The organism is Streptomyces sp. NPDC004111 (genome assembly GCF_042874215.1).
Classification (GTDB): Bacteria; Actinomycetota; Actinomycetes; order Streptomycetales; family Streptomycetaceae; genus Streptomyces.
The window spans coordinates 1-57,671 of record NZ_JBIAMU010000031.1 but is presented as its reverse complement, the minus strand read 5'-3'; the positions used below and the strand labels follow the sequence as shown (position 1 = coordinate 57,671).

The 57,671-nt window shown below is 71.0% G+C and carries 41 protein-coding genes and 6 pseudogenes (1 of these 47 running past the window's edge); 16 read left to right on the top strand and 31 right to left on the bottom strand.

Translation table 11 applies throughout. The annotated features are described in order from the left end of the window. Window positions 1-360 carry the 3' portion of a transposase family protein gene (locus tag ACFYVL_RS40830; RefSeq protein WP_389254465.1) on the top strand. The gene continues 21 nt to the left of window position 1, outside the view, so only the last 360 of its 381 coding nucleotides appear in the window; its start codon lies beyond the left edge, outside the window; its stop codon occupies window positions 358-360. Between the two features lie 550 nt (window positions 361-910). Here ACFYVL_RS40830 and ACFYVL_RS40825 read toward each other — a convergent pair. Further along, window positions 911-2,839, bottom strand: coding sequence for a serine/threonine-protein kinase (locus tag ACFYVL_RS40825; RefSeq protein ID WP_389254463.1), 1,929 nt, complete (start codon window positions 2,837-2,839; stop codon window positions 911-913). Window positions 2,840-3,488: 649 nt separating this feature from the next. Beyond that, complete coding sequence (locus ACFYVL_RS40820; protein WP_389254461.1) at window positions 3,489-4,079, bottom strand: TetR/AcrR family transcriptional regulator; 591 nt, start codon at window positions 4,077-4,079, stop codon at window positions 3,489-3,491. A gap of 109 nt (window positions 4,080-4,188) precedes the next feature. Between ACFYVL_RS40820 and ACFYVL_RS40815 the strand changes: the two are divergent. Further along, a pseudogene (locus tag ACFYVL_RS40815) lies at window positions 4,189-4,762 on the top strand (hypothetical protein). Between the two features lie 408 nt (window positions 4,763-5,170). Here the strand turns inward: ACFYVL_RS40815 and ACFYVL_RS40810 are convergent. From ACFYVL_RS40810 to ACFYVL_RS40730, 17 genes are all read right to left on the bottom strand, one after another. Continuing rightward, a complete protein-coding gene (locus ACFYVL_RS40810; RefSeq protein WP_389254459.1) occupies window positions 5,171-5,293 on the bottom strand; it encodes a hypothetical protein in 123 nt (40 codons plus the stop codon). A gap of 60 nt (window positions 5,294-5,353) precedes the next feature. Further along, on the bottom strand, window positions 5,354-6,370 hold the full coding sequence (locus ACFYVL_RS40805; RefSeq protein ID WP_389254527.1) for a GNAT family N-acetyltransferase: 1,017 nt from the start codon (window positions 6,368-6,370) through the stop codon (window positions 5,354-5,356). Further along, window positions 6,367-8,295, bottom strand: a complete 1,929-nt coding sequence (locus ACFYVL_RS40800) for a CocE/NonD family hydrolase (RefSeq protein ID WP_389254457.1) — start codon at window positions 8,293-8,295, stop codon at window positions 6,367-6,369. The genes ACFYVL_RS40805 and ACFYVL_RS40800 overlap by 4 nt, the downstream gene beginning before the upstream one ends. A gap of 35 nt (window positions 8,296-8,330) precedes the next feature. Then, window positions 8,331-9,551: an alpha-hydroxy-acid oxidizing protein gene (locus tag ACFYVL_RS40795; protein ID WP_389254455.1), complete on the bottom strand. Its 1,221-nt coding sequence runs from the start codon at window positions 9,549-9,551 to the stop codon at window positions 8,331-8,333. A 107-nt stretch (window positions 9,552-9,658) separates the two neighbouring features. Next, the gene (locus ACFYVL_RS40790) at window positions 9,659-12,910 is read right to left on the bottom strand and encodes an AMP-binding protein (protein ID WP_389254453.1); all 3,252 of its coding nucleotides are present in this window, start codon (window positions 12,908-12,910) and stop codon (window positions 9,659-9,661) included. Next, complete coding sequence (locus ACFYVL_RS40785; protein WP_389254450.1) at window positions 12,910-14,316, bottom strand: MFS transporter; 1,407 nt, start codon at window positions 14,314-14,316, stop codon at window positions 12,910-12,912. The genes ACFYVL_RS40790 and ACFYVL_RS40785 overlap by 1 nt, the downstream gene beginning before the upstream one ends. Continuing rightward, window positions 14,313-14,573, bottom strand: a complete 261-nt coding sequence (locus tag ACFYVL_RS40780; RefSeq protein ID WP_389254448.1) for an acyl carrier protein — start codon at window positions 14,571-14,573, stop codon at window positions 14,313-14,315. The genes ACFYVL_RS40785 and ACFYVL_RS40780 overlap by 4 nt, the downstream gene beginning before the upstream one ends. Further along, a complete protein-coding gene (locus ACFYVL_RS40775) occupies window positions 14,561-15,547 on the bottom strand; it encodes an acyl carrier protein (RefSeq protein WP_389254446.1) in 987 nt (328 codons plus the stop codon). Before ACFYVL_RS40775 ends, ACFYVL_RS40780 begins: the two co-directional genes overlap by 13 nt. Continuing rightward, the gene (locus tag ACFYVL_RS40770) at window positions 15,544-16,530 is read right to left on the bottom strand and encodes an acyl carrier protein (RefSeq protein WP_389254444.1); all 987 of its coding nucleotides are present in this window, start codon (window positions 16,528-16,530) and stop codon (window positions 15,544-15,546) included. Before ACFYVL_RS40770 ends, ACFYVL_RS40775 begins: the two co-directional genes overlap by 4 nt. Further along, window positions 16,527-17,900, bottom strand: a complete 1,374-nt coding sequence (locus ACFYVL_RS40765) for a condensation domain-containing protein (RefSeq protein ID WP_389254442.1) — start codon at window positions 17,898-17,900, stop codon at window positions 16,527-16,529. The genes ACFYVL_RS40770 and ACFYVL_RS40765 overlap by 4 nt, the downstream gene beginning before the upstream one ends. Continuing rightward, complete coding sequence (locus ACFYVL_RS40760; RefSeq protein WP_389254440.1) at window positions 17,897-18,928, bottom strand: MupA/Atu3671 family FMN-dependent luciferase-like monooxygenase; 1,032 nt, start codon at window positions 18,926-18,928, stop codon at window positions 17,897-17,899. Before ACFYVL_RS40760 ends, ACFYVL_RS40765 begins: the two co-directional genes overlap by 4 nt. 2 nt (window positions 18,929-18,930) lie before the next feature. Then, window positions 18,931-23,847 (bottom strand): SDR family oxidoreductase, encoded by a 4,917-nt coding sequence (locus tag ACFYVL_RS40755; protein WP_389254438.1) that lies wholly within the window; start codon window positions 23,845-23,847, stop codon window positions 18,931-18,933. Further along, window positions 23,840-25,810 (bottom strand): non-ribosomal peptide synthetase, encoded by a 1,971-nt coding sequence (locus tag ACFYVL_RS40750; RefSeq protein WP_389254436.1) that lies wholly within the window; start codon window positions 25,808-25,810, stop codon window positions 23,840-23,842. The genes ACFYVL_RS40755 and ACFYVL_RS40750 overlap by 8 nt, the downstream gene beginning before the upstream one ends. Then, window positions 25,807-26,934 carry a 3-hydroxyacyl-CoA dehydrogenase NAD-binding domain-containing protein gene (locus tag ACFYVL_RS40745; protein ID WP_389254434.1) on the bottom strand — a complete coding sequence of 376 codons (1,128 nt, stop codon included), beginning with the start codon at window positions 26,932-26,934 and terminating at the stop codon, window positions 25,807-25,809. The genes ACFYVL_RS40750 and ACFYVL_RS40745 overlap by 4 nt, the downstream gene beginning before the upstream one ends. Beyond that, window positions 26,927-28,222, bottom strand: coding sequence for a Coenzyme F420 hydrogenase/dehydrogenase, beta subunit C-terminal domain (locus tag ACFYVL_RS40740; protein ID WP_389254432.1), 1,296 nt, complete (start codon window positions 28,220-28,222; stop codon window positions 26,927-26,929). The genes ACFYVL_RS40745 and ACFYVL_RS40740 overlap by 8 nt, the downstream gene beginning before the upstream one ends. Beyond that, entirely contained in the window at window positions 28,219-29,586 is a 1,368-nt protein-coding gene (locus tag ACFYVL_RS40735; protein WP_389254430.1) for an aspartate aminotransferase family protein, read from the bottom strand. The genes ACFYVL_RS40740 and ACFYVL_RS40735 overlap by 4 nt, the downstream gene beginning before the upstream one ends. Window positions 29,587-29,618: 32 nt before the next feature. Beyond that, window positions 29,619-31,076 (bottom strand): 3-phosphoshikimate 1-carboxyvinyltransferase, encoded by a 1,458-nt coding sequence (locus ACFYVL_RS40730; protein ID WP_389254427.1) that lies wholly within the window; start codon window positions 31,074-31,076, stop codon window positions 29,619-29,621. A gap of 562 nt (window positions 31,077-31,638) precedes the next feature. Here ACFYVL_RS40730 and ACFYVL_RS40725 point away from each other — a divergent pair. The 4 genes and pseudogenes from ACFYVL_RS40725 to ACFYVL_RS40710 all read left to right on the top strand — a co-directional run. Continuing rightward, window positions 31,639-31,917: pseudogene (locus ACFYVL_RS40725) on the top strand (ISKra4 family transposase); the annotation flags it as partial. 175 nt (window positions 31,918-32,092) lie between these two features. Then, complete coding sequence (locus tag ACFYVL_RS40720; RefSeq protein WP_389254425.1) at window positions 32,093-32,227, top strand: hypothetical protein; 135 nt, start codon at window positions 32,093-32,095, stop codon at window positions 32,225-32,227. Beyond that, on the top strand, window positions 32,224-32,790 hold the full coding sequence (locus ACFYVL_RS40715; RefSeq protein WP_389254423.1) for a dTMP kinase: 567 nt from the start codon (window positions 32,224-32,226) through the stop codon (window positions 32,788-32,790). The genes ACFYVL_RS40720 and ACFYVL_RS40715 overlap by 4 nt, the downstream gene beginning before the upstream one ends. 123 nt (window positions 32,791-32,913) lie before the next feature. Continuing rightward, window positions 32,914-33,608 (top strand): annotated as a pseudogene (locus ACFYVL_RS40710) (transposase family protein). Between the two features lie 729 nt (window positions 33,609-34,337). Here the strand turns inward: ACFYVL_RS40710 and ACFYVL_RS40705 are convergent. Together ACFYVL_RS40705 and ACFYVL_RS40700 are read right to left on the bottom strand one after the other, a co-directional pair. Further along, window positions 34,338-35,006, bottom strand: a complete 669-nt coding sequence (locus tag ACFYVL_RS40705; protein ID WP_389254421.1) for a winged helix-turn-helix domain-containing protein — start codon at window positions 35,004-35,006, stop codon at window positions 34,338-34,340. Window positions 35,007-35,062: 56 nt separating this feature from the next. Beyond that, window positions 35,063-35,803: a class I SAM-dependent methyltransferase gene (locus tag ACFYVL_RS40700; RefSeq protein ID WP_389254419.1), complete on the bottom strand. Its 741-nt coding sequence runs from the start codon at window positions 35,801-35,803 to the stop codon at window positions 35,063-35,065. A 257-nt stretch (window positions 35,804-36,060) separates the two neighbouring features. Here ACFYVL_RS40700 and ACFYVL_RS40695 point away from each other — a divergent pair. Then, window positions 36,061-36,232 (top strand): annotated as a pseudogene (locus tag ACFYVL_RS40695) (transposase); the annotation flags it as partial. A gap of 258 nt (window positions 36,233-36,490) precedes the next feature. Here ACFYVL_RS40695 and ACFYVL_RS40690 read toward each other — a convergent pair. Next, a complete protein-coding gene (locus ACFYVL_RS40690; RefSeq protein ID WP_389254417.1) occupies window positions 36,491-37,246 on the bottom strand; it encodes a nitroreductase family protein in 756 nt (251 codons plus the stop codon). Window positions 37,247-37,348: 102 nt separating this feature from the next. Between ACFYVL_RS40690 and ACFYVL_RS40685 the strand changes: the two genes are divergently transcribed. Both ACFYVL_RS40685 and ACFYVL_RS40680 read left to right on the top strand, forming a co-directional pair. After that, on the top strand, window positions 37,349-37,939 hold the full coding sequence (locus tag ACFYVL_RS40685; protein ID WP_389254414.1) for a TetR/AcrR family transcriptional regulator: 591 nt from the start codon (window positions 37,349-37,351) through the stop codon (window positions 37,937-37,939). A 664-nt stretch (window positions 37,940-38,603) separates the two neighbouring features. Continuing rightward, entirely contained in the window at window positions 38,604-39,218 is a 615-nt protein-coding gene (locus ACFYVL_RS40680; RefSeq protein ID WP_389254411.1) for a YdeI family protein, read from the top strand. 83 nt (window positions 39,219-39,301) lie between these two features. Here the strand turns inward: ACFYVL_RS40680 and ACFYVL_RS40675 are convergent. Continuing rightward, window positions 39,302-39,574, bottom strand: a pseudogene (locus tag ACFYVL_RS40675) (WYL domain-containing protein); the annotation flags it as partial. Window positions 39,575-39,731: 157 nt separating this feature from the next. After that, window positions 39,732-40,115: a hypothetical protein gene (locus ACFYVL_RS40670; protein ID WP_389254533.1), complete on the bottom strand. Its 384-nt coding sequence runs from the start codon at window positions 40,113-40,115 to the stop codon at window positions 39,732-39,734. A gap of 184 nt (window positions 40,116-40,299) precedes the next feature. On the opposite strand from ACFYVL_RS40670, the pseudogene ACFYVL_RS40665 reads away from it, so the two are divergent. Beyond that, window positions 40,300-40,536, top strand: a pseudogene (locus tag ACFYVL_RS40665) (transposase); the annotation flags it as partial. Between the two features lie 161 nt (window positions 40,537-40,697). On the opposite strand, the gene ACFYVL_RS40660 reads toward ACFYVL_RS40665, so the two are convergent. From ACFYVL_RS40660 to ACFYVL_RS40650, 3 genes are all read right to left on the bottom strand, one after another. Next, window positions 40,698-41,462 (bottom strand): SDR family NAD(P)-dependent oxidoreductase, encoded by a 765-nt coding sequence (locus ACFYVL_RS40660; protein WP_389254409.1) that lies wholly within the window; start codon window positions 41,460-41,462, stop codon window positions 40,698-40,700. 102 nt (window positions 41,463-41,564) lie between these two features. Further along, a complete protein-coding gene (locus ACFYVL_RS40655; RefSeq protein WP_389254407.1) occupies window positions 41,565-42,917 on the bottom strand; it encodes an MFS transporter in 1,353 nt (450 codons plus the stop codon). 462 nt (window positions 42,918-43,379) lie between these two features. Next, complete coding sequence (locus tag ACFYVL_RS40650; RefSeq protein ID WP_389254405.1) at window positions 43,380-43,946, bottom strand: transposase; 567 nt, start codon at window positions 43,944-43,946, stop codon at window positions 43,380-43,382. A 248-nt stretch (window positions 43,947-44,194) separates the two neighbouring features. On the opposite strand from ACFYVL_RS40650, the gene ACFYVL_RS40645 reads away from it, so the two are divergent. Then, complete coding sequence (locus ACFYVL_RS40645; RefSeq protein ID WP_389254403.1) at window positions 44,195-45,367, top strand: acyl-CoA dehydrogenase family protein; 1,173 nt, start codon at window positions 44,195-44,197, stop codon at window positions 45,365-45,367. 216 nt (window positions 45,368-45,583) lie between these two features. Here ACFYVL_RS40645 and ACFYVL_RS40640 read toward each other — a convergent pair whose 3' ends face one another. Both ACFYVL_RS40640 and ACFYVL_RS40635 read right to left on the bottom strand, forming a co-directional pair. Beyond that, the gene (locus ACFYVL_RS40640; RefSeq protein ID WP_389254401.1) at window positions 45,584-49,414 is read right to left on the bottom strand and encodes a hypothetical protein; all 3,831 of its coding nucleotides are present in this window, start codon (window positions 49,412-49,414) and stop codon (window positions 45,584-45,586) included. A 273-nt stretch (window positions 49,415-49,687) separates the two neighbouring features. After that, a complete protein-coding gene (locus ACFYVL_RS40635; protein ID WP_389254399.1) occupies window positions 49,688-50,116 on the bottom strand; it encodes a hypothetical protein in 429 nt (142 codons plus the stop codon). A gap of 425 nt (window positions 50,117-50,541) precedes the next feature. On the opposite strand from ACFYVL_RS40635, the gene ACFYVL_RS40630 reads away from it, so the two are divergent. The 3 genes from ACFYVL_RS40630 to ACFYVL_RS40620 all read left to right on the top strand — a co-directional run bounded on the left by ACFYVL_RS40630 (window position 50,542) and on the right by ACFYVL_RS40620 (window position 52,796). Next, window positions 50,542-50,925: a hypothetical protein gene (locus tag ACFYVL_RS40630; protein ID WP_389254397.1), complete on the top strand. Its 384-nt coding sequence runs from the start codon at window positions 50,542-50,544 to the stop codon at window positions 50,923-50,925. A gap of 317 nt (window positions 50,926-51,242) precedes the next feature. Then, window positions 51,243-51,773 (top strand): hypothetical protein, encoded by a 531-nt coding sequence (locus ACFYVL_RS40625; RefSeq protein WP_389254395.1) that lies wholly within the window; start codon window positions 51,243-51,245, stop codon window positions 51,771-51,773. Between the two features lie 195 nt (window positions 51,774-51,968). After that, on the top strand, window positions 51,969-52,796 hold the full coding sequence (locus ACFYVL_RS40620; protein WP_389254393.1) for an SDR family oxidoreductase: 828 nt from the start codon (window positions 51,969-51,971) through the stop codon (window positions 52,794-52,796). Window positions 52,797-53,228: 432 nt separating this feature from the next. On the opposite strand, the gene ACFYVL_RS40615 is transcribed toward ACFYVL_RS40620, so the two are convergent. Further along, on the bottom strand, window positions 53,229-54,476 hold the full coding sequence (locus ACFYVL_RS40615) for an FAD-dependent monooxygenase (RefSeq protein ID WP_389254391.1): 1,248 nt from the start codon (window positions 54,474-54,476) through the stop codon (window positions 53,229-53,231). Window positions 54,477-54,553: 77 nt separating this feature from the next. Here ACFYVL_RS40615 and ACFYVL_RS40610 point away from each other — a divergent pair, with 77 nt between their 5' ends. Beyond that, window positions 54,554-55,165: a TetR/AcrR family transcriptional regulator C-terminal domain-containing protein gene (locus ACFYVL_RS40610; RefSeq protein ID WP_389254525.1), complete on the top strand. Its 612-nt coding sequence runs from the start codon at window positions 54,554-54,556 to the stop codon at window positions 55,163-55,165. Between the two features lie 563 nt (window positions 55,166-55,728). Here the strand turns inward: ACFYVL_RS40610 and ACFYVL_RS40605 are convergent. Continuing rightward, window positions 55,729-56,238: an SUKH-4 family immunity protein gene (locus tag ACFYVL_RS40605; RefSeq protein WP_389254390.1), complete on the bottom strand. Its 510-nt coding sequence runs from the start codon at window positions 56,236-56,238 to the stop codon at window positions 55,729-55,731. 269 nt (window positions 56,239-56,507) lie between these two features. Between ACFYVL_RS40605 and ACFYVL_RS40600 the strand changes: the two genes are divergently transcribed. After that, complete coding sequence (locus tag ACFYVL_RS40600) at window positions 56,508-57,314, top strand: SMI1/KNR4 family protein (protein ID WP_389254389.1); 807 nt, start codon at window positions 56,508-56,510, stop codon at window positions 57,312-57,314. Window positions 57,315-57,671: the final 357 nt, after the last annotated feature.

Here is a 57,671-nt window from a genome sequence, read left to right as displayed (position 1 = left end):
CGGTGGGAGGGCCTGCCGTTCGTGGTCCTGGACGGCACCCTCGTCCGATGCGCTCGCGCAGCGGGAGAAACAGAGCGCGGCACCGATCTCTGGTACGCGATCCGCATCAAGCACTTCGTCGGCAAGGTGCAGTCGCCGGCAGCGCCCGAGGGAACACCCCTGTGGGTCTCCGATGTCGAGCCCGGCAGCTCCCACGACCTGGCGGCGGCCCGCAGTCACGCGCTGCCCGACCTTTGCCGGGCAGCTGCCGGGCAGCCCGCGACGGCCCGCACACACTGGCCGACATCGGGTACCTCGGCGCGGGCGGCGGCACCCACGTTCCCGTCCGCAAGAACCCCGATCGGTCGGAGACTCGCATGACTGTTCCCTCGCGGAGAACCTGTGGCTGCACATCCCAACCGAGTGCATCCGTGGCCACACTTTCACCAACCGGGCCGCGGGCAACCTCGCGCTCTTCGAGTACATCGACGGCTTCTACAGCTCATGGCGCATCCCGGAACAGCCCGGCTACCAAGGAGTGAACGCATGACATCCCCAACGCGCCATAAGGGGTACGCAGTTCAGCCTCGGGGCCTGTCCGTGGGGTCTGGGCCCTGCTCGCCGTGTTTCTGCTGGCCGTGTTTCTGCTGGCCTGGACCGTGCTCGAAATGGTCAACCACGGTGGCTGGGCGTTGTGGGCTTCGTCGCTCCTGACCTGACACTGTTCGTCGACCGGTGGCGCAGCACGAACCCGGGCAGCTCCCACGCGGCAAGGTGGCCGCCTGCAACCTCGTTCACCGGCCGGCCCTCCCGGTTCTGGGGTTCGTCGTCGTCCCTTTCCTGCCGGGCGACGGACCGGATGCCAACGTGGGGTTGTTCACCTTCGCACTCGGCTGGCTGCTGCAAGACGGATGCGGTTGTGCCGGTCCGCTCAACTCGCCGGACACCTCTTCGGGTCCAGATCGGGGACGCCCGGTGTGGGCTTCTTGAGCCGAGGCAAGAGATTCTTCTGGTACATGCGATTCCAGCCCTGCGTGTCCTTGAGGATCGACGCCACCGCCGAGCACACCTTTCCCTTCAGGACCGGCGAGCCGGACCGCATGGCCACACCGTATTTCTGAGTTTCTCCGAAGGTGTCCAGCATCTTGACCGTGTCCGACTGGGCGTAGCCCGCGAGAACGGCGTCGTCCGAGGCCACTGCGTAGACCTTCGACTCATTGCTCAGCAGCTGCTCCAGGCAGTACTGGTAGGTGGCCGGCAGCGAATCCATCAGGGTGAAGCCGAGCGGGGGAAGGCTCGTCGCGTAGGTCGAGCCACTGGCGGTGCACACCTCCACCTTCGCGGTCTTCAGATAGCTGGCGTCCTTGATCTCCCCGTGCCGCACCGAGTTCTTGCGCACCAGGAATCCCCGGCCCGCCTCGTAGTACGGACCGACGAAGTCGATCTCGGCGCTTTCCTTCATGGTGTACGAGGCGATGACGAGGTCCGCCGCCTTACTCGTCAGCTGACTGTCCCGGTTCCCGGACGTGACATCGACGAACTTGACGTCCTTGTCCTTGTACCCCAGGTTCCGGGCGACTCTGTAGGCCATGTCGATGTCGAAACCCTCGTACGTGGGATTGCCTTCGCGGTCCTTCCCCTTCCGCAGGCTCAGGCCTGGTTGATCCGCCTTGACGCCGATCTTCAACTGGGAATGGATCTTCTTCCACTCCGCCCATGTCTGGGTTGCGGCGTTGCCGCCCCGGCTGTCCGAGCCGGCGGTAACACTGGCCTTGCCCTTCTCTCCCGAACCGGTTCCGTTCGCCACGAGCCAGCCGGCGGTGGCCAGCAACGCCACGGCGAGAGCCACTGACACCGCCCTCTTCGCGCTCCTCCGGGAGCTCGACCGGGGGCTCGCTCCTTGGGCGGCGGGGGATGCGGAGGCACTCGGCGCAGCCGGGGCGGACGCGAGGTCCGGTAGGGGTACGGGCTCCGCCTCGTGCTCCGGCGGCTGTGTCGCGGCCGCGGCGGGGGCGGTGTTCGTCGGAGCGCCCAGCACCTGGCGCAGCATGCTGGCCGCCGTGGACGTGTCCAGGCGTGCGTCGGGATCCGTGCGCAGCAGCCCCCGGATGACCGGGGCAAGGGGGCCCGCGTACCGCAGGACCGGGTTCGGCGACTGGTCGATGTTCGCCTGGACCTCCCAGGGCTCGCTGCCGGCGAAGGGGAGACTGCCTTCGACCATCTCGTACAGCATGACCCCCAGTGCCCACAGGTCCGAGGCGGGGGTGGGGGCGCCGGAGAAGAGTTCGGGCGCCTGGTACGGGGGTGTGCCGATGATGTTGCCGGACCGGGTCAGCGGGGTGGCTCCCTCGAACGTCGCGATCCCGAAGTCCACCAGGACCACGTGCCCGTCGTCCCGTACCAGCACATTGCCCGGTTTCACGTCGCGGTGGAGGACTGACGCCGCGTGCACCGCCTGCAATCCCTGGAGGACCTGATGGCCGATGGCCGCCGCCCTCGGCACGGAGAGCACCTTCTGTTCGTGCAGCAGATCCGCCAACGTACCGGCTTCCAGGAGCTTCATCACGATCCAGACCTGTTTGTCGGTCTCAAGCTGGTCGTGGACCGTCACCACGTTCGGATGCTCGATCTTGGCTATGGCCTCCGCTTCCCGGCGTGCCCGCTGCATCGCCGAGATCTGGGAACCGGCGGTCACGGCGTTCCGGTCGAGCAGACCCTTTACGGCGACGAACCGGCGCAGCCGCCGATCGTAGGCCTTCCACACCTCGCCCATGCCGCCGCTGCCGATCGGCTCCAGCAGTTCGTAGCGGCCCTCGATGACGGCATGCGGGGGGTCAGGCGTTGACGAGGCTCCGTGCAACGGTGCCGTGGACCATTGCTGAGTTGCCCCGGAGCCGGCCTGCTGTGGCGTGCTGCCCGGCCACGGTTCGCCAGAGCGGCCATCGGCTCCGGCCCGGTCTTCGCCTTGCATGCGCCCCCCTCGAAACCTGCATTCAGATCACAGTAGATGCTCGGTCCGAAGTGCACGTAGGGAAATGAGAGGTGGCGGAGGCGATGGCCAGCCACGCGCCCCGCGCGGTGGTGGCCGAAGAGCCCGACGACCGTGGGCCGCCGCCGTCGACCACGGCCCGGCCGGGGCACTCTTCCTCCACGGCCCGAGCCGAAGTGCCGACTCTGGAAGGCGTATTGACGGGCCACGTTGCCCGTCTCCGCGTCAAGGGAAAGCGGTAGCACCAGGACCGTTCCTGGCCTGGGACCGCTCCCTGTTACGGCACGTGCATGGTTGCCTGTCGGGTCCTGTGCACGGTGGTGCCACGCTGTTGGTCGACTGCGCCTCCTGGAGACACTGCGCACCCTGATATCCGGGTACGAGGCGCTCGCCCGGGAGGCGACGCCACGGAATGCCGAGACGACCTGCCGGCAGAGACCCCTGCGCGCTGTCCCCGTTCACCGCGCAGGACTTCCCCAGATCGCTCACCCTCCCCGGCACCGCCCGGCAAGACGGATGGTCACCCCACCGAACCGCGGGCCTGCAGGATCCCTTCGACGCCCTCCATGAACGTCTCCGTGATCAGTCCAGGGTCAGAGAGGCATCCCGCGGCCATGGCTCCGTCCCGGAGCATGACGAAGTGCCGTCCAGCCGCCTCGGCGGGCGCGTCACCGACGTGTGCCAGCAAGTCGGTGACGGTGTCCAGGAACCACTTCCGGTGCGCGAGAACGGCCTGGTGGATCGGGTGCGCCGGATCGGGGTACTCGGCCGCGGCGTTGAGGAAGGCGCAGCCGCGGAAGCCCTCCGACCGGATGCCCTCGGCGATGGCGCGACCGACCGCCCGCACCTTGTCGTCCGGGGTTCGAGCAGCCTCCTGGGCGTCCGACAACTGCGCCCGGATGCCCTGGTCGGCCGCCGCGAGGTAGGCGAGGACGAGGTCCTCCTTGCCGGAGAAGTGGCGGTACAGGGTCGCCCGGGTCACCTTCGCCTCCTCGATGATCCGGTCCACGCCGACGGAGTGGATCCCCTCCGCGTAGAAGATCCGCACCGCCGTCCCGAGCAGCCGCGCTCGCGCCTCGGACGTACTGCCCGCCTGTGTCTTCCGCTTCATGGCCACCACCCTACAACCGAGGGAGAACGTTCGGTCTTGACAGGTGGATGTCGGCACCCAATGATGAAAAGAGACCGAACGTTCTCCCTCGTCATGGAAGGGATTCACCATGGACACCGTCGTCAGCCGGCCCACTCCCACCGCCCAGTCCGAGCACCCGGCGGCTCTGCGCAAGCTGTATCTCCTGCGCTTCGCGTTCGCCGCCGCCTGGGCGGCCCTGCTGTTCTCGACGGCCGACGCACTGGGCCCGCTCAGCGGGACGCTGCTGGTGCTCTACCCCCCTCTTCGACGCGGCCTGTGCAGTGGTCGACCTGAGGTCGACCCGGAAGGCCGACGGTGCGGCCAAGAGGCTGTGGGTGAACATCGCGCTCAGCGTCCTCACCGGCATCGCACTGACCGTCGCGCTCACTTCCGGCATCCCGGCCGTCCTGCGGGTCTGGGGCGTCTGGGCCGTCACGGCAGGCATCACGCAGTTCGCCGTGGGTCTGGTGCGGCGCCGCATGGGCGGACAGTGGCCGATGATCGTGAGCGGAGCCATCTCCACCCTCGCCGGCGCGAGCTTCGTCCTCCAAGCCGGCAAGGACGGCGCCACGCTCACGAATCTCGCCGGGTACGCCTTCCTCGGCGGCCTCTTCTTCCTCGCCTCCGCGCTGCGCCTCAACTCCACGCACCGGAACGGCTGAACACCGTCGACGCGGACTCTCCGTTCGACGAGCCGACGCGAGACGCGGACGCTCGCACCACTTGTCGCACGGGCATCGCGTTCCGCGCGACACCTGCCGATCGCCCGCCGCCCCACCCGGTCCCAGCATTCGGCCGAGACCCGCCGATCGCCTCGGGGAGATCCATGAAGCAGTAGCAGGCGACGCCGCTGCCCGCCGTCGCGGGCGAGTCGCCCAAGCGCTGGTGTGGGAGCAGCACTACTGGCCCGGCCGTCGCGGTAGAGCACTGTGCAGTTCCCCCGGACTCACCGGGGAAAGACCAACCGCCACCGTTCGGTGGGCCGACGATCCGGGGCTCGATCGGATGTTCGGCCACGGTGTCGCCGGTGAACGCGTCCTGGGCCGCTGCCAGTGATCCGGTGCCGGTGATCAGGTGCTCTTCGTGCTCACCTCGTGGGTGAGCACGAACCCGAGCGCGGCCGCCCACGGCAGGTGCAGCGGTCCCCGCGAGGAGCGGGTCCGTGCCGTGCCGAAAGGCGGCCGTTCCGTCATCGTGCCGTCGTCTTGTGCGGTGATTTCACGTTAGCACCTCGTGACACACGCCCGCCGCGGTCAGAGTTCGCGCCGGAAGGTAACTCGGTCCAAGGAGGGGCCGTCGTAGTCGGTGATGGGGGCGGAGGGGACGAAGCCGAGAGCACGGTGGAAGGCGATGGAACGGTCGTTCTGCGGGGAGGTGATGGCCTTGACGCTGGTGCGGCCGTTGGCACGGGCCATGTCGAAGAACCGCTCGTAGAGGAAGCGGCCCAGCCCGGTGCGTCGCCGGTCGGGGGCCACTCCGGTGAAGTGGATGTACGCCTCGTGCGGGTTGGAGGGAGAGAGGAAGCCGATGACGAAGCCCGCCAGCTCGCCGTCGTGCTCGGCCACCAGGCTGGTGTCGTAGAAGTGGTTCACGAACACCCGGGTCAGGTCGCGGGAGGCGGGCCGGCCCCACCAGTCGTCGACCACCGCGACGACGGTGTCGAAGTCCTGCGGCACCGCGGCGCGCGTCGTGAAGGGGTCCAGTGTGCGCACTTCCGGCGCGCCGAGCTTCCTGCGGAACACCACCCGGTCCTGGCCCGGACCGTCGTAGTCGCTGTGCACGGGGATTTCGTCCACCGTGCGGTCGCCCGTGTCCGGTTCGAAGCCCAGGGCCCGGTGGAAGGCGATGGATCCGGTGTTCTGCGGCGAGGTGATCGCGCGCACCTCGGTGCGTCCCGCCGCTGCCGCGCGTTCGAAGAAGGCGGTGTAGAGCCGGCGGGCCACTCCCCGCTTGCGCAGTTCGGGGTCCACGCCGACGAAGTGGACGTACGCCTCGTGCGCGTGGTCGGCGGAGTGGAAGCCCACGAGGAACGCCCGGATCCCGTTCTCGTCCTCCAGGACCAGACTGGTGTGCGCGAAGTGCTGGAGGAACAGCCGGGGCAGCAGCAGCGAGAGCTCCCGCGCCTGTTCGGGGGTGCGGCTGTCGCCCCACCACTGCTGTACGCACCGTACGAGTGTCGGGTAGTCGGCCGTCCGGGCCGGGCGTACGTCCTGCATGTGCTGCCTCTCTGTCGGAAGTCGTCGAAGTCGTCGAAGTCGGGGCTGCGTTATTTCTGGGGCGGTGTGTCGCTGCCCTTGTCCCGGCCGCCGTCCGGGATCACCGGGAGGGTCACCTTCGAGGGATGCGCGGCGTCGTGCAGCACCGTCTGCCGTGCGGTGCGCGTCCGGGTCGTCTCGCCAAGCGTGCTGCCGGTGTTGGGGTTCGGGTCGAACTGCGGGTAGTCGCTGGAGGAGATGTCGAGCCGGATCCGGTGGCCCTTCTTGAAGACGTTACTGGTCGGCCACACCTTGATGGTGTATTCGTACACCTTGCCCGGGACGATCGGCTTCGGATCGCTGAGCGACTCGCGGTAACTGGCGCGCAGGATACCGCTGTTGAGGTTCACCGCCGTGTTGTCGGGGTGGACGTCGATCAGCTTGGCGGTCCAGTCGGTGTCCGGGGCCGTCGACCTGGCGTACAGCTTGACCGTGATGGGGCCCGTGACCTCGGTGTCCTTGGTCAGCGGGGTGCTCGTGTAGACGGCGATGTCGGGGCGCTGCTCGATCTGCTGCTGGTCGTAGGGGCCCTGGGTACTGATGGCCGCTGTGCAGCAGGAGTGTCCGCCGACGCTGGGCACCGGGTTGCGCGGGTCGTAGGTGTACTCGTCGGGCGGGGTGTTCGCCGGGGGCGGGGCCGTGGACAGTGTGCCGTCCTGGGTGTTTCCCGCGGCGTGGCCGGTGCTGGAGAGGTAGTAGTCGCTCCAGCGGGTCTGCGGGAGCGGCCAGGAGGGTGCGGTGCGCCATCGGTTGGCGCCCATGACGAAGTAGTCCACGCCGTTCTTCTTGACGCCGTTGTCCTTGCCCTTGAGATGGTGGTCCCACCAGGCGAGCATCATCTCGTTGGCGGGGCTGTTGCCGACCGGGCCGATCTGCTGGAGCAGCGGGGCGGGCCTGCTGCTCGGGCGGCCCCAGCCGGTGTGGTCCCAGGGGCCGATGACCAGCCGTTGGTTCGCGCGGGTCCCGGGCGAGCCGCCGCGCTCGGTCATGCCCTGGTAGTTCTGGATGGAGCCGTCCAGGAAGGCGTCGTACCAGCCCGCGTAGTTGAGGACCGGGATGTCGACCTTCTCGTAGTCCTCCTTGGGTGCCCACCGGCGCCAGTAGTCGTCGTAGGTGGGGTGCTTCAGCCAGTCGAAGAAGTACGGGGCGACCTTCGGATCGCCGGGGTGCAGGGCCGCCAGGCGGTTGTAGGGGGTGGTGGCCAGCCACTTGCTGACGTCCTTGTAGTCCCGGTTGACCTGGTGGTAGGTGTCCCAGTCGCCGCGGTTGGCGGCGGCGGAGGGGACGATCTTGCGCATGGCCCACGGGAGGACGAAGTTCAGCCGGAACGCGCCGCCTTCGTAGGTCCATCCGTCGTAGTAGTCGGCGGAGGTCTTGTCGGGCACGATCGTCCTCAGGTGCGGCGGGCGTTCCTGGGCCGCCAGCCACTGGGTGGCGCCCACGTAGGAGGAGCCGTACATGCCCACCCTGCCGTTGGAGCCGGGGAGGCGGGCCGCCCATTCCACGCTGTCGTAGCCGTCGTCGGCCTCGTGGGCGAACTCGTAGAAGTCGCCGTCCGAGGCGTACTGGCCGCGGACGTCCTGCACCACGACGAGGTAGCAGTGCGAGGCGAACCACTGGGGTGACTGGTAGCTGGAGGGCTGGACCTCGGCCTCTTTCTTGTCGTACTGGGTCCGCATGAGGATGACCGGGACCTTCTCCTCGGTGCGCGGCCGGTAGACGTCCGCGCGCAGCACGGTACCGTCCCGCATGCGCGCGCCGACGTCCTTGGTGCCGGCGACCTCGCACGGCCCCTTGCCGGTACTGGGGGGCCAGGTGCCGTCGTCGGGGGCCGGGCTCGGGGCGGCCGGGGAGGCGGTGTCCCGGGCGGCCTCGGCGCGGGTTTCGGAGGCGGTCAGGGCCAGGGGGCTCAGCGCCAGTGCGCAGGCCGTGGCGAGCACCAGCGTGGTCCTTCGGGGCCGCCGTGCGCTCCGGTTCACTGTCCGGCCTCCCCGCTCGTAGCGGCGTGGCCGCCCGGGGCGCCGCTCCCGTGCAGCAGGTCGGGGCCGATGTCCGCGATCTTCGTGCAGCCGGTCAGGCCCATCGTCAGGTCGAAGTCCGCGAGTAGGCCGCGTACGACGTGCTCGACGCCCGCGGCGCCGCCCAGGGCCAGGCCGTAGACGTACGGGCGGCCCAGGAGCACGGCCCGTGCGCCCAGGGCGAGCGCCTTGAACACGTCGGAGCCGCCGCGGATGCCGGAGTCGAAGAGCACCTCCGTCTCGGCGCCGACCTCCGCGACCACGTCGACCAGCGCGTCCAGGGCGGCCACCGCCCCGTCCACCTGCCGTCCGCCGTGGTTGGAGACCACGATGCCGTCCATGCCGGCCCGTACCGCCCGGCGCGCGTCCTGCGGGTGCACGATGCCCTTCAGCACGATCGGCCCGTCCCAGTGCTCCCGGAGGAAGCCCAGCTCGTCCCAGGTGTGCGCCTCGCCGCTGAAGATCGGCAGCCACTGCATCGCCGCGCCCTGCGGGTCCTCCTCGACGGGCCGCTCCAGGCGGGAGCGGAAGACCGGGTCGGACAGCGGGATGGCCACTCCGCCGCCGCGCAGGAACGGCAGGTACGCCTGGTCCAGGTCGTGCGGGCGCCAGGCGAGCTGCCAGGTGTCCAGCGTGACGACCAGGGCCGTGTATCCGGCCGCGCGGGCGCGCCCCAGGATGCTGGCGGTCACCTCGTCGTCGTGCGGCCAGTACAGCTGGAACCAGCGCTGTCCTTCTGCCCCGTTGGCCTCGGCGACCTCTTCGATGGTGTGCGAGGACGCGGTGCTCAGCGCCATCGGCAGGCCGGTGGCGGCGGCGGCGCGCGCGGTGGCCAGCTCGCCGTCCGGGTGGACCAGGGACTGCACGCCGATCGGGGCGAGCACGAGGGGGGCGGCCAGCTCTTCGCCCAGCACGGTGGTGCGCAGGTCCCGGGCGGTGGCGTCGCGCAGCATCCGCGGCACGATGCGGTGCCGGTCGAAGGCTGCGCGGTTGGCGCGGGCCGTGGCGCCGGAGCCGGCGGCTCCGGCGATGTACCAGTACTCCTTGGGGCCGATGCGTTCGCGGGCCACGTCCTCCAGGGCGCCGAAGTCGGTCGTGAAAGGCGGGATCTCGTCCTGGAGCCCCCTCGTGTAGATCTGGAACTGGTAGTCGGCGTAGCCGCGTTCCGGTGCGGTCATGTGCTGATGTGCTCCTTCCGTTCGTCCTGCTCGCGGGTCCGGGTGGCGGACCGCGCCGTCTCCGTGTGCGCTCCTTGTCACCCGTGGCCGGTCGGCGGTGCGCCCGCTCACGGCCCGGTCAGCTGCCGCAGGGTGCTGCGGTAGGCCGTGGCCAGCCCTTGAAGGAAGGCGGCGGACACCCGGCCGGGACGGCCCGCGAGGACCACCTCGGCGCCGCCCGCTCCGTCGGGCCACACCTCCGCCTCCAGCTCGTGCACCGTCCGGGGTTCGCTCTCGCGCACTGTCTCGGCCGTACAGCCCTCCAGGACCAGGTGACCCGGCGCGGTCTCCTGGAGCGCGAACATCGTCTGGAAGAGCGGGTGGCGGGACCGGTCCCGCGCCGGGTCCGCGGCCAGCTGGACCACCTCCTCGAACGGCACGTCCTGGGCGGCCAGTGCGGCCTGGATGCCCTCAAGGAGCCGGGACAGCGCGCCCGTTGTGCCGTCGCACGCCGGACGCATGCGGAAGCAGACGACGTCGATGAGGCAGCCGACGGCGTCGGCGGTGTCCGGGTGGTAGCGCTTGGCCACGGGTGCGCCCACCGCCAGGTCGCGTTGCCCGGTCTGCGAACCGAGGGCCTCCGCGTAGGCCGCCAGCAGCACCGCGAACCGGGTGCTGCCGCCGCGCCTGGCCCGCTCCTCCAGCGCCGTGTACTCGGTGGCCGGGAGGGAGAAGCGGGCCGAGGGGGCCGTCTCGGCCGGGGTGAGCGTCGGGGTCTCGCCGTCCGGGAGTGCCTCGCCGTCCGGGAGTGCCTCGGCGGGCGGGAGGTCCAGCGGCGGTAGTCCGGTCAACTCTGCTGTCCAGTAAGCACGTTGGGCTTCCAGCGTGGCCTCGTTCACCTGGGAGCGGTGGCCCGCCAGGACGGCCGCGAGGGGTACGGGGCGCGGGGTGCCAGGCGCGCTGCCGTGGAGCCTGGCCGCGTAGGCCGCCGACAGGTCGTCGGCCAGCGGCCGTACGGATCCGCCGTCGAAGGCGATGTGGTGCACGACGATGCCCAGCAGCCAGCCGTCTTCCTTCAACGGCGCCACCGCACAACGCCAGTTGGCCCCGGCGCCGATGTCCAGCGGCAGGTCGAGGGTGGCGCGCAGGCCGGCGAGGGCAGCCGCGTGATCCGGGGCCGGGTCCAGGACGTGTACGTCCACGGAGGTGGGCGGTCCGTCCAGCACCGCCACCGGGCGGCGGTCGAAGACGTAGCGGGCGTGCAGCGACTGGTGGCGCCGGTGCACGTCGTTTGCCACCGCCCGGAACACCCGCGGGTCGAAGTCTCCGGTCACCCGCCACAGGAGGACGCAGTGCGCCGAGGTGCCGGCGGGGTCGAGCTGCTGCTCGAACAGGAAGCCGCTCTGTACGGGGAGCAGTTCCAGCGGGCCCGTGTGCGCGGGCTCCCCCGGCGCCCCTTCTCCCGGCGTCGCCGCGGGCTCCTTCTGCCGCGCCTCGATCCAGTGCGCGAGTGCGTGCACGGTCGGGTCCGCGACCAGGACGGAGGCCGGTACGGGGAAACCCGTGCGAGCGCCGATGCGGACGCACAGCCGGGCGCCGTCCAGCGAGGTGCCGCCCAGCTCGAAGAACGAGGTGTCGCGGGGGACCTCGTCCGGGGCCGTGCGCAGGATCTCCGCGAAGGCGGCGGCCACTTGGCCCGCCGCGGGACCGGTTTCGGGGGCGGTGGGCGGGTGCGGGTGTGCTGCGGTGCGCGGCCGGGCCGCTTCCGTGCGCGCCATGACGGTCGCCAGCAGCGCGGCGGTGTCGATCTTCCCCGTCTCGGTCAGCGGGAAGGCGTCCACGGCGGCCAGTGCCCGTGGCACCAGGTACTCCGGGAGCTGCCCGGCGAGGGCTTCGCGCACCGTCTCCTCGGGGACCCGGCCCGCGTCCTCGCGCACCGTGTACGCGGCGGCCAGCCCCACACAGCCGCCGTCCGTCATCTGCGGGACGACCACGCAGCGGAGCACCCCCGGCACCCGGGCCGCCCTGGCCTCCACCTCGCCCGGCTCGATGCGGTGTCCGCGCACCTTGATCTGGCGGTCGCGGCGGCCCGCGTAGTGCAGCGTCCCGTCGGCGGAGTGGAAGCCCAGGTCGCCGGTGCGGTAGATCCGGCGTGCGGTGCCGTCATTCGCGGTGATCTCGGCGAAGGCGCGGGCGGTCTGTTCGGGGTCGGCGAGATAGCCGCGGGCCAGTCCTGCGCCCGCGACACAGATCTCGCCGGTGGCGCCGGGCCCGACTGGACTCAACTCCTCGTCCAGGACGAACACTTCGGTGCGGCCGACCGGTCGGCCCACCGGGATCTGCGCTCCGGGGACCCCGTCGACGTCGGCGGCCGAGATGCGGTGGGTGGTGGCGAAGACCGTGGTCTCGACGGGTCCGTAGCCGTTCACCAGGGCGATGCGGGGGTGTGCCCGCAGGAAGCGGCGGACGTGGTCGGGCGAGAGGCGTTCGCCGCCCACCATGAGCTGCCGCAGCCCCTGGAAGCAGCCCGGGTCCTCCTCCACGAACAGGTGGAAGAGCGAGGCGGTGAGCCACAGTGTGTTCACGCCCGCCCGGCGCACCAGGTCGCGCAGGCCGTCCGCCGTCAGGTAGGGCTCGTCCACCAGCACGGACGTACCGCCGTTCAGCAGCGCTCCCCACAGTTCCAGGGAGGCGCCGTCCCAGGGCAGCGGGGCGGCCTGCGGCCAGACCGTGCCGGGGCCGAGGTCCGCGAAGGGGGCCGTCGGGTCCGGCCCCGTCGTCGGCGCGTTCGTCGGCCCCGGCTTCGGCTCCGTCGTCGGCACCGGCTTCGGCCCCGTCGGCCCGAACAGCCGTACCGTTCCCGCGTGCGGGGAGAGCACGCCCTTGGGGCGGCCGGTGCTGCCCGAGGTGAAGAAGACGCAGCAGGTGTCCGTCTCCTGTACGGATACGGGCTCGAGGGGCGCGGCGGGACAGGTGGCGGCGGCCTCGGCGAGATCCGTGGCGGGGGTCCACACCGGGACCTGCGGGCCGCTCGCACCGCCAGCCACGGGTGCGTGCGTCGGGTCCGCGGCGATCAGCGGGGCGTTCGCCTGCCGCGTCAGTTCACTGATCCGGGCCGTAGGCCAGCGAGGGTCCAGGGCGGCGTAGGCGGCGCCGAGTTTGAGGACGGCCAGGAGCGTCGCCACGCACTGCGGGGAGCGCGGCATCAGCACCGGCACGATGTCCCCCGCGCGCACGCCCGCCGCGGCGAGCGAGGCCGCGTAGGCGTCGGAGGCCCGGTCCAGTGTCCGGTAGCTCACGGTCCGCTCCCGGTGGAGCAGGGCGGTGGCCTGCGGGTGTTCCGCTGCCCGCCGCCGGAAGACCTCGTGAACCAGTGTCATCACACACCCCCGGTTCCCAGCCGCTGCGGCCGGTCGTCGTTCTCGTACTGATCGCTGTTCCCGAGGGCGCCGGGCACGGTCGGGTTCCCGGGGGCGCCCGGTACGGCCGGGGCCTCCAGGACGTCCGGCACGGCCGAGTCCTCGAAGGCGAGCGCCACCGCGGGCCGTGCGCCGTCCTCCGGCGGGCCGAGCCGCCCCCATCGCAGCGCCGCCCCGATGCACGCCAGGCAGCCCGCGCCCAGGACCACGGACAGCAGCCAGGGCTGTCCGCCGGTGAGCAGCCAGCCGCCCAGCAGCGGGCCCAGGACCAGGCCCGTGGACATGGCTGCGGAGTAGGCGCCGTTGTACCGGCCGCGCACCCGGTCGTCGGCGAGGGTGTTGACCAGGGTGGGCAGCGCGACGGCCAGCAGCGCCTCCCCTACGGCGAACACTGCCAGCGCGGCGATCGTCAGCGTGGCCTGCGCCGCCGTGCCTTCGCTCGTGGTGGCCAGCAGGAGCAGCAGCCAGCACCCGGTCCAGCTGGCCGAAGTCCCGGCGAGCAGGACGGCGGGCCTGGTCCGGGAGATCCGGGTCACCGCCGTGAACTGGATCAGCACGACGCAGCACGTGTTGGCCACGAACGCCCACGCCATGATCCGGGCGTCCATGCCGCCGACCGCCACCAGCCCGGGGATGCTGGACTCCAGCTGTCCGTACCCCACCACCATCAGGACGACGGTGAGGGCCAGCACCTTGAGCAGCGCACGGTCCCCCAGGACGACGCCGTAGCCGCGGGGCCCGGACCCGGGTTCCGCCGCGGCCGCCGCCGTCTCCTTCGGCTGCCGTCCCAGCGCGAGGACGAGGGCGGCTCCGGCCAGTACGAACGACAACGCGTCGCAGAAGTAGAGCAGTTGGAAGCGGGCCGGGTCGGCGGTGGAGGCGAGGAGCCCGCCGAGTACGCCGCCGATTCCCACGCCCGCGTTGAGCCCGACGAACTGCAGCCCGAACGCGGTGGAGCGGGTCTCCCCCTCCGTGCTCCTGGCGATGGCGGTGTTCCAGACGGAGAGCATCGCTCCGTAGGCCAGTCCGTAGACCAGCCCGGCGAGCACCGCCCCCCAGGCCTCGGTGACCAGGGCGAAGGAGGCGGTGCCCAGGGCGGCGGCGCCCATCGCGGCGGCGGCCGTGCCGCGCAGCGAGCGGTTGTCGGCCAGCCGTCCGGCCAGCAGGCCGCCCAGCAGTGAGGCCACCGCGATCACCGAGATGACGGCGGTGGCGACGCCCACGGGCAGCCCGCGCACCCGGGTCAGGTACAGGACCAGGAAAGGCTGCACCAGCCCGGTGCCCACCGAGCTGATCATGTTGGCGCCCATCACCGCCCGGGTGCGCAAGGGGAGTTGCCGCAGTGCGGCAACCGACTGGATCTTCACGGCCGGGCGGTCTCCAGATCCCCGGGCCCCGCGGCCGTCACCGCGGCACCGACGGCCCGCAGCGAGGCGTCGGCCAGCAGGGCGCTCAGCGCCACCGGGGCGCCGAACTCCTCGCGCAGCCTCTGCACCAGGCTCATCGCCTGGAGGGACGTGCCGCCCAGGCCGAAGAAGTCGTCCTCGGGGCCGAGTTCCTTCCCGGCGTCCAGATCCAGGATCTCCCGCCAGATTCCGGCGACCCTCTCCTCTACCGTCGGCATGCTTTCCTTCCTCCAGGGGGTGTCACGGGTCGGAGCATTACCGCGGCGACGTGCGCCGCGCTCGAACCCAGCAGTACGACGGGGGACGGCGAGTCGCCCCCGGCCGTACGGTCGGCGAGATTGATCAGTGGGTCGCTGCCCAGGCAGTGCGCGGTGCGCGGGACGTTGTCCAGGTACAGCTGCTGTTCGGTGATTCCGGCCTCGCTCAGGAACATCCGCAGGGTGTCCCTGGAGAGGTTGCTGGGCAGCACCGCGCCGGCTCCCAGCTCTCGGGCGGTCAGCCCCGTGGCCTCCCACAGGTCGGCGAACACTCCTTGGTAGGCGGCGAGTTGTGCGGCCAACCGCCGTGCGGGCGGTACCGGTTCGAAGGTTTCGTGGGCGATCCTGCGGGCTCCGCCGAGCACTTCCCAGCCGTGCCGTCGCGACGAGACGACGGCCGCCGCTGCCCCGTCGCCCGCGACCGCCGCGCCACCGAGCACCACCCTGCCGCCCGGCAGTACCGTGCGCACCAGGTCCCCGGAGACCACCAGGACGGTGCCGCAGGCGCCGGACCTCACCAGGGACGCCGCGACGTCGAGTGCGGCGACGGCGGTGGAGCAGTCGGCCAGGCCCAGCGTCAACGGGTAGGCGCGGCGCAGTCCGAGCCCGCCCAGCAGCTCCATGACGGCCTGCCGGGACGGGCCGGCGGAGGAGCCGGAGGCAGGCCGGCCCGGCGGGCCGTCGACGGGCAGCGACTCGGTGGCGAGCAGCACGGTGTCCACGGCCGCCGGGTCCGTCCCGGCAGCCTCCAGGGCTCCTCGTGCGGCCGGGCCGATGAGGCCGAGGATGTCGCCCTCGGCCTCCCGGTACTCGACGAAGCCGGTGCCGGGGTCGGGTGGCCCGGCAGCGTACTCGGGGAGTTCGGCGACCTTTCTGCGGATCGCGCCCAACTGCGCGGCGCAGCCGTGCACATGGGCCGCCGTCGCGGCGCTCACCCCGGTCCCTCCCCGTCCGGTCCCACCGCGGGCAGCGGGCGTGCGCCCAGCAGTACGGCCGCCAGGTGGGAGATGCCCGCGCCGAGGAGGACCAGCCGGTCCTCGGCGCGGTCCTGCGCCGCCGGTCCGCCGGTCTTCGCCTCCGCGAGCCGGTCGGCGAGGTTGATCAGTGGGTCGCTGCCCAGGCAGTGCGCGATCCGGCCGACGTTGCCCAGGGCGAGCGCGGCGCTGCCGTAGCCGACGTCGGAGAGGTAGGTCATCAGCACGTTGCGCGCGAAGTTGCTGGGCAGGACGGCCCGTACCTCGTCGGGCCGGAAGGGGTGGCGGTGCTCCAGGCGGGTGAACAGTTCGCGGTACGCGGCGATCCTGGCTGCCAGTTGCTGCCGCGGGGGCTGTCCCTGGGCGGGGTCGGAGGCCGCGTGGTGGGCCATGCCCAGCACCGGCAGCCCGGCCGCGGTGGCCGACACCAGGGCGGTGGCCGCGGCGTCGCTCGCGATGGCCGCGCCGCCCGCGACGATCCGTTCGCCGCCGGTGGCGTGGTCGGCCAGGTCGCCGGAGACGACCAGGACGTGGCGGGCGCTGCCGTCCCTGACCAGGGAGGCCGCGGTGCCCACGGCGGCCATGGCGGTGGCACAGTCCATCAGGCCGAGCGTGCTCGCGGTGGCCCGGGACAGCCCGGCCTCCGCGAGGAGTTCGGCGACGTCCCGGTGGGCGGTGCGGTCGCGCGGCAGCGAGTCGGTGGCCAGCAGCACCAGGTCGACCTCGTCGCCCGGCACTCCGGCTTCGCCCAGGGTGCGCTGGGCGGCGGCCGCCATCAGCTCCCCCACCGGCGCGTCCGACCAGCGGTAGGTGTCGAAGCCGGCGGCGGGTGCGGTCAGTGAGGCCGCCGCCTCGGGGTCGGCGAGCAGCTCGGGGAGCTCGGTGACCGGGTCGGCGTACTCGCCCAGTTCGTAGGCGGGGGCGCTCAGCCGTGCGGTGATCACTCCTGGCTCCCGTCGCCGTCCGGCGCCCCGGCCGACGTCTCGGCCAGTGCGGTGAACCGCTCGGTGAGGCGGCGTGCGGTGGCCGCGTCGTACAGTTCCTCGTCGTACTCCAGCCAGCCCCGCGTGCCGTCCGGTCCCGGGTAGACGGCCAGGGTCAGGTCGAAGCGGGTGGTGCCCTTGTCCAGGTCGCGGGTGTCCGCGCGGGCGCCCTGGATCTCCCGGCCGCCCTCCCCGAGGTTGTCGAAGACGAAGACCGCGTCCAGGAGGGGGTGGGTGCCCGGCACCCGGGGGCGCTCCGCGTCCGCGGCGATCAGCTCGCCCGGGTGGGCGGCGTGCTTCAGTGCGGCCCTGGTGGCCGTGCGGGCGGCGCGGGTACGGGCCCGGTGCGAGCCGTCGCCCGCCTCCCGCAGCCGCACCGGCAGCACGTTGAGCAGGTAGCCGACCGTCTCGGAGGTGCCGGGCCGGTCGCGGCCCGCGGTGAACGTGCCGAGCAGCACGTCCTGGCGTCCGCCGAACTCGGCCAGCGCGGCCCAGGCCACGGCCAGCCACCCGGTGTACGCGGTGGCCGCCTCGCGCTGCGCCGCCGCGGCGATCGCCTCGGTGACGGCGCGGGACACCGCGAACTCCACCCGTCCGCCCCGGCGCCCGGTCCCTTGGGCGGGGCGCGGCCGGTCGGTGGGCAGTGGCGGCGGCGCGTCGGCTACCTCACCGGCCCAGTATGCGGCGGCTTTCCGGCCCGCCGGGCCTTCGAGCCACTCCCCCTGTTCCCTGGCGAAGCCGCTGAAGGCGGGCGCGGCGGCGGGTGCGGTGTTTTCGGGGCGGGCCAGCTCGTCCAGCAGCAGCTCGAAGGACCACGCGTCGAAGACCAGGTTGTGCACCACGACCAGCAGCCAGGACTCGTCGGGCGTCGGCCCCTCGGCGAGGGTGACCCGCAGCAGCGGTCCCGCCGTCAGGTCGAAGGGCTCGGCGGCCAGTTCCAGGGCCAGCCGGTGCGCCTCGTCGGCTCCGGTGACGCGGGTGCGGGCCAGCCGGGGCGGCAGGTGCTCGTGGACCACGGGCCTGATGCCGCTGCCGTGCACCTCGAAGGTGGTCCGCAACGCCTCGTGCCGGTCCGCGAAGCCGCGGACGCGCCCGGCGAGCAGGTCGAGGTCCGCGGGGCCGCCGGTGAGGTGCACGGCCTGGCAGACCACGTCCACCGCCCTGCCCGGCAGCCGCTGCTGGGTCTGCCACAGCCGAAGCTGACCGGAGGTCAACTGACTCTGTACGTGGCGAACTTGGCGTCTGACCCGGTCGCGCAGGCGGGCCCGCTGACCGGGGGTCAGGGCGGCGATCCGGGCGGCGAGGTCGGCACGGGAGAGGGCGGCGGTCATGCGTAGCGCCTCCGGAGTTCGTTGAGGTGGCTGAGGCTCTGTACGACGAGGTCCTCGTCGACCCCGAAGTCGATCAGGCAGGCGACCTCGTTGACGCCCATGCCGGCGAAGCGGTCGACCACGGCCGCGCAGGAGTCCGGGGTGCCGAGCAGCGCACCCTTCTCGAAGTACTTGTCGAAGGCGAACCTGATCAGTTCGTCCTGGTCGTCGGAGGAGATGTCGCGGACGCCCGCGCCCGGTGCGAGGTTCTTCTTCTGCGAGTCGATGACGGTGAAGAAGGAGCGCAGGTAGTCGCTGAAGGGCGGCCAGACGGTCTCCCTGACCTCCTCCAGGTCGGTGCCGATGAAGGTGTGCAGCATCAGCGTGACCGTGGTGCTCTCCGGGTCGTGCCCGTAGTCCTCCAGGGTCTTGTAGTAGAGGGCGAGCTTCTCCTCCAGTTCCTCGTTGGTCATGTCGATGAGCGCGGTCAGTACGTTGCAGCCCAGGCGGCCGGCCGTCTCGAAGGTCTCCGGGCTCTTGGTGCAGGTGAGCCAGATGGGGAGTTCGGGCTGGACGGGCTGCGGGTGCAGTTCCACCTCCACGTGGTTGCCCAGGCCGTCCTGCACGTAGACCGGTGCTCCCTCCCACAGCTCGCGGATGGTGCCCACGGCGTCGAAGGTGCGCTGCCTGCGGTCGGTCCAGCCGTCCGGCCTGATCGCGAAGTCCAGCGGGCTGAAGCCGGTGGCCAGGGCGATTCCGGCGCGTCCCCGGGAGAGGTTGTCGACCACCGCCCACTCCTCCGCGACCCGGATCGGGCTGTGCAGCGGAAGGATGACGCTGCCCGCCCTGATCTGCAGGCGCTGGGTGTGCATGGCCAGGGCGGCGCCGAGCACCGAGGGGTTGGGGTAGAGGCCGCCGAACCGGTGGAAGTGCCGCTCCGGGGTCCAGATCGCGGTGAAGCCGTTCTCGTCGGCGTAGCGGGCCGCGTCGAGGACGAAGCGGTATTTGTTCTTCTCGTCCCCGGAGAAGAAGATCAAGCTGAAGTCCACGGTCAGCGCTCCTGTTCCTGGCGGTGCTCGTCTTCCTGGCGGTGCTGTTCGTCGTGCCGGTCCCGGTCGTCGTCCTGCTCGGCGTCGGACAGCAGGCGTTCGGCCTCGTCCGGGTCGAGTTCGGCCAGCAGCGCCGTCAGCGACTCGATGTCGTACTCGCCGCTGTCGGCCGGGGCGTCGGCCGTCTCCGCCGCGGCCTGTGCCCTGGCGTCCAGCCGTTCCTGTACGAGCGCGGCCAGCGCGCCGGGGGTCGGCTCGCCGAGCACGTCCGCCAGCGGCACCTCCACCGAGAACTGCTCGCGCAGGTTCGACAGGAGCCGCACGATGAGCAGGGAGTCGCCGCCGAATTCGAAGATGTCCGCGTCCAGCGGCATCTCCTCGGCGCCCAGCGCGTCGCGCACCAGGCGTGCCACCTGGCCGACGAGGTCGTCCGCGTCCTGCTGTCCCCCGGCGTCGGCCGCCGTCGCGGCGGTGCCTGCCGCCGGGCGTGCGATCCGCTCGTCGCGCACCCACTGGTCCAGGCGGTGCCCGATGTCCCAGGTGGAGACGGCGACGTGGGAGACGTCGCGCAGGGTCAGCAGCCTGCGGACGGCCTCCAGGCCCTCCTCCGGCTGGATCGCCTTGTCGTCCATGCTGCGGCCGATCGCGGAGATCGCCCGCTTTTCGTCCTGGTGGTGCTGCCACACGTCCCAGGCGGCGCTGATCCACACCGTGCGGTCCAGGCCGCGGTTGGCACGTTCGGCGGCCGCGTCCATGAAGTGGTTGGCGGCGCCGTAGCCGAGCAGCCGCAGCCCGCCGAGCACTCCGGCCAGCGAGGAGAGCAGCAGGGCGAAGTCCACGTCGTGGTCGGCCAGGACCTTCTCCAGGGCGATCTGCCCGTACGCCTTGGAGGCGAAGTGCCACTGGCACTGCTCGGCGCTCGCCGCGGTGATCGCCCGGTCCCACTGTTCGCTGGGCAGTCCCGCCGCGTGCACGACACCGTTCAGGGCACCGAAGCGGGCGGTGACCCGGTCCACCGCGGCGCGCAGCGCGCTCTCGTCGGCGACGTCCGCGTGGACCAGGAAGGGCTGGTCGCCCTCGCGCTCCAGGGCCCGCAGCCGCTGGATGCGCAGCGAGGTCGCGTCGTCGTCCTCGTGCGTCTGAAGCCAGCCGTCCCATTGACTGCGGTCCGGGAGCGGGTCGCGGGTGAGCAGCGCCAGGCGGGCGCCGGGGCACTCGCGGCGCAGCCAGTGCGCGAGGGTGGAGCCGATCTCGCCGAGGCCGCCGGTGATGAGGTAGACGCCGTCCTCGCGCAGCCGGGAGGCCGCCTTGGCACTCCAGTCGGCGCGTACCGGGGCGAGGTCGGTGATCCAGCGGGTGCCGCCGCGCAGGGTGGTGGCGACCTCGGGGCGGCGGTGGGCGGCCAGTTCGGCGGCGAGAGTGCGCACCGAGTGCTCGTCCACGGCGGCCGGCAGGTCGAAGTGCCGGGCGCCGATGTTGCCGTGCTCCTGGCCGATGACCCGGGCGGCGACGGCGAGGGTGACGAGTTCGGCCGCGGGTTCCGGCTCGGCCGGGCTGACGGCGTAGGCGCCCGCGCTGACCAGGTCGAGCTGCAGCGGCTTGCTGACACCCTGTTCACTGAACGCCTTGACCAGGGCGATCAGGCTGTACAGGCCGTGGCGTTGGGCGCGTTCGAAGCGTTCCCTGCCGCGTTCGGCGGGCAGCGGCGCGGTGGACCAGGCGTGCAGCACCCGGTCCGGCAGCCGCTCCTCGGCCAGCAGGTCGGCGACGAGGCGGGTGTGGTCCTCCTCGGAGTCGGGGCGCAGTGTCCAGGTGTCGCCCTCCCTCCCGTACGCGGCTCCGGCCCGTACGGTGAGCACCTCGCCCGCGAAGGCGTGCGCGGCGATCCGGGCGGCGGTGCCCTGTTCGTCGGCAAAGAGGAGTACGGGGTCGGTGAGCGGTTCGGCGGCCGAGTCGAGGGTGCCGACGGCCGGGCGCCACACCGGGGCGGAGAACCACTGGTCCAGCGGCAGCTTGCGCACCACGTTCCCGGCGGCGGTGCCCGCGCCGGTCAGTGTCCCGGTACCGGGTTCGACCCAGTAGCGGGTGCCTTCGAAGGGGTACGTCGGCAGCGGTACCCGGCCGCGTCCGCGGCCCGCGTAGTAGCCCTGCCAGTCGACGGGCAGTCCGGCCGCCCACAGCCTGCCGAGCGCGGCGGTGACCGCGGTCAGGTCGGCGCCGGCGTCCCGCCCGCGGGCGGCGGAGGTCACGACGGGTACGCCGGTCTCCCGGTCCGGGTGGCGGCGGGTGAAGGTGGCCAGTGTCTGGCCGGGGCCCACTTCCAGGAAGACCGGGGCCTCGCCGTCCAGGACCGTGGCCAGGCTGTCCGCGAACCGTACGGTCTCGCGCAGGTGTCCGCCCCAGTACGCGGGGTCGGTGGCCTGCTCGTCGGTGATCCAGGTGCCGGTCCTGTTGGACAGGAAGGGGACCTCGGGGCGGCGCAGCCGGACGGTGCGCAGCAGTTCGGTGAGCGGGCCGACGGCGGGGTCCATCATCGCCGAGTGGAAGGCGTGCGAGGTAATGACCTTGCGGTGCGCGACGCCGTCGGCGGTGAGGCGGGTGGTGAGCGCGCGGACGGCGTCCTTGGGTCCGGCGACGGTGCACACCGCGGGCTCGTTCACCGCGGCGAGCGCGACCTGCCCCGCGGTGGGGTCGTCGGGGTTCCCTTCGAGGTAGGGGGCGAGTTCCGCGGGCGGGAGCATGACCGCGGCCATCACGCCGCCGGGCAGCGCGTCCACCAGGCGGCCGCGTTCGGCGATCACCCGCAGCGCGTCGGGGAGCGTGAAGACCCCGGCGAGGGCGGCGGCGACGTACTCGCCGACGCTGTGCCCCGCCAGTGCGGCCGGGCGCACGCCCCAGGCGGCCCACTGCCGGGCCAGCGCATACTCGACGGCGAACAGCGCGGGCTGGGTCAGCCGGGTGCGGCCCAGGTCGTACGGGGTGCCGGTGTACTCCCGCAGCCGGGGGTAGAGGGCGTCCCGCAGGTCGAGGCCCAGGTGCGGCTCCAGCAGTTCCGCGCACTCGTCCAGCACCCGGCGGAACACCGGCAGGTGTTCGTACCAGCCCTGGCCCATGCCGGGGTGCTGGGTTCCCTGGCCGGGGAAGAGCAGGACGACGGACCGGTCGGCGGGCTGTCCCGAGTCCTGGTGGGTGAAGCGCGGGTCGCCGCTGCGCAGCGCGCGCACGGCCGTCTCCCGGTCCGGGGCGGTGATCACGGCACGGTGGTTGAAGGTGCGGCGGGCGGTGGCCAGGGTGTGGGCGGCGTCCTCCAGAGCGGTGTCGCCGAGCCCTTCGGGCGCGTCCTTCCCGGCCGCGTCGCCGGGCCGCGCGGGTGCGTCCTCCTGTGCAGCGGCGTCCTCCTGCGCGGCGGCGTCGAGTCCTTCCGGTGTGTCCTGGACCGGCGCGGTGGCTTCCAGGTGGTCGGCCAGTTCCTGGCGTGCCCTCTCCAGGGCGGCCGGGGACTTGGCCGAGAGCGGCAACAGGACGACGGGAGCCGCGGGCGCGGCGCGCCGTGCCGCCGGGTCGGTACGCGGGGCCTCTTCCAGGACGACGTGTGCGGTGGTGCCGCCCATGCCGGTGGAGGTGACCGCGCAGCGCAGCGGCCCCCCGTCGGCCGGTGCCTGCCACGGCTTCGTCTCGGTGCCGACGCGGAAGCGGGTACCGTCGGCCTCGCACTGCGGGTTCCACTCGATGAAGTGCGGGGTGGGCACCAGGGTCCGGTGGTGCAGCATCAGTACGCACTTGATGAGCGAGGCGATTCCCGCGGCGGTGCTCAGATGGCCGAGGTTGGCCTTCACCGAACCGATCGTCAGCGGCGGTGCGCCATCCACCTGGTAGGACTGTGCGGCTGCCGCCAGTTCGACGGGGTCGCCCATCCTGGTGCCGGTGCCGTGGGCCTCCAGGTAGCTGACGGTCGCCGGGTCCACGTCCGCCACGGCCAGTGCCTCCGCGAGGACGGCGGCCTGGCCCGTGACGCCGGGTGCGGTGTAGCCGACCCGGTCGGCGCCGTCGTTTCCGATGGCGGAGCCGCGCAGTACCGCCCAGACGGTGTCGCCGTCGGCGAGTGCGTCCGACAGGCGCTTGAGCACGACCACGCCGACGCCGTTGCCGAAGACCGTGCCGTCGGCGTGGGCGTCGAAGGGCCGTACCGTGCCGGTCGCCGAGGCGATCGAGTCGCTCTCGTGGAGGTACCCGGCCTCCTGCGGGAAGCGCAGTGCGACGCCTCCGGCGAGCGCCACGTCGCACTCCTGCCCCAGCAGGCTCTGCGCCGCCTGGTGCACCGCCACCAGCGAGGTGGAGCAGGCGGTCTGCACGGAGACGCTCGGACCTGTGAGGTTGAGGTGGTACGAGGTCCTGGTGGCAAGGTGGTTGGGGTCGTTGCCCATCAGTGCCGACAGGTCCTGGCGCAGCTTGGGCAGCGAGCCACCGAAGCCCTTCTCCCCGGTCAGTACGTTGTGCAGCAGGTAGGTGCTGCTCAGTGCGCCCGCGAAGACGCCGATGCGGCCTTCGTACTGCTCGGAGTCGTGACCGCTGTGTTCCAGCGCCTTCCAGGAGGACTGGAGGAACAGCCGCAGCTGCGGGTCCATCCGTTCGGCCTCGCGGGCGCTGAGGTAGAAGAAGGAGGCGTCGAAGAGGTCGGTGTCCTCGACGGTCGCGGCCCGGCGCACGTAGCGGGGGTCCGCCAGGGTCCTGGGCTCCACCCCGGCGGCGGCGAGCTGTTCCTCGTCCACGTCGCGGATCTGGTCGGTGCCCGCGAGCAGATTGCGCCAGAACTCGTGGTGGTCGCGGGCGCCCGGCACCCGGCAGTCCAGTCCGACGACGGCGATCCGTCCGTCGGGGTCGGCGCCGTCCGCCGCGGCGGCGTAGGGGCGGTCAGTCACAAGTACCTCCTGTGTGCGGGGAGTCCGGCGGCGGAACGGCCGGCCCGGTGCGGGCCGCTGTGCGGCGGGCGCCACCTCGGGCCGCGGTGCGCCTGCGGGCGCCCCGTGCGGCGGGCGCCGCGGAGGACTCCGGGGTTCTGTCCCCGCCGCTGCCGATGAGCCGCACCAGAGCGCGGACGGTCGGCGCCCGGTACAGGTCGGTCATCCGCAGTCCGGGCGCGACGGTCCGGGTGAGCAGTTCATGGACGGCGGCCACCCGCAGGGAGGTCCCGCCGAGATCGAAGAAGTTGTCGTCCAGGGCGACGGCGTCAGTGGCGAGCACCTCGCGCCACGCCTCGGCCACGGCCCGCTCCAGCGGGCCCGCCCCGGGTACGCCCGCGGCCGGTCCCGTCTCCCGTGCCACGAGGGGATCGGGCAGTGCGGCCCGGTCGATCTTGTGGTTCGGTGTCAGCGGAAGCTCGTCCAGCAGGACGTACGCGGTGGGCACCGCGTGGTCGGGCAGTACCCCGCGCAGGGTCGCCCGCAGTACGGACGGCCGGGCCTTCGCCCCGTCGGCCGCCACGAGGTAGGCCGCGAGCTGCCGCTCGCCGAGGCGGTCGGTGAACGGCATCACCACGGCCTCGCGCACATCGGGCAGGTCCTTCAGCGCGCTCTCCACCTCCCCGGTCTCCACCCGGATACCGGAGATCTTCACCTGGAAGTCGCGGCGCCCGATCAGCAGGAGGGTGCCGTCCGGCAGCCGCCTGGCGAGGTCGCCGGTGTGGTAGGTCCGGCCGTCCGCGACCGCGCCGGGCGCCAAGTAGTCGCTGGCGACGACGAGTTCGCCCTCGCCCGGCCCCTCGACCGGCTGCCCCTGCTCGTCCCGGAGCCACACCTGTGTGTCGGCGGCGGGGAAGCCCAGGGGGAAGACGCCGGTCGGCGGCCGGTACTCGGGGCCGGCGACGCGCAGCAGCGCGCAGGAGCACTCGGTCGAGCCGTAGGCCCCGGCGACACGGCAGTGCGCGGCGAAGGTCCGCCGGGCGGCGTCGAGATCGGCCAGGTGCAGGGTGTCGCCGCCGAGGGCGAGCATGCGCATGGCGGGCAGTGCGGTCTTCCGCGACTCCACGGCCCGTACCAGGGCGCGGAACACCGGGAGCGTGGAGTGGTAGACGGTGAGGTCCTCGGCGGCCATCCATTCCAGCAGGCCGCTGATGCCGAGCGTCTTGAGGTCGACGGGGTACAGGGCGGCGCCGTTGAGCAGGGCGGCGAAGGTGTCCTGCACCGCCGAGTCCCAGCTGTACGCGGACTGGAGGGTGAGCCGGTCCTGTGGGCCGATGCCCAGGCCGTCGGTCCACACCCGGGTGTGGTGCAGGACGTTGCGGTGGGTCTGCGCGACCGGCTTGGGCCGCCCGGTGGACCCGGAGGTGTAGAGGACGTACGCCTCTCCTTCGGGCCGCGCCCGCACGTCGTCGGACCGTGTCCGTGGGCCGTCGGGCGCCGGTGCCTCCCGGCCCGTGCTCTCCGCCGCCGGTCCTGCTGCCAGGTCCTCGTACGGCAGCACCGGCTGCCGGTCCGCCAGCCGGCCGGCCAGCGGCAGGTGCGGGGCGGTGGCGACCAGGGCCCGTACGCCCGCGTCCCGCGCCATGAGGGCGAGGCGCTGTTCGGGGTAGGCCGCGTCCAGCGGTACGTAGGACAGTCCGGCGTGCAGCACGCCGAGCAGCGCCGCGATCATCTCCGCGCCGTGCGAGAAGAGCAGGCCGACCCGGTCGCCGGGGCGCAGTCCGGCCGCGGCCAGCGAGGCGGCGACGCGGGACGCGCGCCCGGCGGTCTCCCGGTAGGTCCAGCGGACCTCGGGGGTGACCACGGCCTCCCTCGCCGGGTGGGCGGCGGCCTGTTCCAGGAAGCGGTGCACGAGCGTTCCGGCCTGCTCGGCGGGCGGGAACGGCCGGTGTTCCGTGGGTGTTCGGTCGAGGGACGTGGTCATGGTGTCGCACCCCTTTCCGGTCGGTCCGCCGGGCCGTGGGAGAAGAGCACGGCGGGGTGCGCGGGGCGCTCGCGCAGTTGCGCGTAGGCCTCGGCTGCCTGATCGAGACCGAAGCGCGGGAGGTCCATGGCGGCGGGGCGGATCCCGCCGGTGCGGATCAGGTCCAGTGCCCGCTGGAGGTTCTCGGTGACCGTGCCCTCGCCGTCCGGCGCCACGGCGTCGGTCAGCCCGCGGGCGTAGGAGGGGTCGCGGTATCCGGCGCCGCAGCGGGCCGCGTACCGGATGTCGAGGTTGCCCAGTTCCACGCTGAAGTCGATGTGCGCCGCGAACCGGCCCACGCCGATCAGCCGGGGGCGCCCCGGGGCCCGGCCCGCCCAGCGGGCCGCGGCCACGACGGTGGCCCCGGCGTCCCCGGTGCCGCAGAGGAAGACGCACCGGCCGCCGTTCCCGGCCGTCCCGGGGGCACCGTCTTCCCGGTCCACCTCGAAGTGCGTCCCGTCGGCGGCGGCCAGTCCGAGGGCGGGCGCCGTGCGCAGCCGCTCCGGGCGCAGGTCCAGCAGGGTGACGGGGTTGCCCCGGGCCGCCGCGGTCTGGGCGACCAGCTGGCCGACCATGCCCGCGCCCACCACGGCGACCTCGTCCGCGGGGGCGAGGACCGCGCGGTCCACCGCGTGCACCGCGGTCGCCGCCAGTCCCGCCACCACCGCGTCCGCCAGGTCTGTGCCGTCGGGGACCCGGCGGCACAGCCGGTACGGCACGGTGACCGCTTCGCTGTGCACGGCTTCGCCCCAGCCCATGGCGATCACCCGGTCGCCCGGGGCGAAGCCGGGGGCCGGCGGGCCGACCGCGTCCACCACCCCGGCCGCGCAGTATCCGAGGACGAAGCGCTCGCCGGTGCGGGCCGAGCGGTCCAGGTAGTGCAGTTCGGTACCCGGGCTCACCAGGCTCCACTCGGTCCGCAGCCGTATCTCGCCGCGGCCAGGAGGCCGGCGCAGTACCTCTTCGAGGACCGGGTCCCGACCGCCGGCCGCCACCAGCTGCCGTACGGGCAGCGGAGCGACGGCACCGGACGGACCGGCCGCCGGGGCGTCCTGCACCCGTGCCCACGACGCCTGTTCAGTCATCGTCGCGCTCCCCCGTCGTCCCCTCCGCCGCACCCGGCTCGGCGCGGTCGGGCGGGTCCTGGTCCGTCGTACGCTTTGCCGCCCGGCCCGGCGGGGCCGGGATCCATCGCTCGTCCGGTACGACGTCCAGCTCCTCGCGGTGGCCTGGTATCGGCCCCAGAGGCACCGGCCGGTCCGCGCGTTCGTAGGTGGCACGGCGGTTGCGCTTGCGTTCCAGGCCGAGGTTGAGGCCTGCTAAGTCCACCGGTTCGTGGGTGAGCAGTCCGTGCTCCCTGGCCGCGGCCACCGCCGCGGCTCCTGCCTCGGTGCGGATGAACACCCGGCCGTGCTTCTTCTGTCCCTCGCCGCTGACGCTCGCGGCGAATATGTTCGGATCGCCGTCGCTGACGCTCACGTCGGCCAGCCCCGACATCCAGTCGCCGCAGGACAGGCAGCGGTACGTCTTGTTGCCCGCGAAGTCCCGTACCGCCTGCCAGAACTGGACCTCGTGGTCCACGCCGTCCCGGGTGCGGATGCCGATGTTCCCGGGGTACTCGCCCTCCCGGTAGCGCAGCCGCACCACCGTCTCCACGGGTACGTGGGCGCGTTCGCGGATCACCGCGGCGGTGCCCTCGGGGCGGGTGCTCGACGAGCAGGCCGGCTCGACGAGCAGCACCACGCGCTCGCGTGCCCACCGTCCGGCGGCGGTGTCCATGGCCTGGAGCTTGCGCATCGCCTGGATGTGGCAGGCCACGCCCGACATGGCGACCCTGGCGTGCGGTTCCTCGGTCATCGTCTTGCGCAACCGGCCGAGGTAGGGGGCGAGTTGATAGGTCGACTGGGAGGTCTCCACCAGGTCGGCCGGATCGCGCGTCAGCGCGGGCGCCGCCCGCCAGGGCTCCTCGGTGTCGCGCCCCATGGTGAGCACCGCCGTCACGCCCAGCTCCCGCACGGCGGTCTGGAGCAGGGCGGTGAGGCTGCCGCCGCTGGCGGAGGCCTCGTACACCACGGGGTCCAGCGCGTGCCCCGCGACCACTTCCTCGAAGACGCCGGTCCAGCGCTCCTGCGGGGTGCGGGTGCGGCCGAACAGCCGCTCCTCGGTGGCCGGGGTGCCGGGGTCGGCACCCGGGCACACGTCCACGCAGTCGGTGCACTCCCCGCAGTCGGCCGCGGTCCAGGAGGCCACGGTGAGCACCGGGTCCAGCCCCTCGAAGCCGATCACCCCGGCCGGGCAGGCAAGTTCGCAGGCCCCGCACACGGTGCACAACTCCGGTTCCAGTATGTCTCGTTCGAGCTGCTGGAAGCTCATGAGCCACCGCCTTCCGGTAAGGACGCGCCGTGTCGCGCGACGTGCCGTGCGCCGTCGTCGCGCACGGCTCTGGTGGCCGAGGCCGCGTGCTCGTCCGGTCGGGCGGCCTCGGCCACGGCCGCCCCGATGCCCTCGATCAGGAACCGGTAGCCGTCCTCGTCCAGCAGCGCCGGCGGCACGATCTTGACCGTGGCGCCCTCCGGGCCGCCGCCGAAGAGCAGCAGCCGGGCGCGCAGGGCGCCGCCGGTGACGGCCCGTGCCAGTTCGGGGTCGGGCCGCCCGTCCCGTACGCAGTCGAAGGCCGCCAGTGCGCCGGTCGTGCGGACGGCCCTCATCCAGGGGTGCCGGGCGGCGAGCGCCGTCAGGTCGACGCGCAGCCGCTGGCCCAACTCCCTTGCCCTGCCTGCCACGTCGTCCCGTACGACGATGTCCAGGACGGCTTCTGCCGCCGCGCAGGAGACCGGGTGGCCGGAGAAGGTGGAGGTCTGCACGCCCGGCGGCAGCGCGTCGAGCACGGCCCTCTCCCCCACCACGGCGCCGACGGGGAAGCCGTTGCCGAGGGTCTTTCCGAGCAGTGTCAGGTCCGGCTTCTCGGTCATCAGCTCGGCGGTGAACAGCTGCCCGGCCCTGCCGAGTCCGGTGTAGATCTCGTCCAGCACCAGCAGTGCGCCCCGGGCGTGCGCCTGCCGTGCGATCTCGTCGAGCAGCGCCGGTGGTACGTCCAGGACGCCCTCGGTCACCTGGACCGGTTCCAGGACGACGGCCGCGGTGCCGCCGCGCCGGTCGGCGGCGTCCAGCGCCGCCGAGAGCCCGGCCGCGAAACCGGCCACGTCGTCGGCTCCCGGCTGCCGGGGGTCGGGAAGTTCCGCGACGACGACCGGCGGGGAGCCTTCGGCTCCGTCGTCCCCGAAGCCGCTGTAGGTCTTGAACTCCGCACGCCAGGTGAGTGCCAGCGCCCCGGCCGTCTTGCCGTGGAAGCCGTAGCGGAAGCCGACCACGGCCCGGTGTCCGGTGGCCGCGCGGGCGATCTTCAGCGCGGACTCCACCGCCTCCGAGCCCGTCGCGGTGGGCAGCACCGCAGGCTCCTCGTACGGGGACAGGGCGCAGATCCGCTCGATCATCCGTCTGCGGGCGTCCGAGGTCAGCTTGCAGCCGGTGTGGGTCAGGCGTGCGGCCTGGGCGGTCACGGCGGCGGTGACGTCGGGGTGCTGGTGTCCCAGCGTCGCCGCGCCGCTGCCCGCGGTCCCGTCGAACCAGGCGGTGCCGTCCTCGGTGTACAGCCAGGGGCCGTTGCCGCTGCTGAACTCCGGGCCGAGGGCGCTCCCCGTGGACCGTGCTTCGGCACTCACCGCACTGCTCTTCATCGGTAGTCCTCTGTTCGTCAGTCCTCTGTTCGTCACCGGGGGTCCTCCACGACACGGGCGCCGACGGCGCGCTGCACATCGGCGAAGCCGGGAAACGAGGTGCGGTGACAGGCACCGCCCCGCACCGTGGTGCGGCCCGGCAGGCAGCCCGCGAGCGTCGCGGCGGCCATCGCGATCCGATGGTCCTCGAAGCCGGGCACCTCACCGGCCCTCAGCGGGGCGCCGCCGCGCACGGTCAGTCCGTCGTCCGCCACCTCGACCCGGGCGCCGAACGCCCCGGCCATCCGTGCCGTGGCCGTCAACCGGTCCGTCTCCTTGAAGCGGAGTTCCTCCGCGCACCCGATCCACGACACTCCCGGCAGCCGGGCCGCGACCAGGGCCAGCAGGGGCACCTCGTCGATCAGTGCGTGCAGCAGCGCGGGCTCCTCCACCCGGACGGCCTCGACCCCGTCCAGTCCGCCCCGTACGACCACGGTCCCCACCGGTTCGCCGCCGTGCGCGCGCCCGTCCTCGTGGGGGACCCCGTGCCCGTCCTCGTAGGAGATGTCGGCTCCGCTCCTGCGCAGCACGTCGAAGAAGCCCGTGCGGGTCGGGTTCAGGCAGACGCCCGGCACCCGCAGCGTTCCGCCGTCGCCCCACAGCAGGTGCGCGGCGACGGGATAGGCCGCCAGGGACGGGTCGCCGGGGACGTCGATGACCTCGGGCACCTCGAACGCCGCACCGTCCCAGACGAGTACGTTGTCGCCCTCGTCCAGTCCGCCTCCGAACGCGGCGAGCATCCGCTCGGTGTGGTCCCGCGAGCGCACCGGGTGCCGTACGGTCGCGGGCAGTCCCGCGGCGGCCACGGCCAGCAGTACGGCGGACCGCGCCTGTGCGCTCCCCACCCGCAGGGTCACCGTTCCCGGGCGGTGCACAGCCCCCTTCAACAGGACGGGAAGGCAGCCTTCGTCGCCCAAGTAGGCGATGTCCGCGCCCAGTTCGGTCAGCGGGTCGATCAGCCAGTCCATCGGGCGGTGCCGCAGCACCTCGTCCCCGTCCACCACAGCGGCGGTGCCGCTGCCCGCCAGTACTCCGACCAGCAGCCGGGCCGCGGCGCTCGACCCTCCGGTCTCCAGGTACGGCACGCCCCGCGGCCAGTCGGACACGTCCGGATGCTCACGCACCGGCTGCTCCACCGGTAACGCGCCGCGCCGCACGGTGAGTGTGCTGCCGTCCGCCCCGGTCTCCACCCCCAGCGCCCGCATCGCGGGCAGCAGCGCCCGCACCGCGCCGCCCAGGTTGGCGTTGCGCACCGTCAGCACCTCGGGTGCGCCGGGCAGCAGGGCCGCCAGCAGCGCCCGGTGGGTGACCGACTTGTCGCCCGGCACGCCGACTCTCAACGTGCTGACGCCGACGGCCTCTTCGGCCCGGCCGCCGTCCACCGCCAAGTCCGCCGATTCGGTACCCGGTTTGTCGAATGTCTTCCGGGTCGCCCTCCTGGCGTCAAGCACACCTTGCTCCTGTTCCTGGATTCGAGAACCTGCGGGCCGACCGGCAGCACGCGCGGTGCGGGCGGCTCCGCGAGTACGGCTCAGAAACCCTCCGTACAGACCCCTGTGAACGCCATACCGACAGCGGGACAAGAAAAGGAAAAGCGTCGGTCAAATCTCCGGCCGTCACCGCGAAAACGGACCGGTGGCCAGGAGGGGAAAATACTGGCCACGGTGGCGGAAATAAGCCGGTGAGGAATAGCGAATCCGCCGACAGTGCACCCCTTCCACCTCGCCCTACAGGCTGTGACCACGGCCTTGTGACTGGCCCGACTCAATCACCTGCACAGAGCAACTGTCAATGAAACGTTGACGACTTCAACTAGTCTCACCTGCCGCCCAACGCCCCCGAAATACACACCACTTCCCCTTGTCGGGCTCCTGTAATCACCGCACCCGCAAAGGCGATCCACATCACTCCGAAAATGCTCGTCGGGCGAGGTTTCATTCACCGACTTCACGCATAAATTCAAGCACCGAACACACCGCTCACTCCGGGGAGAAGCCGTTCGACCGCTCGTACGGCAGCCGCAAGGTCGAGACCTGGGCCGCGGACAAACTCACCGCGATCCTCGCCGGACACGCGAAGCGCGCCGCCACCGAGATGTCCGCGCAGGCCGCAGCCGAACAGCTACCCACCACCCGCCGCGAGGCCGTCACCACCTGCCACCGCTACCTCACTGGCCACCTCGACCAGCTCCACTACGACACCGCACGTGCGGCCGGCCGGCCGATCGCCACCGGCGCCGTCGAGGGCGCCTGCCGCCACCTGATCGCCTACCGGCTCGACATCACCGGCGCCCACGTGGCCACCACCAAAATGACCATCCGCACCGCTCTAGCCAGAGGACTGCAGTCCAGGCTCCGACCAGGTGTCGGACAGTCGAACAACCACGACGGCTGACTCGCTGTACGGCGGCTGTTACGAGGGAATTAGGATCTGCACCCAACGCGCGGCAAACGGAGCCGAGTAATCCATGCGCGACCGCGACGAGTTCAACTTCAGTGTCGGCATCCAGTTCGGCGGCGCTCCCCTGCCCGAGGTACGCAGCGCCCTCGCCGTGCCCACGCGCGAACAGCACCGCCGCAACCGCGAAAGCAGCGCGGCATGACGCCCCGCCCCGAGGTCTTCGTCACGGTCGACGGCCCGAGCGGCGTAGGGAAATCCACCGTGCTCTCCACTCTGGAAGCCGTGCTCTGTCAACGGGGACGCGCCGTGCACCCCACCGCCGAGCCCTCCACGAGCCCGCTCGGCACCTTCACCCGGGCCCACGCCGACCACATCCGCGGCCACGCCCTGGCCTGCCTCGTCGCGGCCAACCGGTACGAACACCTGGCACACGACGTCCACCCGGCACTCGCCACCGGACACACGGTGATCTGCGACCGCTACCTGGCCTCCACCCTCGTCCTGCGACAGCTCGACAGCGTGCCCGAACCATTCCTGCTCACCGTCAACGCCGCGATCCTGATGCCCGACCTCGCCGTGATCCTCACCGCCGCACCCGCCACCATCACCGGCCGCCTGGCAACGCGCGGGCGCCGCCACCGCTTCCACCACGACCCCCTCGGGCCCGCACGCGAAGCAGCTCTCTACACGGCCGCCACGAACACCCTGGCCTCACTGAGCATCTTCAGAGTGGTCACCGATCGGGTGACGGTCGAGGCTGGATAGCAGGCGAGGCCTTCGGGCAGTGGTTCGAGATGTCTGACGTCTCAACCGCCGTGACCGGAGGCCTCGTTGGTCATCTAACCTGCCGCACGCGGCCTGCCGCATGCGCTCGTGGAGTGGGTCACGATGCCGACCGTCACCCGCGAGGGTGACCGCCGATGCACACTGCGACCCTCGCAACGCGTCGTCATCGCCCTGGTGTACCTGCGCGAGCACACCACCTGTGCCAAGCCCGCCGCGAGCTTCCGGATCAGCGAGGGCACCGCCCACGCCTCCGTGCAGTAGGTGACGGAGCTCCTCGCCGCGAGGGCACCGTCCCTGTGATCCGGGCCCTGCGCCGGGCGCGTCCCGCATACGTGTGGGTGGACGGCACCATCGCCGAGTGGGACCGGGTCGGCGGCCACGAACGGGACTACTCGGGCAATGCCCGTCGGCATGGCGTGAACATCCAGGCCGTCACGGACCCGGCGGGCGAGCTGATCTGGTACTCGCCCGCACTGCCGGGCCGAACCGTCGGCATCACCGCCGCCCGCACCCACCGCATCGTCACCTTCTGTGAACGACTTCGGATCCCCGTCCTCGCCGACAAAGTCCATGCAGGAGCCGACGGCACGTTCCAGGTGCCATTCAATCGACACCTCGGACGCACTCTCACCACCAGACAGGCAGCCGTCAACCGTACACGCGCACGGCTCCGCTTCCCCGTCGAGCGGGCCTTCGCCCTCCTCAAGGCCTGGCGGATCTTCCGCAAAGCCCGCATCAGCCCCAACCGACTCACGTCAATGACCAAAGCCGTTCTCACCCTCGAGCGGCGACGCTGAAGATCCTTATGAATCAGCTGGTCCTCAGCCCGTCGCCCCACCGCACCGAAGCGATGGAGAAGGGCTGTGTGCTCATCACACGGACCTGGTATGCCCCGATCGAGCCGCCCGGTGCGGCAAGACTGGTAGTGCCCTGATTGCCGCACCCGGCGGACTTCCACGGGCTGCGCGGTGTGGTCCTGGCTTCCACACATGCTGTCTGGTTGCTGCCAGAGGCCGCAATACTCCATTCGAAGCCGACGGCGCTAGGCCCTCCGACGGGAGGAGTGCTCCAGGAACAGCCGCTGTCCTCGGTCCAATGGCCCGGGGTCCCGGTGACAACCCTGGTGCACAGCGACTGTGCTCCAGCGGCCGTCGCCTTTGTGCTCGAGGCGGGTGCGACGGTAGAAGAAGTCAGTGTCTGCTCGGCAGTAGGCGCCGCCTGGGCGGGGGTGGCGGAGAGCAGACTGGCTGACACGAGCAATGGGCTGAGCATGGCTACGCTGAGTCGGGGGCTGATGAAGGTCATGGGAAGCTCCCTTTTTCGTGGGTTTTCTTTGCGGGAGTCGCGTGGGTGCGTTACCTCTGGTTGACCCCACGACTGACGTGTGCGATCAACACGGACTGGCGGGGTGAACCGCACGCCGTGCTGTTTCATGCACCATCGTGCTGGGGTGCCAGTCGGGCGAACAGCTCACGAACCGTTCATGTGTGACCGGTTCGGCTTTCGTATCCTGCCGCTGCGGCATATCACCTGGTCGTGCCGGTGCGGCGATTCAGGTTGGGAGCTGGACTCACCCTGGAGGCGCGTGTTGAGCGGTCGGACGGGTCGGGCTGCCGACTTCGTACCGAACGCGCCGCGGTATGACTGGAGGCGGTCTTTCTGAATACCCCGCTTCGCCTGGCGACGATCCAGACTACGAGCGCCGCCGCGATGCTCCCACCTCCGGCCACACCTGCTTCTTCCCGAGCATGACCCGCGTCCTCGTTCCGCTCCAGGGCCCGTCGTGCGGGCGCCTGCCACGGCCAGCCGTGGCTCGTGAGCAGGCGCCACACACCGGCGATCGAGACGGTGAGGTGGAAACGCCGGCCGATCACAGTTTTCACCCGGGCCGGGGTCCACCGCTGGTCCTTCCACCCAGGGGCAGCGGGACCCTTGGCCAACTCCATTGCCAGCACGAAGAACTGGGCGTCGGTGAGCCTGGGTCGGCCTGGCGAGCCTCGCGAAGTCAGTCCTTTGGTACTGCCCTCGCGCCAAGCGCGGCGCCAGCGTTCCACCGACCTTTCGGTGACCCGCAGATCCTTCGCGATCAGCGAGTTCTCATCACCGCGGGCGAACCGCTCGGCGGCCAGGCAGCGAAGCTGTTCCCCAGCCCGCCGCCGCTGGGCGATCAGGCCACCCCCTTGTGCGTACCGCATACCCATGGCGCGCCGCAGGGATCACCCGCCGTCACCCCGGCCCCACACCGAAAACGTCAGCAGGAAGCCTCCAGGACGAAGAACAGGAAGCACATGAACCTCTTCCGGGCTGCGGGATCCTCGGGGAACGCCTTCGCGGCGTCCGGAGAAGGGGCTGGTTCGCTGATGACTGAGATCCGGAATCCGGCTGCGGTGAAGGCGTCCGTCATGGCGTGCAGCGGGCGGTGCCAGTTGGTCAGGACGGCTTTCTGGCCGGCGAAGTCGCAGTCGTAGGACCACTGCACGGTCTCGAAGTAGCTTTTGTCCTGGTGAAGAAGCGTGTAGACCGTGGGGTGGTTGACGGACGCGATCAGCCGGCCGCCGGGCTTCAGGACGCGCCGCAGTTCGACCAGCGGCGCCGTCCAGTCCTCCAGGTAGTGGAGCACCAGGGGGGCGACGACGTCATCGAAGGAACTGTCGGGGAACGGCAGCGGGTCGGCCAGGTCTCCCTGGTGCAGGGCGGCATCGGGTCCGAGCCTCCTCCGGGCCAGTTTCAGCATCCCCGCGCTGGCGTCGAAGCCGGTCACGGTCGCGCCCCGGTCGCGCAGCGCCGCGAACACGGGGCCGGCCCCGCAGCCGACGTCGAGGACCCGCCGTCCGGCCACGTCCCCGGCCAGGTCCAGGATCGCGGGCCGGTTGTAGTAGGCGTTGAGGAGGCTCGTCTCGTTCTCGGCCTCGTAGGCCTCGGCGAAGCCGTCGTAGGCGTTGGCCGCGAACTCGCGTGTAGGCCCGGCAGGGCTCTCAGGTGTGGCAGGCATGCGCCTCAGCGTGGCACGGGCAGCTTCGAATCCCCCGGGCTGGGACAGAGCCGTGACAATTCGAGGGAGCTCAAGGGGGATCGTGGCCGCTGTCAACGATCCACTGAAGTGGAGGAGCCGCAGACAGCGGACTGTCTGCGGCTCCCGAGCGTGCAGTACCGATGTATCGCGCGGGCTGCTGACCTACCTGCGTGATGTCGTGATCAGCTGCTGGGTTCTGCTCTCTTCGCGCGGTGGAATCCGGTAGGACTGGAGTCGTGACTCGTCGGCAACTCACCAATGCCGAGTGGAAGTTCACTGAGTCCGCACCTGCCGATCGGTAGGTACGGCCCGTACCCGGAGCGGTTGCGGGAGCAGTCCGAGGGTGTGATCCGGCGGTTCCGCTCCAGCGGGCAGTGGGGGGAGATGCCTGCCGAGTTCGGCCCCTGGGATTTTGACTGCCGGGGAGGCCGGGGACGGTCCGCAGTTCATCCCTGTGCTCGCGAAGGCGGGAGTCCGTCTGCCGGTCGGCCGTCCCCGCACGACGCCCGGACAGCTACCTCGCCGGCGACCACCTCGCCGATGTCGCCGACGCGGCCGAACGCGGCATCCACGGGATCTGCTCCACCGAACAACCCCCCTGGCCCTTCCTCACCCACATCAACCTGACAATCCATCCCAAGAAACTATAGAACTAACGAAAACTCATTAGGTGTGGAATGTGGTGGTTGCCTCCAGGGCCGCCCGGCCAGCCGCGACCCGGTTCACCCGCGCGTGCTCGTCGGCGTAGCCGAAGGAGATACCCACAAGCAGTTTCCCCTCGTCCACGCCGAGTTGATCACGGATGGTGCCGGCGTAGAAGCTGAGCAGGCCCTGCGGGCAGCTGGCCACGCCGTAGCCGGTCATGGCCAGCAGCAGCGTCTGCAGGTAAGCACCGACGTCGGCGGCCAGGCGCGGCCCGCCGTCGCCGGTAACGAACAGGAACGCGGCATGAGGCGCCCCGTAGAAGCCCAGACTTTCCGCGTCGTAGGCCGCGCGAGCCGGGTGGTCATCGGGGCCGATGCCCAGCGCTCCGTACAGGCTGGAGCCGAAGGCGGCCCGCCGTTCCTGGTGGATGGGGGCGTACATGCCCTCGGAGTACGGGTAGTCGGCCGTGACGCGTCGTTCGGCGTGGGCCGTTCGCAGGGCGTCGGCCAGACGGTCTCGCCGTGCGCCACCGACCACCTCGACCCGCCACGGCTGCGCGTTGGAATTGGACGGCGCAGTGCCGGCCAGGGAGAACACCTCGCGCAGAGTCTCCTCGGGCACCGGATCGGGACGGAATGCTCGGGTCGCACGGCGCCCGCGGATCAGCTGCTCGGCGTACTCCGACGTTCGCCTCCCGCCCAGCTGTATCGCGCCCGGCTGTGTCCCGCCGACGGGCGCCTCGCTTTCGCGTGTCCGGGTGAAGACCGGTCCGCTCATGGAACTCTCCTCAGAATCGCCAAAGTAAACGCAATCGTTTACCTAGATTGGCACTATAGCCAGCAACTCCCTTCGAAGTAAACGAGAACGTATACTTACGTCATGACCACGACGACGGTGTCTCGACGGCCGGGGCGCGGAGGGCGGGAGCGCATCCTGGCCGCTGCGGCCGGACTGTTCGCGGCCCAGGGGATCAACGCGACCGGCATGGAGCAGATCGCGGAGCGGGCGCCGGTGTCCAAGCGCACCCTCTACGCGCACTTCAGGACCAAGGACGAGCTGGTCCTCGCCCATCTCAAGGACCTCTCCTCGACGGGACGTACCCTGGAGGGCGTGCTGGCACGCGAGGACATCCCTGCCAAGGAGCGAATCCTCGCACTGTTCGACCCGCCGCCGACCGGCACGGATCCGGTGCGCGGATGCCCGTTCATCGACGCCGCCGCGGAGTTCCCCGACCCCCAGAACGCGGTCCACTCCTACGCGCGCGAACAGAAACTGCTGATGGTGCGGTTGGTGACCGATCTGGTAGCGGAACTGGGCTGCCGCGAGCCCGCCGTCCTCGCCGAGCAACTCGCGACCCTCGCGGACGGCGCCGCCAGCCGCGCCATGGTGCTGGGCGAGTCGAACTACGGCCGGCACGCACGGACAGCGGCGCAGACCCTCCTGGAAAACGCGCTGCCGGCCACGATCTGACGGGTCCCACTGGGTTGCTCGGTATGCCTAGAGCCTGATGCAAAGATCCCGCCGCTCGTCCGAGAGGAAGGCGGGACTTTCACAACAGCCCTAACCAACCCCCGCCGCTTTCCCCCAGCACAGGGCAACGGCTCACCGCGACATCCTTCCCGCTGGGGCACCCCGTCACATGACGTTGGCGCAACTCGCAGGTGCTCCCGCCCCCCTCCCGGCAAGGTGCTTCCAGGGCGTTGACCGTTCCCTCCGCCGGCTTCCGCTCGTTGACGCTCAGGCCATGCCCGGGATGGACACGCCCTCGGTACTGGCGGGCTCGCCCATTCAACTGCCGCCAGTTCCGCCTGGGGCCCAGCCTGCTGGTGACCGTGCGTGGTCGTCGGAGTAGCGACTCCAGTCTTCTCCGACCTCGGATGCGAGGCGGGTCGCGATGACGTCGTGGTAGCCGAGGGCGTCGACGACGGCGGGGCGGGCATCTCCAGGACCCACTGTGGCGGGTCGCTCCGGTCCGGGCGGCGGCTGTGGGGACGCCGAGGTCGTTGAGCCGACCGGAGCAGGCAGCCGTTCTTCAGCGTGGCGTCGGCGAGGGCGAGCCAGGCCGACATCGACACCGCGGGCTCAACGAGTCACCCCGACAGGTCGCGACACCTGGCTGCGGCACTAACCTGCGGTGGTGACCGGAACCGAGCTGGATGAGTTGATCGTTGCCGACGGCGCGGCTCTGCGCGCGTGGCTGCTGGACAACCACACCGCCTCTCCTGGCGTGTGGCTCGCCCTGACCAGGAAGGGCGGCACCGTCACCACACTGACCTGGCAGCAGGCGGTCGACGAGGCACTGTGCTTCGGCTGGATCGACGGGCAGGCCCGCAAGCGCGACGAGGAGAGCTCCTGGCGGCGGCTCACCCCGCGCCGGCCCCGCAGCGTCTGGTCCCAGCGCAACGTCGCCAACGTGGCCCGGTTGGAGGCGGCCGGCCTGATGCAGCCCGCCGGCCGCGCCGCGGTCGACGCCGCGAAGGCCGACGGGCGGTGGACGGCCGCCTATGCGCCGTCATCGGAAGCGGAGGTGCCGGCCGACCTGCGCGCCGCAATCGCCGCCGACCCAGCGGCGCAGGCGATGTTCGAGGTACTCACCAAGACCAACCGCTTCGCCCTCATCAGCCGGGTCAATGCCGTCAAGCGGGCCGAGACGCGAACCCGGAAGATCGCCGAGTACGTGGCGATGCTGGTCCGGCACGAGACGATCCACCCGCAGAAGGCCAGGCCGGCGGACCCGCCGGCGTCGTGACCGGGCTCCTGCCGGAACGGACAGACCCAGCCTATTGAGCGGAACTGTTGGGGAACTGTTCTCGAAGCCCTGCCTCGTCCGCTTCAAGACGGGTGAAGGTCTCCGCTGATGCGCGGCCGGCCGTACCGTTCGACGAGGGCGTTGCCGATCGAGGCCAGGTGGTCTCGGACCCCCGGAGGGCCGGTCACCTCGACCCATTCGACCAGCCCGGAGAGCTCGCCGGCGAGGATGTACTCATTGGGGCCGCGGATCACGACCTCGATGCGGCCATCGGTCGTGGAACCTCCCACGTCGAGCCGGTCGCCGAGCGCCATCCGGAGTACGCCTATCCCGTCGGGTGTGCATACCACCTGGACTCCAGACAACCGCGGCGGTCCTCAGCCGCCCCCGAGCACCACCACCACGCTGATTGACCAGGCAAAGGGCTCTGAATAGCAGATTCCCAAGGACGATCTCGCCCAAAGGAGAAGGTGGTCGCACCGCCGAAAACAGGTGCGACCACCTTGGATTCCCCTACACCCAGGCTGTCGCGGTCCCTGAGCAGCGGGCACTACCCGAGTATCGGTCCACCGTGCAGACCTGGAGAGTGATCTTGTCGCCGGAGCGCCACGTCGTAGGAACCCTGACGTCCTTGCGGTTGTTGTAGTCCGGGAGCCCGTCGTGGGTGTAGACCCGGGGGTCGTTCCGCGTCACGTTCGTGACCCGCAGACGCACGTAGTCATTCTCGATCCAGGAGTTGTCCCACATCGACAACGTGTCGTTCGAACTCTCGTAACGCCCGCCCGCCAGATTCCCCGGACTCCGTACATCCGTGGCCTTGGCCTGCGCCGACGACACCGAGACGACTGTGAACACAGCCGCCGCCACCAACACACCCACCGCATGGAACTTACGCACGTCGCTTCCTCTCGTTGAGATCACGGACGCAACAGATCCTCACTACGCACCCCACAAGGTGAAAGGCGAAAAAGTGTCCCGGACATGTCCGGGACACGCCCGGGACGTTCGCGGCCCTCACGGCGGCCGTGCCCCCTCTCGCACTCCGGCGAGCCGCGCGTATCGAGCAGCCCCGAACCGCGGGCTGACGCGCTTCTCCGCAAGCCGCAACAGCCCGCCGCACGCGAACAAGCACGATACGGATCGTGCATGGGCGGTGATTGAGCCGTTGCTTCCGGTGCCGAATGGCAGGTCGGGGCGGTGACGTGATCACCGGCAGTCGATCAGTGGAATCTTGTGGAAGCTACGCACAACTGCGCCGTGGCGTGATCTGCCAGAGCGGTTCGGGCCGTGGAAGACCTGTCACGAACGGCCGGCCCGGTGAAGTGCGGACGGCACCTTCTTCGACAGCAGCGGTCTGACGACGTGCCCGGCGCGTGACCGTATGTCACTGGCGCACAGGAGCATGATTGCCTCCACGAAATTCGCGCCGGGACCCGCTGTCGACCGCCCGAGCCGGTCCCGGCCCAGCCACGGCAGCTGTCACGCACGTGGGGCTGGTGGCGGCTGTGCGGGAGCACTGCGGCTGAGATGCACTTCCGGCAGGACGGCCAGTGCTCCACCGTCCACCGGCAGGCAGACACCGTTGACGTACGAGGACGAGGGTCCGGCAAGGAACGCGACCACCTCGGCGATCTCCTGGGGGGAGCACAGGCGCTCCAGCGGGTAGGCCGCCCGGATCCGTTCCCGTTCCTCGGGGTCCCGCCAGCGGTGAGCGTTGCGCTGAACAGCGACGAAGCCCGGCTCGACCACGTTGGTACGCATCCCCAGGTGCCCCCATTCGGTGGCCGCGGCACGGGCCAGTGCCCCCAGGCCCGCCTTGGCCACGGCGTACGGAGCGAAGCCGGGAGCGGCGGCGTGGGCGTGCACCGAACCGATCAGGACGACGGAAGCGGGCCGGCCGGCGGGATGGCGGCGGACGAGTGCGCTGGCCGCCTGCCACGCCGACACGAGCCCGACGTCGAAGACCCGGTGCCAGTGTTCAGGCGCCAGGTCCCCCAGTGGGGCGCGGTGTTCGCTGAGCAGTGCGTGCACGAGGATCGAGGGCGGCTCGGGTCCGGCGTCCAGGGCGCGGGCGAGCAGGTCGTCGTCGGTGGCGTCGCCGTGGAACGCGGCACTCACGCCGGGCAGATGATGTACGGCCGGATCCTGGTCGACGGCGATGACGGTGGTGCCGTCGGCGAGCAGCCTGGCGACCACGGCCCGGCCGATCCCGCCCGCGGCACCGAGAATGACTGCGGTGGTCACGGTGGTCACCTTCCTTTCGCACGGGGGTTGTTGGTTGAGGAAGTCCGCGCCCCGCGGGCTCCCGTTGCGACAGGGCCTGGGGACCTGCGGGGTCCGACTCGTCTATTCACGGCCGATATTGATTTCTTCGAGTTCCTTGCCGGTGGTTGCGAGGAAGGGGGAGGCTGCGACGACGGCTGCGGCGAGCAGGTAGGCGGAGGCGTAGAAGGCGATGGCATGCAACCCGAATCGCTCCAGGAGGTGCGGTGCGAGGACCACGTTCAGCGCAATCATGAGACGGGTGACCGCCTGCGCGATCCCGCTGCCGATGCCGCGCAGATGCGTCGGGAACGCCTCGGACGACCACACCCAGGAAAGTACGCCGGGTCCGAACCAGGTGAGCAGGGAGTACAGGACGAAGAAGGCCAGCAGAAGTCCCGAGGCCCTTGGGCCGAGGAAGGCGATGCCCAGACCCGCGAGGAAGACGCCGACGCAGGTCCAGATGCCCAAAGTCCTGCGGTTGATACGGTCGATCACCTGCGCACCCGCGACCACGGCGCACAGGCCCGCCGCGAATCCGGCCAGCGAGAACCACAGCGAGTACTGTGCTCCGACACCGCTGGCCTCCATGACGAGCGGACCGGCGATGGTGGCGACCGCACCGCCGAAGGCCTGGATCGCGAAGAACCCGGTGACCGCGGCGAGGCGCAACCCCGACCGGGCGGTGAACAGTTCACGCAGCTGCCGCTTCGTCCCGAGGGACCCGGCAGACGTGGCCGGCTCCTCGATGCCCAGGATCGTGAACACCCTGCGCGCCTCCTCGTGGCGCCCCTGCGCCCGCAACCAGCGCGGTGACTCCGGCAGGAATTGACGGGCGATCAGTACACCGAGTGCGGGGACCGCGGCGAGCCCGAACAGCCAGCGCCAGGTGTTCTCCCCTGTCACGTCGCGCAGCGCGAGGGCGACGAGCACACTGGTGATCGCACCGCTGAGCCACATCACATTGGGGAGCGAGCCCGCGATCCGGCCCCGCCTCGCCCGTGGCGCGATCTCCGTGAGGAAGGCGTGCGAGGTCGGGATGTCCATCCCTACGGCGACGCCGATGAAGAACCGGGCCAGCATCAACTGCCAGACCTCGGTCACGAACGCGGCGGCGAGCGAGGCGACGACGAAGAAGACCAGGTTGATGACGAAGATGACCTTCCGGCCGAACCGGTCGGACAGGTCACCGAAGACGACGAGGCCCACGGCGGCACCGATGAACGCGATGGCACCGAGCCAGCCCACCTCGGTGGGCGTCAGGTCGAAGGCGGGTTTGAGGAAGAGCAGCGCCGAGCCCATGACGAGCAGGTCGTAGCCGTCAATGAACTCGCCGAACGCGACCAGCCGTGGCGTCCAGCGCTTGGTGAACCGTGCTCGCGCAGGGCTGATACACCCAGTGCCTGCAGCGGTAGTCGGAAGAGGAACAGCGGCCATGTAGGAGTCGGGTCCCTTCAGGAAGGTGGACGGCGAGGAACACAACACTGGTGCGCCAGTGAGGGCAGTGGTAGATGCCCTTTACACGTTGCCTGCTACTCGCCTATGCCTGGCCGGAACAGACCAGTCCTCATACGGCCCGCTGACGCACATCACGACCTGCGTCACCACACCAGCAGCGCTGCCTGCCGGCGGGGTACACCGTCGGGCGAGCCCGATTCCAAGCTAGCGTTCGAAGCCCCGGCCAAGACCTCTTCCGAGTCCGCAGGCGTAGCGCCGCGCAACGCCGGCGCGGCACCCGCCGTACCGTCCAGGAACCCTGGCCGGTGCACCACCGTGCGTTCACCGGGAGCAGACCTGGCACCCGGCCGGAAAGCATGAGAATCCCTGCCGGGTGCCCGGTTGGCCTCAGGGCAGACCGCCGCCCGGGGGCGAGGGGCGGCCTGGGCAGTGTCCTGGCGATCACGAATGGGGCCAGACGATGAGTGCGACTGCGGTGACGGTGCCCAGGTAGACGTAGCCGCGCTTGTCGAACCTGGTCGCAACCGCGCGGAAGGCCTTCAGCTTGTTGATCGCCCGTTCGACGGTGTTGCACTTCTTGTGGCGGCCCTTGTCGAACCCGGGCGGCCAACCCCCGGCCCTGCCGCGTCGGACCCGGTTGGCGGCCTGGTCGGCTTCCTCCGGGATGACGTGTCGGATTTCGCGTCTGCGCAGGCAACGGCAGGTTCGGCGGTTGCTGTAGCCCTTGTCCGCACTGACGCTGTCCGGCCTTGTGCGAGCTCTGCCACAGGTCAGCCTCGGCACGCGGATCTTGTCCATGACCGGCTCGAACTGGGTGCAGTCGGCGCACTGCCCGGGTGTGATGGCCAGCGAGAGCCCGGCAGCGGCCGTCCGCAATTGGGGGGATTTTGGTGGTGAACCCGCCGCGCGAACGGCCGAGCGCCTCACTTCCCGCACCACCTCCGCCAGGCGGTCGATCAGTTCCGCCCGGATCCGAGCGGCTCTGACCGTCTGCGCGGATCCCGGCACGACATCAGCCTCGGATGCCGTCGACGAGAATCGACGCCTCGTAGCGGACCGCCAACTTGTCGTACCCGGTGACGACGGCGCGGTGCCTGTAGCGGCGGCTACTCCCCCACTATCGTCCTGCCGTGCGCGACGCCGGTAGGCGGCCGTACCCTGTCGAAACCCAGCGGGCGGGGGCAGGCCAGGAGGGCTCCTACGGGCAGGCTCCTTGCCCAATTGACGTCGATCATGGCGGGATACATCGTGGGCGGATGACTGCCAGAACTTCAGCAACCGGGACCGTGACCGAGAAGACCGAGGCGCTGGAAAGGGCGTACGCGCTCGGCCCGTTGCTGCGTTCCCACGCACTCCGCTGCGAGACCGAGCGGCGGCTCATCGAGCCCGTCGTAACGGCGCTGACCGAGGCAGGCATGTTCAAGCTCTGGCTGCCCGCCCGCTTCGGCGGCACACAGGCCGGGGCGCGCACGCTCGTCGAGGTGTTGGCCGCGCTCGCCGAGGGCGACGGCTCAGCGGCCTGGCTGACCTCCCACATGGCCGCCGGCACCTGGATGGCAGGGCGGTTCCCCGAGCCTGTGCGCAGCGAGATCCTGGCACACCCGGACGTCAGGATCACCGGCGTCCTCTCTCCGAGCGCCCGGGCCCGGCCGGTCCCCGGCGGGTGGCGGGTCACCGGACGCTGGCCCTACAACTCCGGAGGCTCGCTGTCCACGCACGTCATGCTCGGCTGCCTGTTCACCGACGAGGCCGGCCGGACCACCGGCCAGGCGCTGTGCGCGATCTCCGCAGGCGACCTCACGTTCGAGGACACCTGGCACGTGCTGGGCATGCGGGCCACCGCGAGCAGCACCGCGACGGCCACAGATCTGTTCCTTCCCGCGGGCCGGGTGGTTGCCATGCAGGAGCTGTTCGGACCGCTCGACCAGGACGCCGGGGCGCCGGTGGCGTCCGTCCTGCTGCTGGCCCTCCTCGCCCCGCAGCTCGGCATGGGCCGCGCCGCGCTGGCCCACGTTATGGCCCAGGCATCCGACAAACCTGTCGTCGGCACGTACTACGCCACGCAAGCAGAGTCCGTGGCCTTCCAGGTGGCCGAGGCCGCCGTGAAGATCGAGACCGCGGAAGCCCTTGCCCTGCGGGTGGCCGACAGCCTCGATGCGGCGGACGCGAACGGCACCAGCCCCACCCTCGCGGACCGGGCCCGCGCCCGCGCGCTGGTCAGCCGCGCCATCACGGAAGTCGTGGACGCCGTCACGCTCCTGGCCACCGCACATGGAGCCGGCGGCTTCGCCGACTCCAGCCCCTTCCAGCGAATCTGGCGCGACGTGAACATGGCAGCACGGCACATGAACGCCTCCCCCGCAGTCGCCAACGAGACGTACGGAAAGTCCTTGCTCGGCCGCCCCGAACAGGTCGCCCGCATCGTCTGACGCGCCGACGGCTGCTTCTCCGGTGCCGACTGCGGGCCGCTCGGCAAGGACAAGGCCGAGTGGCTCGCCGCGCTGAGCGGTCCCGGGGGCCTCACACCGCACCCTGGCGACCTGGTTCCCGCGCCTCCCCCGGGTGGCATGACGGGCGGCAAGGCCCGGCACGGCATCAGCCCTGCATACACCCGACTGCGCAGCCCTGCCTTGGCCTTCGGTGGTTCAGGGACACGGAGGCCGGTAAGGGACGCCCGGTACGTAGCGGTTCCAGTGGGAGGTGTCGGCGGTGCTGGTCGTCGTGGTGCACAAGCGGGTCTTGAGGCGGCCCGGGTCGGTTTCCCAGAGGCGGACCGTGTTGTCCCAGCCACCGGTGACCAGGGTGTGGCCGTCCGGGGCAAAGGCCACGCCGAGCAGGGGTGCGGTGTGGCCGGTCAGTGGCTGGCCCACGGCGGTGCGGCGGTCCGGGTCCCAGAGCCGGACGGTGGTGTCGGCGCCGCCGCTGACGAGCGTCCGGCCGTCGGGGCTGAAGGCGAGCGCTGAGACGAGGCTGCGGTGACCGCGCAGTTCGGCTCGTTTGCTGAGGCCACGGGTCGGGTCCGTACTGTCCCAGAGCCGGATGACCCCGTCCTGGCTGCCGGTGGCCAGGGTGCGGCCGTCGGGGCTGAACGTCAGCACGCTGGCCCCGCCACCCTCGCCGATCGGCAGCGACGGCAGCGGAATGGGGTGGTCCGGGTCGGTGAGGTCCCACAGCAGGAGGAACAGGCCCGAGGTCCGGTTGTTGACTCCGAGGGTCGCCCCGGCGAAGTAGCGGCCGTTGGGGCTGTACGCCCCTAGATGTATGCCGGTTGTCCCCTCGGGCCCGGCGAGCGCGTCTCCCCGCTGCACGGGATCCGCCGGATCCGTGAGGTCCCACAGGGTCGTCACGGGGTCGGTGTACGGGTCCTCGATGTTGAGCAGGGTCCGGCCGTCGGGGCTGAAGGCGATCCTGACGAAGTCGCCGGTCAGCGGTTCCCCGTGCCGGGTGGGGTGTGCGGGGTCCTGGACGTCCCACAGGTGGAGCGTGCCGTCGGCGTCGGTCGCGGCGAGGGTGCGCCCGGCCGGGCCGAAGAGCGCAACGTTGATCCGTCGGGCGAGCGGGGGCCCCACGGCCCGGGGTGCCGCAGGGTCAGTGGTGTCGTACAGCTGGAGAACGCCGTCGAACCCGACGGCGGCCAGCACCTTGCCGTCGGCACTCAGTGTCGGGTCGCCGTGGCCGTTGAGCACCGTCGCCGGCAGCGCCCAGAGTCGCAGCGAGCCGTCGGTGCCGCCGCTGACGAGGGTGCGGCCGTCGGGTGCGAAGGCCAGGCTGAACACACCGCCGACGTGTCCGGTCAGGGGCGCGCTGCGGGCGGTACGGCGTTCGCGGTACTGGTCGGCGATGGTCCAGAGGTAGATGGCGGCTTCGGTCCCGCTGACCGCGAGGGTACGGCCGTCCGGGCTGAAGGCGAGGGAGCCCAAGGCGCTCTGCCCGTAGAGGGGCTGGCCCTTCTGTTTCACCCGGGCGGGGTCCTTGACGTCCCACAGTCGTACGGTCGCGTCGAAGCCGGCGCTGGCCAGCGTCCTCCCATCGGGGCTGAACAGCACGGTGTTGACCGCTCCCGTGTGGCCGGTCAGCGGCCGCCCGACGGGGGTCAGTCCGGCGGGACCTGCAACGTTCCACAGCCGTACAGTCTCGTCGGCGGAGCCGTCCGCAGACATGCCGGTGGTGGCCAGGAGCTGTCCGTCCGGGCTGAAGTCGAGTGTGTTGACGGTCCCCCGGCCGTCCACCGGAGACCCCACCGGCCGTGGCGCGGCGCGGTCGGTGACGTCCCACATCCGCATGGTGCGGTCGGCGCCCGAGGCCATGGTGACCAGCCGCGTGCCGTCCGGGCTGAACTTCATGCCGGCCAGGCCCCGGTGACCGCCCAGCGGTGGCCCCCACTGCCGTGGCAGCGCGGGCTGCGCCAGGTCGAGGAGAACCACGTTTCCGTCCCGGCGGCCCGCGGCGAGAGTGCGCCCGTCCGGGTGGAAAGCGACGTCCACGTACGCGCCCTGGAGCGGCCGGCCCAGTGGCCGGGGAGGGGCGGCGCCCGACAGTTGCCACAGCCGCAGCCCGGCCGAGCCACCCGTGCTCGCCATGAGGCGCCCGTCCGGACTGAGGTCGAGCCCGCTGACGGGGCCGCCGTTCTGCGCGGTCGACGCGGAAACGGGCAGGTTCTGGTCGGTGATCAGCCGGCTGCGCAGTGCTTCGGTCGGGTCCATGCGGTACGCGGCAAGGTCGAGCTGGGTCGCGAACGCGCCGTTCAGGGAACGTACTTGATCAGCGGTGGCGGAGATCTGATGGAACACCGCGCGGTCCCGCTGCCGTTCGGCCGTGGCGCTCTGCTGGAGGGCGAGCACGGCGGCGCAGGAGGCCACGACGGCCAGCGCGACGAGCGTGGCGCCGACTGCGCGGCGGATGCGTGCCGCACGGTTCGACCGGCGGACCGACGCGGCAAGGAAAGCCGTCGCCCGGGTGGTCGCACCGGGGGGCGGAGCCGAGGCGACGGCCGTCCGGGCTGCTTCGAGCCGGGTGCCCCGGTAGAGGAGCGAAGTGTCCTGCCCGGCCTCCCATCCGGCGGCGCTCTCTTCGAGCCGCTGGCGCACCAGGTTGCCCGACCGGTCCTGGTCCACCCACTCCCACAGCCTCGGCCAGGCGCGGATCAGCACCTCGTGGGTGAGGGTGACGGTGGGACCGTCCCGTGTGACGAGCCGGGCCCGGGTGAAGGATTCCAGCACTTCGGCGACGGCGCTCTGCCGGAGGGCCGTCTCGTTTCCCGCCGCCGCGAGCAGGCTCGCGTGATCGCGTGGCGTACGGGTGTCCCTCGTGCCCTCGCCGACCTTGACCAGTTGCAGGAACACCCAGGGCGCGGCGCGTGCGGCGCTCTCGTCGAGTCCCGCGAAGACGTGCTCGGCTGTGGTGGCCACGGCTCGCCGGATGCCGCCGGTCGCCCGGTAACCGGCAACGGTCAGGACATGGCCGTGGCGCTGCTGCCAGGTGATGCGCAGTGCGTGCGCGAGGAGCGGCAGCAGCCCGGCTTCCCGCGGCTTCCGGTGCCCCTCGGGCCCGGCGGGGCCCTCCTCACCCAGCTCTCCCAACAAGATCTCCACCAGGCCGGGTTCGACCTCAAGTCCGGTGTCGTACGCGGGGAACAGGATCACCGCGCGCAGTTCCTCGTCCGACAGCGGGCCGAGGAGCAGCGGGCCGCGCGGCCACGCGTCGCGCAGCTGCGGGTGGTCGGCGCAGGCGGGAACGAAGTCGGCCCGCAGCCCGTACACGACCAGCGCGGGAGCGGGCCCGTCGGCGGACGGCGCGGCGAGGCGGTCCAGGACCTCGACGAAAGCGCGCCGCTCGGCGGGGTCGGTGCAGAGGGTGAACAGCTCCTCCAACTGATCGACCACCAGAACGATGCGTATGGGCTCCACGGGCTCCACGGGCTGCGTCCCGTGCGGGGCGTCCCGCTGTTGCACGTACCGCTGTTGTACATACCGCCGTAGTGCGTCCCGCAGCGGTGCGGCGGCGATCGCCGGGCTCGTCACCAGTGTTCGCGCCTCCGCAACGTCGCCCCCGAGCACCGGGGCGAGGGCGTCGGACAGTGCCCGGAGGGGACGGTCCGTGGGGGTCAGTACGGCCACCGGCCAGTGCGCCGATCCGCCCGCGGGAAGGGCTCCACGCGCAATACCGGGCAACAGGCCCGCCGTGAGCAGGGAGGACTTTCCGGCACCCGAGGGCGCCACGACCATCAGCGGTCCGCCGGTCTCCAGCCGTCCGGCGAGTTGCTCGAGCAGCAGGGCGGTCGCAGCCTCCCGGCCGTGGAACCACTGGTGCTCGGCAGCCGTGAAGGCGCGCAGCCCGGGGTACGGACAGAGCGACGCGGTGTCCTTCGATTCGGCCCGCCGGGCGGTCCGTCCGCCGTCCGCGTAGTGCAGGTGCAGATCGCGCTCGGCGATGTGCTGGTCCCGGGCGGCGAGGTAGGCCCGTGCGTCGCCCGACACCTGGGCGCGCAGGGAGACTTCGGGATCGCCGCGGGCGGAGTCCGGGGTGGTGGCGGGCCCAGGTGCGGGTCCGCGATCAGGGTCGCCCCCGTGCGACGGTGGGTCCGTCGACGCTGGGTGCTCGGCCTCCCCGCTCACCCGCCACCGCCCGACAGGTCGCGGTGCGCGCGACCCGTTCGTGCTGTTCGTGATGAGGGCTTCACGGTGCACCCCTTCCCCGCCGCCGGGAGCCGTCGTACGCCAGTGAGAGACCTCTGACGCAGTCGTACGATGTCACCGCTCGTTGATGTGCTGGTCCCGTCCCGCTTGGTAGATCCGGCCGTGACCGGTGGCGTGGCCCTTCAGCACGATCGACCCGATCCGCTCCTGCTCGCCGACGGGCAGCGGCGGGGTCAGCTCCTCGTCGAGCAGCCGCTGCAACTCCGCCACCAGGGAGGGGTTTTCACGCAGCAGCCGGTGGAGTCGGAGCTGCCAGTCCGCGACGAGCACCCCTTCGCCGTCCGCGTCCTGCGCGCGCCTGGCCGCGAGGACCTGGGTACGGGCTCGGACGAGGTCGGTGTCGACGTCCTCGGCCTGCTCGGGGCGAACGCGCCGCCACAGCGCGACGGTGGCTCTGCGGGCCTGCTGCCAGGCTTCGGTGGCCATCGCTCCCACCAGCGCGGTGCCCGCCGCAATCACCATGGGATCCATCGCCGCGTCCATCGCCGCACCTCCAGAAGGCGCTGCCACTTGTCCAGTCCGAGGAGACGACAGTACGCGCACCAGCACAAACTGGCACAGTCAACTACCCATATTTTCCAGCAGGTTTCGCAATTCATGGCAATGAGCGTGCCGGGCTGCCCGGCTGTCCCCTGTCCCCGCCGTCCCACAAGCCAGTCGGCCTGGCAGAGTTCCCAGCGGCCCGTAACCGAAGCCGACAGAGCGAAGGGCTGTAGGAGTTGTCCTCAAACGTCACGCCCACATCCACCTCGCCTGCTGCCCACCGACACAACACTGGACGAGCTGATCCGCATCGCGGGCAGCCGGTGGGCCGTCGAGGAATGCCTCACTGATAGTCGGTCAGAGGGCCGTATCCGGTGGTCGTGGGAACGGACTTGTGGTGGCCGGCACTCGCGTACGGTGCTTGGGTGTTCAATCGGCTTGAGATCAGCGTATTGCCACCGGGCCCCCGATGGGCTGCCCGCTTGTCTTTCCGGATCGATGGCGAGGAAGTGGTGGCAGCCTCGATCGGAGAGGGAGGCCGCGGCCCGTTTACCGAGGAGGCATTGCCGGCCGATGGCCAGGGCCCCCTCTGGGCAACCGACGAGGGACGACGTGTAGTGCTGGGTGAGCCCGAGTGTACGGGCGGATGCTGTGGCTACCTGTCCGTGTTCGTGCAACGTCACGGCGAGACTGTGGAGTGGTCCGACTGGCAGGTGCCCGTTGATGAGGCGCGCCCTGCGGTCTTTCACTTCGACGCCGATCAGTACGACGCCGAACTGACCCGCGCGCTGGCTGCGTTCACCTCCTGACTCCGCCGCGTGGGTGGTTCCCTGCGCGGCGGTCCGGGCGGGAATGATCACGTGGCTGGACGTGTACGGGTTCGTGAGATCGATGACAACGAGGGCCGACGGCTGCTGCGGATCATCCACCGCCGCTCCCCCGCCCACCACCCCGCACCGATGCCCCGGGCGCTCCTTGCGCGCCTGCTCCCTTCTCCTCTCCCGGACTCATCCGGGGCGCACGCCCCGGCCGGTGGAATGTCGATCTCGGTCTGTCCGTTTCCTCCCGGGTGCGCCGTGTGCCGCGTACGCTGGGCGCAGGCTTACGTCGTTCGCGGGAGGCACTTGTGGCAGCACCCCATCGGCCCACCTACCCGCCGAGGACCGAGCCCCCGCCCAAGCGCCCCCTTCCTCCCCCGGACCCGCCGCCGAAGAAGACCGCGGAATCGTGGATGCAGACCCGGATCGCAGACCGGCGCAGCCGCAACTGGCCCGTGGAATCCCGTCCGTGGACTCCGGGGAAGGCCGGCGGGCTCGTCGTGGATGCGCTGAACGGCTGGGGCTACCGTTTCGACACCGACACGGTCAACGCGGTCGTCCGGCTGCTGGTGACGGCGGCCGTGGACGACGGCGGGGACCACCTGAGCGTGCACCTCGCCGACCACCACGACCACGCCATGGTCCTCGTACTCAGCAGCGGCCCGCACACCGAACGCCCGGGTGACCGGGACCTGTTGGCCGCTGTCGCCCGGCAGGGTGCGGCAGACTGCGGGGTGGAAAGTGCCGAGGACGGCCGCCGCCGCTGGGCACTGATCAACCTCGTTCCCCCGCTGCCGACTGCCCGCGCGCTGCCCGACCGCAGCCCCGCACCCGTCTGACCGATCCCACGGCCTTCGTCTCGATCGGTGCGCCTTGGCCAGAGCACACGATCAGACGAAGGCCGCCCCAGCGTCCGACGAACGCCCAGCTGAGCGGCATAGTTCGAGGCCCGTTTCGGCCCGATGTCCCGACAGCAGAGGCTGCGCGGTCGCACGTGAAAACGGGGCTGGCGCGGGGGTCCTTACTGTCGCCTCATGACGATCCTGATTATCGGTGGCAGCGGCCTCCTCGGCACTGAGCTGATCCGCCAGGCGGCAGCGGCCGAGCACACGACAGCCGCGACCTTCGTGACCAGGCCCGGCAGCATCGCGCAGGTCGCGTGGCACGCCCTCGATCTGCGGCACCCCGAGCAGCTCGAAGCAGTCGTAGCTGAGGTTGCCCCGCGTCTCATCATCAACGCGACGAGCGGAGGCCCGGATTGGGCGGTCACGGCCGAAGGCCCGATCCGTGTGGCGATGGCTGCGGTGCGGCACGGGTGCCGTCTCGTCCATGTCTCCAGCGACGCGGTGTTCTCCGGTACCCGCGTCCATTACGACGAGTCCTGCCTCCCCGACCCTGTCACCCCTTACGGCGCGGCGAAGGCAGCAGCAGAGACGGGAGTCCGCCTCGTGGCTTCGGATGCCGTCATCGCTCGCACTTCACTGATCATCGGTGACCTTCGGTCCCCGCATGTGCAGCTGGTCCACGACCTCTCGGCCGGCACCCGCAACGGCGTCCTGTTCACCGATGACATCCGCTGTCCTGTGCACGTCACCGACCTGGCCGCAGCTCTGCTGGAACTCGCTCTCGGCGAGTCGAACGGCGTTCACCATCTCGCAGGAGCCGACGCCGTGAGCCGTCACGAGCTCGGAATCCTCATCGCCGAGCGTGACGGGCTCGACGCCTCGCGGCTTCCTGTGGGTCTACGGGCCGACACCTTGCTCCCAGGGGCACTCGATGTCCGCCTCAACAGCCGCACCACCCAGCACAGACTGCACACCACGTTGCGCGGCGCCCGCCAGTTCCTCTCCCGGCGTGCTTGAGGACCGCCTCAAAGCGACGCAGTCGGCCACGATCACCGTTCAATGACCGTAGTCGCGCTCCGGGGCATCTGCGGCAGCGTCCTGCAGCTAGAACTGAACCCTCTCGGCTACTTCCGCATCGCCAGCTGGCCGGGAACCTGCGGGCTGTCGAGGAGCGGGACAACCTGCGCGGACGGAGCGCGGACACCACGGCTGGGGCGGGGACTCGCTCAGTACTGCGCTGACTAGCGCGAGGGTGCGGCGGCGAGTTGACCAGTGTGCAGGGCGGTGCTCACGCGGAGTGCTCCCTGCGTGCGGACTTGCGACGTCAAGGAACAAGCTCAGTAGCGGACTGCCAACGGCCTGCTGGCGAGGGTACGAGGGGTAGCCGCGCCAGCCCACCATCCGTCGTTCATGTGGCCCGTCGCGCCCTGAGCACAAGGGCGGGCGGCCTCATTCGGCGGGGATGTCGGCGTAGGCCGGCAGCTGCCAGTCGCCGCCGCGGTCCTCCCTGGAGAACCGTGCGACCAGGGCCGGGATGCGGAAGAAGCAGGCCAGCGCGGTGGCGTTCTGGAAGGCGCTGATGGCGTGCTTGTTCGTGGGCATCCCCACGCGCAGGATGCGGGGGTTGACCTCGCCCTGGATCTCGTCGACGAAGGGCCGCAGGACGCGGTCGTAGTTCGCCAGCGCGGTCGGCAGGTCCCCCGCGTGCCGGTTGATCTCTCCGGCCAGGACGTACGCGCCGACCAGTCCGCCGGAGATTCCCATGCCGCTGTAGGGGGATGCGCAGTGCGCCGCGTCACCGGCCAGGACCACCCGGCCCTGGGACCAGCTGTCGATACGCACCTGGGCGACCTCCTGGGAGTAGAAGAACGGACTGTCCCTCATGCCCTCGATAAACCGGTCGGTCTGCCATCCGGCGTCCCTGAACTTCCCCGCCCAAAACGTCTGCTGCTGCTCGACGGGAGCGCGGTGGATCGCGGATGCTTCCGCCGACTCCTCACGCATCACGAAGTACACCTGCGTCTCGTTCGTGTTGTGGCTGCGCCGCATGATCTGCCGACCGCCCGGGACCATGTAGGTGTCGCGGATGTTGGTGTCGGAGGCGATGCGCGGCACGAACCAGTAGGCCATGTGGATGCCCACGCGCCAGTACGGGTCGAAGCCCTCCGGCAGCAGCGCCCGCCGGATGCGTGAGCCCTGCCCGTCGGCGCCGATCAGCAGGTCGTACTCACCGGAGGTCCCGTCCGAGAAGTGCGCGGTGACCCGGTCTGCGTCCTGGTCGAAGCCGCCGACGCTCTTGCCGAAGACGTACTCGGTGTCGTTCGTGGTCGCCTCGTGCAGGATGCGGACCAGGTCGCCGCGCATGATCTCGTACTCGGAGGTCAGGGTCTGACGTCCCTTGCCGGAGGTGTTCGCCATGATCGTCGCCTTCGGCTTGCCGCGGGAGTCGACGAAGGCAACGCCCGCCTCGTCCACCAACTGGCTGCGCACGGTCTCCAGCAGGCCCATGCGCTCGACTGCCTCAATGCCCTGCCCGCGCAGGTCGACCTGCGCGCCCGAGGCGCGCAGCGCCGGGAAGCGCTCGACCACCGTCACCCGGTGCCCGCCACGGGTGAGCCAGAAGGCCAGCGCCTGCCCGGCGACGCCACCACCGGCGACGAGGATCCGCAGTGCACGCTTCGCGATCTTGGTTGCCACACCGACCCTCCAAAATCTATCGGTGATTGATTCCTTTCACAGTCTTCTATCAGCGATAGATTGTCAACGTGACCAAGATGAACCGTGCGACCGTCGTCACCGAGGCGCTGACTCTGCTGGACGAGGTGGGCCTGGAAACAGTGAGCACCCGGCGGCTGGCCAAGCGCCTCGGCGTCGAGCAGCCGTCGCTCTACTACCACTTCAAAACCAAGAAGGACCTCCTTGCCGCCATGGCGGAGGTGGCCATGACCCCCCACGCCGACGCGCCGCTGCCCTCCCCCGAGGACGACTGGCGCGACTGGTTCCTGCAGAACGCACGCAGCTTCCGCCACACGCTGCTGATACGCCGTGACGGCGCCCGCCTGCACGCCGGGAGCACGCCGACCGGTGACCTCGACCGGATCCGCCGCAAGATCGCTTTCCTGGTGGCCTCCGGCGTGCCCGAGCGGGATGCGCAGATGGCGATGCTGGCCGTCAGCCGCTTCACCGTCGGCTGCGTGCTGGAGGAGCAGGCGGATGCGGATGCGGATGCGGATGCGGATGCGCCGAACGCCGAGGATCTGCCGGACGACATCCCCGCCCTCGATCACAAGGAAGCGTTCGAGGCGGGCCTCGCGCTTATCCTCGGCGGCCTCGACCAGCGCAGCACGGCTTCCGACCGTGCCCCGGATACTCCGTCGCCCGCCTGACCACTCGCAGGCCGGGAGGTATCAGGTAGGCGCCCGCCGAGGGCGGCGGTCACCGGCCGGCCGCCCCAGACAGCCCCGCAGTCCTCACAGCGCAGCCGCGCCCGGCAGCCAGACCACGCGGCGGCCGGTAGTCGCCGCCGAACTGACCGATGAGCAGGGCCACCGTCAGCGGGGCTGCGAATGCGCCGGTAGGACGCCCCAGGGCAGCCCTTCACCGGCAGCGGCCTGGACGAGCCGAGGCTTCATCTGGCGCGACTATCGAGACCTGGCTGTCCGCGCCCGGAACCACCTCAGGGGCCCGATCGTGCTGGATCCGGGACATCGTCCGCCCCACTTGGCGGTCGGCATGAAGGAATTCATCGAGGCGAACGCCGAACCGAGGCCATCTGGGCGCTGGCCCAGCGCGACCTGGGCAACCTGGCCGCCGCTGACCTCGGCGAGATCACCAGGGCCGTAGAACGTCGACTCTAGAAGATCCAGTACCGCCCCAACCTCGTCGACAGTTGCATCGCAACCACTGGCCGGAGCCTGGACGCCTCCTCGCACCGGGAGCCAGTCCCGGATCACACGTCCCAGCCGCCATAGTTGCCCATCTCCACGTCATCGCAGAACGTCTCCCAGAACCCGTTCTCCACGAGAGCGGTTCCGTCGATGCCGGTGACGAGAACGCGCAGTTCGTGCGCCACTTTCCCGTCTCTCCTCTCGTCGCCCTCCACATGGAACGGGAAGCGTGCGATCACGGCCGCTACACACCGGTTGAAGGAGGCGAGGTCTCCGTTCACGTGACCGGCAGTCGTCGACGCGACACTGGAAATCTGCACCACGTGACCACTGGCCACATCGACTGCAATGCGCCCGAACAGGCCAGTCGTCGCGATGACGACCAGCCCCCGTTCACCCATGTCTCCGAAATACACCGGCTCACTCAGCGGCCGGTACTCGTATCCGATCAACCCACCTGGGATGCCCGTTTCCCTGAGATCGACAGCAATCCTGGTGGACACCTCGGCTGGCACCTCGACGGCGATCAGGACGAACTCAGGCTTCGGCAATGGCGGCAGGGGCTGGATCACAGGTGGATCCTCTCCCGTTGGACTGCCTGGCAGCAGCCACAGGCCACGTGTGGGGCACCTCTTACGGAGCGGCGCGTCCCGGCATCAGCTCTTCAAGTTCCCTAGCGAAGAAGGTGGTTCGTCAGTGGTGGACCAGCAACACCGTGACTCAGTTGACACCAGACACGTCCAGGAGGGGACTCCCCGGCCGGGGTCCCCATCTCTCGCGATGACGTCAGGTACGTCGGTCAGCGCGAAGGTTGTCAGTGCGGTGCGCTTCACTGTCTGTCATGGAACTCACGCAAACGACCATCAATGACCTGATGGCCCAACTCGGTTCGACGGGCGGCTATTTGTACCTTCCCAGCGACTTGGAACCGCAGGATCTGACTGACCTGCTCGCCAGCACGTACGGCACCCCGCGCACCCTGGTCCTCGACGGTTTCACCGATCCGACAGTCGATGAGTCCAGGGGCGCGGCTCTCCTCGCCCCTTTCGAGGACCGGGCCGTGAAGATACGGGCGTGGGCATTCGGGGACCAATGGATCGGCGCAGGAACAGCGCGGGACGCGGAGGGGGCTGAGCGACCGGTGCTGGTGATCGCTCGCAGGGAGGTGCCCGAACCCTTGCAGCCCGTTCCCGACTGCTCCCCGGACAAGGTCGTCGACTGGATGCAGCAGCTCATACAGGTTACGGGGTGGACCCACCCCGCCCAGCGGCCGGGTCTGGACTGGGCAGAGGTGGAGTCACGCCTGGGCACCGCACTGCCGAGCGACTACAAGCGCATGGTCGAGACATTCGGCGAGGGCGCCTTCGACGCCTTCCTGGACCTGATCCAGGAGCCGTGGACCAATCTCGAAGAGGACGGGCTGCTCATCTGGGCGGGCACGGAACACGAGGACCTGTACTGCTGGAGGACTGAAGGCCAAGACCCCGACCGTTGGCCCGTCGTGGTCCGGTCCTTCGACGGCGAGGACGTCCCCTTCGACTGCCAGGCCGCGGAGTTCGTCTGCCGCATCCTCATCGACCCGCACCACCCGTTCACGATGGCCCACTACTTCGACACCCACTGGTTCATGAACTACCAGGACGGCTGAACCCCGCCGCCGTCCACAGCACACTGACTCCTCTTCGGCGCACCTGTGGGACCACGGAAACAACGACATCAGCTCCGCACACCCGTGCCTGTGGTGGGCGCCAGCGCCCTCCCAGCTGAATTGCGGGCCGACCAGACACGGGCGCTGGGCCTGGATCGCCGAGAACCTTCACCACCCGGTGCCTGGCGGCCCCGACGGCGAATACACCTGGCCAGATTTCGACCGGCAGATGAGCAAGAGCGGTCAATGATGGTGCACCCCGGGGCCTTGACCCCGAATCCTGAACACGGGTTATGCGGCTGGTGCCAGCGTAGTTGGTGTGCGGTGGAGGGCGTTCTCGAAGGCGATCGGTGATCG

Bases quoted from the DNA above. Each gene is read 5' to 3' on its own strand.
- ACFYVL_RS40750 (WP_389254436.1), bottom strand. From the start codon at position 25,810: ATGACCACGTCCCTCGACCGAACACCCACGGAACACCGGCCGTTCCCG.
- ACFYVL_RS40610 (WP_389254525.1), top strand. From the start codon at position 54,554: ATGAACCGTGCGACCGTCGTCACCGAGGCGCTGACTCTGCTGGACGAG.
- ACFYVL_RS40700 (WP_389254419.1), bottom strand. From the start codon at position 35,803: ATGCCTGCCACACCTGAGAGCCCTGCCGGGCCTACACGCGAGTTCGCG.
- ACFYVL_RS40795 (WP_389254455.1), bottom strand. From the start codon at position 9,551: ATGACCGCACCGGAACGCGGCTACGCCGACTACCAGTTCCAGATCTAC.
- ACFYVL_RS40720 (WP_389254425.1), top strand. From the start codon at position 32,093: ATGCGCGACCGCGACGAGTTCAACTTCAGTGTCGGCATCCAGTTCGGC.
- ACFYVL_RS40790 (WP_389254453.1), bottom strand. From the start codon at position 12,910: ATGACACTGGTTCACGAGGTCTTCCGGCGGCGGGCAGCGGAACACCCG.
- ACFYVL_RS40620 (WP_389254393.1), top strand. From the start codon at position 51,969: ATGACGATCCTGATTATCGGTGGCAGCGGCCTCCTCGGCACTGAGCTG.
- ACFYVL_RS40685 (WP_389254414.1), top strand. From the start codon at position 37,349: ATGACCACGACGACGGTGTCTCGACGGCCGGGGCGCGGAGGGCGGGAG.
- ACFYVL_RS40735 (WP_389254430.1), bottom strand. From the start codon at position 29,586: ATGAAGAGCAGTGCGGTGAGTGCCGAAGCACGGTCCACGGGGAGCGCC.
- ACFYVL_RS40690 (WP_389254417.1), bottom strand. From the start codon at position 37,246: ATGAGCGGACCGGTCTTCACCCGGACACGCGAAAGCGAGGCGCCCGTC.
- ACFYVL_RS40715 (WP_389254423.1), top strand. From the start codon at position 32,224: ATGACGCCCCGCCCCGAGGTCTTCGTCACGGTCGACGGCCCGAGCGGC.
- ACFYVL_RS40645 (WP_389254403.1), top strand. From the start codon at position 44,195: ATGACTGCCAGAACTTCAGCAACCGGGACCGTGACCGAGAAGACCGAG.
- ACFYVL_RS40635 (WP_389254399.1), bottom strand. From the start codon at position 50,116: ATGGACGCGGCGATGGATCCCATGGTGATTGCGGCGGGCACCGCGCTG.
- ACFYVL_RS40810 (WP_389254459.1), bottom strand. From the start codon at position 5,293: ATGACGGAACGGCCGCCTTTCGGCACGGCACGGACCCGCTCCTCGCGG.
- ACFYVL_RS40765 (WP_389254442.1), bottom strand. From the start codon at position 17,900: ATGACCGCCGCCCTCTCCCGTGCCGACCTCGCCGCCCGGATCGCCGCC.
- ACFYVL_RS40600 (WP_389254389.1), top strand. From the start codon at position 56,508: ATGGAACTCACGCAAACGACCATCAATGACCTGATGGCCCAACTCGGT.
- ACFYVL_RS40740 (WP_389254432.1), bottom strand. From the start codon at position 28,222: ATGAGCTTCCAGCAGCTCGAACGAGACATACTGGAACCGGAGTTGTGC.
- ACFYVL_RS40745 (WP_389254434.1), bottom strand. From the start codon at position 26,934: ATGACTGAACAGGCGTCGTGGGCACGGGTGCAGGACGCCCCGGCGGCC.
- ACFYVL_RS40705 (WP_389254421.1), bottom strand. From the start codon at position 35,006: ATGCGGTACGCACAAGGGGGTGGCCTGATCGCCCAGCGGCGGCGGGCT.
- ACFYVL_RS40820 (WP_389254461.1), bottom strand. From the start codon at position 4,079: ATGAAGCGGAAGACACAGGCGGGCAGTACGTCCGAGGCGCGAGCGCGG.
- ACFYVL_RS40780 (WP_389254448.1), bottom strand. From the start codon at position 14,573: ATGCCGACGGTAGAGGAGAGGGTCGCCGGAATCTGGCGGGAGATCCTG.
- ACFYVL_RS40655 (WP_389254407.1), bottom strand. From the start codon at position 42,917: ATGGCCGCTGTTCCTCTTCCGACTACCGCTGCAGGCACTGGGTGTATC.